General features: G+C 68.1%; 50 protein-coding genes (2 of these 50 cut by a window edge). 20 read left to right on the top strand and 30 right to left on the bottom strand.

Features of this window, described 5'->3' with window-relative positions:
- Both ACW14X_RS28605 and ACW14X_RS28600 read right to left on the bottom strand, forming a co-directional pair.
- Positions 1-779: the 5' portion of an NAD(P)-dependent alcohol dehydrogenase gene (locus ACW14X_RS28605; RefSeq protein ID WP_457164158.1), read on the bottom strand. The gene continues 334 nt to the left of window position 1, outside the view; only the first 779 of its 1113 coding nucleotides appear in the window; it begins with the start codon at positions 777-779; its stop codon lies beyond the left edge, outside the window.
- A 14-nt stretch (positions 780-793) separates the two neighbouring features.
- On the bottom strand, positions 794-2302 hold the full coding sequence (locus tag ACW14X_RS28600) for an aldehyde dehydrogenase (protein WP_457164157.1): 1509 nt from the start codon (positions 2300-2302) through the stop codon (positions 794-796).
- Between the two features lie 155 nt (positions 2303-2457).
- Between ACW14X_RS28600 and ACW14X_RS28595 the strand changes: the two genes are divergently transcribed.
- The 4 genes from ACW14X_RS28595 (at position 2458) to ACW14X_RS28580 (ending at position 9743) form a co-directional block, all read left to right on the top strand.
- Complete coding sequence (locus ACW14X_RS28595; RefSeq protein ID WP_457164156.1) at positions 2458-5508, top strand: BTAD domain-containing putative transcriptional regulator; 3051 nt, start codon at positions 2458-2460, stop codon at positions 5506-5508.
- Positions 5509-6784: 1276 nt separating this feature from the next.
- Complete coding sequence (locus ACW14X_RS28590; protein WP_457164155.1) at positions 6785-7174, top strand: ester cyclase; 390 nt, start codon at positions 6785-6787, stop codon at positions 7172-7174.
- 63 nt (positions 7175-7237) lie between these two features.
- A complete protein-coding gene (locus ACW14X_RS28585; protein WP_457164154.1) occupies positions 7238-8653 on the top strand; it encodes a flavin-containing monooxygenase in 1416 nt (471 codons plus the stop codon).
- A gap of 166 nt (positions 8654-8819) precedes the next feature.
- Positions 8820-9743, top strand: coding sequence for an SDR family NAD(P)-dependent oxidoreductase (locus ACW14X_RS28580; protein ID WP_457164153.1), 924 nt, complete (start codon positions 8820-8822; stop codon positions 9741-9743).
- A 140-nt stretch (positions 9744-9883) separates the two neighbouring features.
- On the opposite strand, the gene ACW14X_RS28575 is transcribed toward ACW14X_RS28580, so the two are convergent.
- The 10 genes from ACW14X_RS28575 to ACW14X_RS28530 all read right to left on the bottom strand — a co-directional run bounded on the left by ACW14X_RS28575 (position 9884) and on the right by ACW14X_RS28530 (position 21322).
- Positions 9884-11077 carry an acetyl-CoA C-acyltransferase gene (locus tag ACW14X_RS28575; protein WP_457164152.1) on the bottom strand — a complete coding sequence of 398 codons (1194 nt, stop codon included), beginning with the start codon at positions 11075-11077 and terminating at the stop codon, positions 9884-9886.
- Positions 11070-11975, bottom strand: coding sequence for an acyl-CoA dehydrogenase family protein (locus ACW14X_RS28570; RefSeq protein ID WP_457164151.1), 906 nt, complete (start codon positions 11973-11975; stop codon positions 11070-11072). The genes ACW14X_RS28575 and ACW14X_RS28570 overlap by 8 nt, the downstream gene beginning before the upstream one ends.
- The gene (locus ACW14X_RS28565) at positions 11972-13111 is read right to left on the bottom strand and encodes an acyl-CoA dehydrogenase family protein (protein ID WP_457164150.1); all 1140 of its coding nucleotides are present in this window, start codon (positions 13109-13111) and stop codon (positions 11972-11974) included. The genes ACW14X_RS28570 and ACW14X_RS28565 overlap by 4 nt, the downstream gene beginning before the upstream one ends.
- A gap of 67 nt (positions 13112-13178) precedes the next feature.
- A complete protein-coding gene (locus ACW14X_RS28560) occupies positions 13179-14102 on the bottom strand; it encodes a cyclase family protein (RefSeq protein WP_457164149.1) in 924 nt (307 codons plus the stop codon).
- Positions 14099-14953 (bottom strand): enoyl-CoA hydratase-related protein, encoded by an 855-nt coding sequence (locus tag ACW14X_RS28555; protein WP_457164148.1) that lies wholly within the window; start codon positions 14951-14953, stop codon positions 14099-14101. Before ACW14X_RS28555 ends, ACW14X_RS28560 begins: the two co-directional genes overlap by 4 nt.
- Positions 14946-16418, bottom strand: a complete 1473-nt coding sequence (locus tag ACW14X_RS28550) for a hypothetical protein (protein ID WP_457164147.1) — start codon at positions 16416-16418, stop codon at positions 14946-14948. The genes ACW14X_RS28555 and ACW14X_RS28550 overlap by 8 nt, the downstream gene beginning before the upstream one ends.
- A gap of 25 nt (positions 16419-16443) precedes the next feature.
- Complete coding sequence (locus ACW14X_RS28545; protein WP_457164146.1) at positions 16444-17817, bottom strand: acetyl-CoA carboxylase biotin carboxylase subunit; 1374 nt, start codon at positions 17815-17817, stop codon at positions 16444-16446.
- Between the two features lies 1 nt (position 17818).
- On the bottom strand, positions 17819-18367 hold the full coding sequence (locus ACW14X_RS28540; protein ID WP_457164145.1) for an acetyl-CoA carboxylase biotin carboxyl carrier protein: 549 nt from the start codon (positions 18365-18367) through the stop codon (positions 17819-17821).
- A gap of 64 nt (positions 18368-18431) precedes the next feature.
- The gene (locus tag ACW14X_RS28535; protein ID WP_457164144.1) at positions 18432-19289 is read right to left on the bottom strand and encodes a cyclase family protein; all 858 of its coding nucleotides are present in this window, start codon (positions 19287-19289) and stop codon (positions 18432-18434) included.
- The gene (locus tag ACW14X_RS28530; protein WP_457164143.1) at positions 19286-21322 is read right to left on the bottom strand and encodes a 3-hydroxyacyl-CoA dehydrogenase NAD-binding domain-containing protein; all 2037 of its coding nucleotides are present in this window, start codon (positions 21320-21322) and stop codon (positions 19286-19288) included. Before ACW14X_RS28530 ends, ACW14X_RS28535 begins: the two co-directional genes overlap by 4 nt.
- Positions 21323-21493: 171 nt before the next feature.
- Between ACW14X_RS28530 and ACW14X_RS28525 the strand changes: the two genes are divergently transcribed.
- Positions 21494-22117 carry a TetR/AcrR family transcriptional regulator gene (locus ACW14X_RS28525; RefSeq protein ID WP_457164142.1) on the top strand — a complete coding sequence of 208 codons (624 nt, stop codon included), beginning with the start codon at positions 21494-21496 and terminating at the stop codon, positions 22115-22117.
- A gap of 85 nt (positions 22118-22202) precedes the next feature.
- Here ACW14X_RS28525 and ACW14X_RS28520 read toward each other — a convergent pair whose 3' ends face one another.
- From ACW14X_RS28520 to ACW14X_RS28485, 8 genes are all read right to left on the bottom strand, one after another.
- Positions 22203-22841 (bottom strand): 3-oxoacid CoA-transferase subunit B, encoded by a 639-nt coding sequence (locus ACW14X_RS28520; RefSeq protein WP_457164141.1) that lies wholly within the window; start codon positions 22839-22841, stop codon positions 22203-22205.
- Position 22842: 1 nt separating this feature from the next.
- Complete coding sequence (locus ACW14X_RS28515; RefSeq protein WP_457164140.1) at positions 22843-23544, bottom strand: 3-oxoacid CoA-transferase subunit A; 702 nt, start codon at positions 23542-23544, stop codon at positions 22843-22845.
- A 77-nt stretch (positions 23545-23621) separates the two neighbouring features.
- Positions 23622-26333 (bottom strand): LuxR C-terminal-related transcriptional regulator, encoded by a 2712-nt coding sequence (locus ACW14X_RS28510; protein ID WP_457164139.1) that lies wholly within the window; start codon positions 26331-26333, stop codon positions 23622-23624.
- An 85-nt stretch (positions 26334-26418) separates the two neighbouring features.
- Positions 26419-26868 (bottom strand): flavodoxin domain-containing protein, encoded by a 450-nt coding sequence (locus ACW14X_RS28505; RefSeq protein WP_457164138.1) that lies wholly within the window; start codon positions 26866-26868, stop codon positions 26419-26421.
- Positions 26865-28223, bottom strand: coding sequence for an FAD-dependent oxidoreductase (locus tag ACW14X_RS28500; protein WP_457164137.1), 1359 nt, complete (start codon positions 28221-28223; stop codon positions 26865-26867). Before ACW14X_RS28500 ends, ACW14X_RS28505 begins: the two co-directional genes overlap by 4 nt.
- Before the next feature lie 33 nt (positions 28224-28256).
- Positions 28257-29492 (bottom strand): cytochrome P450, encoded by a 1236-nt coding sequence (locus tag ACW14X_RS28495; protein WP_457164136.1) that lies wholly within the window; start codon positions 29490-29492, stop codon positions 28257-28259.
- Between the two features lie 77 nt (positions 29493-29569).
- Positions 29570-30400, bottom strand: coding sequence for a mycofactocin-coupled SDR family oxidoreductase (locus ACW14X_RS28490; protein ID WP_457164135.1), 831 nt, complete (start codon positions 30398-30400; stop codon positions 29570-29572).
- A 410-nt stretch (positions 30401-30810) separates the two neighbouring features.
- Entirely contained in the window at positions 30811-31734 is a 924-nt protein-coding gene (locus tag ACW14X_RS28485; RefSeq protein ID WP_457164134.1) for an SDR family NAD(P)-dependent oxidoreductase, read from the bottom strand.
- 239 nt (positions 31735-31973) lie between these two features.
- Here ACW14X_RS28485 and ACW14X_RS28480 point away from each other — a divergent pair, with 239 nt between their 5' ends.
- Positions 31974-32213: a hypothetical protein gene (locus ACW14X_RS28480; protein ID WP_457164133.1), complete on the top strand. Its 240-nt coding sequence runs from the start codon at positions 31974-31976 to the stop codon at positions 32211-32213.
- A gap of 102 nt (positions 32214-32315) precedes the next feature.
- Positions 32316-32933 carry a TetR/AcrR family transcriptional regulator gene (locus ACW14X_RS28475; protein WP_457164132.1) on the top strand — a complete coding sequence of 206 codons (618 nt, stop codon included), beginning with the start codon at positions 32316-32318 and terminating at the stop codon, positions 32931-32933.
- Here ACW14X_RS28475 and ACW14X_RS28470 read toward each other — a convergent pair.
- Positions 32905-34005 (bottom strand): NAD(P)H-dependent flavin oxidoreductase, encoded by a 1101-nt coding sequence (locus ACW14X_RS28470; protein ID WP_457164131.1) that lies wholly within the window; start codon positions 34003-34005, stop codon positions 32905-32907. The genes ACW14X_RS28475 and ACW14X_RS28470 overlap by 29 nt on opposite strands.
- A 102-nt stretch (positions 34006-34107) precedes the next feature.
- Here ACW14X_RS28470 and ACW14X_RS28465 point away from each other — a divergent pair, with 102 nt between their 5' ends.
- Genes ACW14X_RS28465 through ACW14X_RS28455 form a run of 3 tightly spaced genes read left to right on the top strand, consistent with a single transcriptional unit; the run spans position 34108 to position 37572 of the window.
- Positions 34108-35271: a 2-hydroxyacyl-CoA dehydratase subunit D gene (locus ACW14X_RS28465; RefSeq protein ID WP_457164130.1), complete on the top strand. Its 1164-nt coding sequence runs from the start codon at positions 34108-34110 to the stop codon at positions 35269-35271.
- Positions 35272-35284: 13 nt separating this feature from the next.
- A complete protein-coding gene (locus ACW14X_RS28460) occupies positions 35285-36634 on the top strand; it encodes a 2-hydroxyacyl-CoA dehydratase subunit D (protein WP_457164129.1) in 1350 nt (449 codons plus the stop codon).
- Complete coding sequence (locus ACW14X_RS28455; RefSeq protein WP_457164128.1) at positions 36631-37572, top strand: acyl-CoA dehydratase activase; 942 nt, start codon at positions 36631-36633, stop codon at positions 37570-37572. The genes ACW14X_RS28460 and ACW14X_RS28455 overlap by 4 nt, the downstream gene beginning before the upstream one ends.
- An 80-nt stretch (positions 37573-37652) precedes the next feature.
- On the opposite strand, the gene ACW14X_RS28450 is transcribed toward ACW14X_RS28455, so the two are convergent.
- Positions 37653-39275 carry an AMP-binding protein gene (locus ACW14X_RS28450; protein WP_457164127.1) on the bottom strand — a complete coding sequence of 541 codons (1623 nt, stop codon included), beginning with the start codon at positions 39273-39275 and terminating at the stop codon, positions 37653-37655.
- A 136-nt stretch (positions 39276-39411) separates the two neighbouring features.
- Between ACW14X_RS28450 and ACW14X_RS28445 the strand changes: the two genes are divergently transcribed.
- Positions 39412-40200 carry an SDR family NAD(P)-dependent oxidoreductase gene (locus ACW14X_RS28445; protein WP_457164126.1) on the top strand — a complete coding sequence of 263 codons (789 nt, stop codon included), beginning with the start codon at positions 39412-39414 and terminating at the stop codon, positions 40198-40200.
- Between the two features lie 19 nt (positions 40201-40219).
- Here ACW14X_RS28445 and ACW14X_RS28440 read toward each other — a convergent pair whose 3' ends face one another.
- The 3 genes from ACW14X_RS28440 to ACW14X_RS28430 form a co-directional block, all read right to left on the bottom strand.
- Positions 40220-41077 (bottom strand): PaaX family transcriptional regulator, encoded by an 858-nt coding sequence (locus tag ACW14X_RS28440; RefSeq protein WP_457164125.1) that lies wholly within the window; start codon positions 41075-41077, stop codon positions 40220-40222.
- 58 nt (positions 41078-41135) lie between these two features.
- On the bottom strand, positions 41136-42266 hold the full coding sequence (locus tag ACW14X_RS28435; protein WP_457164124.1) for an acyl-CoA dehydrogenase family protein: 1131 nt from the start codon (positions 42264-42266) through the stop codon (positions 41136-41138).
- Between the two features lie 130 nt (positions 42267-42396).
- Entirely contained in the window at positions 42397-43464 is a 1068-nt protein-coding gene (locus ACW14X_RS28430) for a phosphotransferase family protein (RefSeq protein WP_457164123.1), read from the bottom strand.
- A gap of 123 nt (positions 43465-43587) precedes the next feature.
- On the opposite strand from ACW14X_RS28430, the gene ACW14X_RS28425 reads away from it, so the two are divergent.
- The 8 genes from ACW14X_RS28425 (at position 43588) to ACW14X_RS28390 (ending at position 52550) form a co-directional block, all read left to right on the top strand.
- A complete protein-coding gene (locus tag ACW14X_RS28425) occupies positions 43588-44385 on the top strand; it encodes an SDR family NAD(P)-dependent oxidoreductase (protein WP_457164122.1) in 798 nt (265 codons plus the stop codon).
- Between the two features lie 139 nt (positions 44386-44524).
- Positions 44525-45709, top strand: a complete 1185-nt coding sequence (locus ACW14X_RS28420; RefSeq protein WP_457164121.1) for a thiolase family protein — start codon at positions 44525-44527, stop codon at positions 45707-45709.
- An 85-nt stretch (positions 45710-45794) separates the two neighbouring features.
- Complete coding sequence (locus ACW14X_RS28415; RefSeq protein ID WP_457164120.1) at positions 45795-46892, top strand: LuxR C-terminal-related transcriptional regulator; 1098 nt, start codon at positions 45795-45797, stop codon at positions 46890-46892.
- A gap of 132 nt (positions 46893-47024) precedes the next feature.
- Entirely contained in the window at positions 47025-48353 is a 1329-nt protein-coding gene (locus ACW14X_RS28410) for a cytochrome P450 (RefSeq protein ID WP_457164119.1), read from the top strand.
- 5 nt (positions 48354-48358) lie between these two features.
- Entirely contained in the window at positions 48359-49582 is a 1224-nt protein-coding gene (locus tag ACW14X_RS28405) for an NAD(P)/FAD-dependent oxidoreductase (RefSeq protein ID WP_457164118.1), read from the top strand.
- A 33-nt stretch (positions 49583-49615) separates the two neighbouring features.
- The gene (locus ACW14X_RS28400; protein ID WP_457164117.1) at positions 49616-49936 is read left to right on the top strand and encodes a 2Fe-2S iron-sulfur cluster-binding protein; all 321 of its coding nucleotides are present in this window, start codon (positions 49616-49618) and stop codon (positions 49934-49936) included.
- 27 nt (positions 49937-49963) lie between these two features.
- Positions 49964-51067, top strand: coding sequence for an NAD(P)-dependent alcohol dehydrogenase (locus ACW14X_RS28395; RefSeq protein WP_457164116.1), 1104 nt, complete (start codon positions 49964-49966; stop codon positions 51065-51067).
- A 25-nt stretch (positions 51068-51092) separates the two neighbouring features.
- The gene (locus tag ACW14X_RS28390; RefSeq protein WP_457164115.1) at positions 51093-52550 is read left to right on the top strand and encodes an aldehyde dehydrogenase; all 1458 of its coding nucleotides are present in this window, start codon (positions 51093-51095) and stop codon (positions 52548-52550) included.
- Between the two features lie 62 nt (positions 52551-52612).
- Here the strand turns inward: ACW14X_RS28390 and ACW14X_RS28385 are convergent, their stop codons facing one another.
- From ACW14X_RS28385 to ACW14X_RS28365, 5 genes are all read right to left on the bottom strand, one after another.
- A complete protein-coding gene (locus ACW14X_RS28385) occupies positions 52613-53482 on the bottom strand; it encodes an alpha/beta fold hydrolase (RefSeq protein ID WP_457164114.1) in 870 nt (289 codons plus the stop codon).
- Positions 53483-53633: 151 nt separating this feature from the next.
- The gene (locus tag ACW14X_RS28380) at positions 53634-54413 is read right to left on the bottom strand and encodes an enoyl-CoA hydratase/isomerase family protein (protein ID WP_457164113.1); all 780 of its coding nucleotides are present in this window, start codon (positions 54411-54413) and stop codon (positions 53634-53636) included.
- A 14-nt stretch (positions 54414-54427) separates the two neighbouring features.
- The gene (locus ACW14X_RS28375) at positions 54428-55402 is read right to left on the bottom strand and encodes a quinone oxidoreductase family protein (RefSeq protein ID WP_457164112.1); all 975 of its coding nucleotides are present in this window, start codon (positions 55400-55402) and stop codon (positions 54428-54430) included.
- On the bottom strand, positions 55399-56337 hold the full coding sequence (locus tag ACW14X_RS28370; protein ID WP_457164111.1) for an LLM class flavin-dependent oxidoreductase: 939 nt from the start codon (positions 56335-56337) through the stop codon (positions 55399-55401). Before ACW14X_RS28370 ends, ACW14X_RS28375 begins: the two co-directional genes overlap by 4 nt.
- 76 nt (positions 56338-56413) lie before the next feature.
- Positions 56414-56878 (bottom strand): MaoC family dehydratase, encoded by a 465-nt coding sequence (locus ACW14X_RS28365; protein WP_457164110.1) that lies wholly within the window; start codon positions 56876-56878, stop codon positions 56414-56416.
- Positions 56879-56985: 107 nt separating this feature from the next.
- Here ACW14X_RS28365 and ACW14X_RS28360 point away from each other — a divergent pair, with 107 nt between their 5' ends.
- On the top strand, positions 56986-57671 hold the 5' portion of the coding sequence (locus tag ACW14X_RS28360; RefSeq protein ID WP_457164109.1) for an enoyl-CoA hydratase-related protein. Its footprint extends 121 nt past the window's final position; 686 of the gene's 807 nt are visible here — the first part of the coding sequence; the start codon lies at positions 56986-56988; its stop codon lies beyond the right edge, outside the window.

The raw sequence follows: 57671 nt of genomic DNA, 5'->3' as shown, positions 1-57671 counted from the left end.
GTGTCGAAGACGTAGTCGACCCCCTCTCCCGCCACGGCGAGCACTGCGTCTTTGATGGACTCGCTGGTCGGGTCGATTGCATGCGTTGCACCGATGCTGAGCGCGAGGTCACGACGTGACTCGTGGGGCTCGACAACGATCACCTTCGCGCACTTCTGGATGACGGCGCCCATGACGGCTGCGAGGCCGACTGGACCTGCCCCCAGGACCAGCAGACTCGAGCCCTGCCTACAAGACATCGACTGCATAACCGCTCCAGCCCCGGTTTGCAGGCCACAGCCGAGCGGGCCGATCATGGCGATATCCAGGTCATCGTCGACCTTCACGACGTTACGCGCCTTGGTAACAGCGTGACTTGCGAAAGACGACTGGCCGAAGAAGTGACTGTGGACCGCGTCCCCACCCCTGGACATCAGCGTGGACCCATCTGGGCGTGTCCCGATGTAGTTCTCGGCCGTGAAGTTGCGGCAGTACGCGGGGTTTCCACGACTGCACGACGTGCAGGTGCCGCAACTGCTGAACGAAAGGGCGACATGATCACCGGGGGCGAGGTTGGTGACGCGCTCACCCACCTCGGTCACGATGCCGCTGCCTTCGTGACCGAGGACCACAGGATACGGGAGGCCGTAGATTCCGTCGCGGGCGCCGATATCCGTATGGCAGAGGCCTACGCCCTTGATCTCGACAAGCACTTCGTCCGGACGCGGCGCCTGTAGCTCTACCGTCGCCAGTTCCATCGGTACATGCGGCCCTGTGGCGACCGCAGCTGTGATCTGCATGTTGGATCTCCTTCTCAGACGTTGGACGAAGCGGCGAGGTTCGGATCGAGGTAGACGGTCTTGTGCACCTGGAAAGCCAGAAGACCTTCGGGCCCGAGCTCGCGGCCCATCCCACTCGCCTTCACCCCGCCAAATGGGGCGCTGGGGTCATTGACGTAGGCGTTGATTCCGACAGTCCCGGTACGGATCTGTCGAGCGATCGCCTCGCCCCGCTGTGCGTCTCGGGTCCACACAGTGCCGCCCAGTCCGTACTCGCTGTCGTTGGCGATGTCGATGGCCTCGGCGTCGTCCTCGTACGGGATCACAGTCAGTACCGGCCCGAAGATCTCTTCTTGAGCGATAGTGGATCGGTTGTTCACGTCGGCGAACACTGTGGGCTCGACGAACCAGCCGTGGTCAAGCCCACGGGGTCGCCCGCCACCAGTAGTCAGGCGGGCACCGCAGTCCTTGCCCTGAGCGATGTAGCTTTCGACCCGATCCCGCTGCCGCGCCGACACAAGGGGGCCCAGCGTCGTGGATCGGTCCGTCGGGTCTCCGAGGACCATCGAACGGGCGAGGTCGGTGACCGTGTCGACCACCTCGTTGTAACGAGCACGCGGAGCGAGGATGCGTGAGTTCAGCCAGCAGATCTGACCGTTGTTGAGGAGCGTGACGCCAAAGAAGCTCTCGATCGTGGACCCTAGGTCCGCGTCGTCCAGCACGATTGCGGCAGACTTGCCGCCTAGCTCAAGCGTCACCGGGCGCAACAGGCGACCACATGTCTCTGCGATCGAACGTCCGGCAGCGGTCGAGCCGGTGAAAGAGACCTTGTCCACACCGGGGTGCTTCACAAGATACGCACCGATATCGCGCCCACCGGGCACGACATTGAGTACGCCGCTGGGCAGACCGGCCGCTGCCGCCGCCTCGGCCATCAGGTACGCATCGAGCACGGTTTCCTCAGCCGGCTTGAGGACAACGGTGCACCCCGCAGCAAGTGCTGGCGCGAGCTTCAGGAAACTGATGGCCTGGGGCACGTTCCAGGGCGTGATCGCGGCGACGACGCCGACCGGTTCACGTAGCACCAGTGACGTTCCGCCGAGGAGCCCCGGTCGGCGCTCCTCGTTCTCACCCTCCACCATCAGCTGAGCAAAGTAGCGCAGGAGCATCGGCGGAAAGGCAACCTCGAAGTTCTCGGCGAGAGTGATCGGCATTCCGTTCTGGATGCTCACCCGCCTGGCCATCTCTTCGCCACGAGCATCGAGCTCGTCGGCGAACCGGCCGAGGACCTCCGCGCGCTCCTGCGGCGACAGAGTACGCCAGCCGGAAGGGTCGTCGAACGCCCGGCGCGCAGCCCCGACCGCCAGGTCCATGTCCGCATCGGTCGAGCACGGAACCCTTCCGACCACTGCCCCTGTCGCAGGGTTCGTGACCAGAAGCGTGTCCTGGCGCCCGGCGGCCCTCCACTCTCCGTCAATGTAGAAATGGGCGTACTCGATGATGCCCTCGGGTTGAGTGTTGTTCGTCAGAAGTCCCTCGGTCATGCGACGGGCTCCTCTCCTTGTCTCGGTCCCAACAGAACGCCCTCCTGCGGCTGTTGAGAACTCCATTCGGGCACTCGACCCGAGTGGAGCATGCGGTCAACTGAACATAGATTTGTGACCGAAATCTCACCGAAATCGCCAACCTCAGGAGGGCCATGCGCGCCGTTGCTGAATCGATCTCGCTGAGCAGAACAAGCACCGCTGAGCTGCCCCGCCGCGCTCGAGTCCGCTTGCCGGCCCCTGCCGACTGGGTCATTCCACGCGAACGGCTCCGCCGTCGGCTCGCCGAACTCTGTGATCAGAACAAAGTCGTCTGGGTGCTGGCTGGCACGGGGGCTGGCAAGAGCACTGCCATTGCCGACATGGCCATCGACCATCTCCGGAACGGCGGGTCCCCAGTCTCGTGGCTGACCCTCGACCAGTCCGACCGATTGCCAGCTCGGCTTCTGGACCACTTGAGCGCAGCCCTCAGCACGTCCGGTGTCACCGTCCCAACGCAGTACACCGACGACAGCACTCGCGGCGTGGAAGGCTCGGACCTCGAACGGGCCGCTGGACTGGCGGACGCTATTCCGGAGAGCGACCGGGTTCTTGTGCTGGATGAGTTGGAGCACTTGCTGGACTCTCGCGACGCACTGCAGGCGCTACGCGGATTCATAAGGTGTCTACCGGATAGGACTCGAATCATCCTGTCTTCTCGTCGCACTATCGATTTGGGTCTCGGCGGGCGTTTTCTCGGTCAGGTCGGACGCATTGACAGCGACGAACTCAGCTTCGATGCGTCGGAGGCAACGGCTGTCGCAGAACTGTTCGATGCATCTGAGGCCGAGGCCGCAGATGCTCTGCGGGGCGCGGCCGGCTGGGTTGCTGGGGTCCTTTTCGAACTCTGGCGCTTTACTGGGCATCCGGCGGGAGGAGACAACCCAGGTGAGGCATTGACCGCCTACCTGGGCTCCGAGGTCTTGGCGGATCTCACAGAAGAGCAGCGCTGGCTTCTGGTGGCCACGTCAGTGCTCGACGAGTTCGATGATGAGGCTGCATCTGGCCTAGGAGTGCCGGATCCTGCCCGAGCGATGTCCGAACTCCGGCGCCTACACCTACCGATTCGGCGAGGCGCGGAACGTAGCCTGAGATGTTCACCCCAACTCCGTGCCCATTTGCGCCGAGAGCTGGAGCTGTGGGGCTTGGAGACCGAGATCCATCGACGACACGGACTCTGGCACGTGCGTCAAGATCGTCCTGAAGCCGCAGTCGACGCCTTCTTGGCCGGAGGCGAGGTCAGGCGCTCGGGCCAAACAGCGGAGATCGCCATACCTCGAGCGCTGGCAGCAGGCGATGTGAGCCGCGTAGCGCGTTGGCTCGGCAGGCTGGACCAAACTGACATTCGCGCCTCCAGTGTGCTCAGTCAGGGACAGCTGACTGTCGACATCGAGTCGGAGGCCTGGTCCGCCGGCGCAGGCACCGCCGATCGCCTACTGGCGCTCCGATCAAGGTCACCCATTCACCTCCCTCTCGAGCCGGGACTGGCAGGAGTAATCGCGGCCTGCTACGTGCATGTAGGCCGCTACCCGGACGCCTACGCGGTGCTGGGCGAGGTCGACAACGACGATTCCGTGGATACCTGGAGAGTTGCTTTGGCTCTCGACGACGCGGGCAGCACCGCACACTATCGTGATCGTCCACAGCTCCGTGGCGATGTGGTCGACGGCATGCTCCAGAGGTTCGATTTCATACATGGACGGCTTAGTCGAGTGTTGGAGTCGCCGGTAGCGCCTTGGCGAGCCTCGCGATCGAGTCGCGTCGCCGCCCTTCGGGCCGCAGGCCGGCTCGGAGAGGCTGAGGCGTTGTTGGACCAGTATCCCGACATCGGTCAGTCGCCAACTCTGACCCGTATCAAAGTGGAGCTCTTGCTCGACCAAGGCCACATAGAAGATGCGTTGTCCCTGTTGACCGACACCCATGCTCTGGCGCGGAGTTCCAGCCCCTACAGCGCGGCTCTACATCTACTGCTCGAAGCCTCCATCGCACTACGGACATGCGGCGACGTCGAACGCGCCCGTCGAGCGCTCGACGCGGTCGAGGCGGATGCAACGAGTCGGCAGCACCGTAGGGTGGTCGAGCAGATCGACCTTTGGCGGGGACTCGCCGATCTGCACGCCGGAGCAGATGCACCAGCTCTCGATCACTTGCGGTCAGCGTCCGACTACATCAAGGCTGGCGACCGTCAACTGCTAGCGCCATTCGCCGGCGTGTACCTCGCGGAGGCAGCTTGGCGCAACGGCGATGAAGATCTGGCCGACAGTGCTGCGGATAGCGCGCTGAAGGCTGCGGCGGTGCAGGGCTCGGACCATATGCTTCTCCAAGCACTGCGGGAGTTCCCGCTGGTGCTCTCCCGCCGGCTGGACGCGGATAGACGTCCAGATCCGCGGTGGCAACGCTTAGGCCGGCAGGTATTGGTACCGGTTGGAGATCTCACGCGTCGACAAGGTCCATACGCCCCTGAGATACGGGTCTGCGACCTGGGGTCTGCTGTCGTTCGGGTCAACGGACGTGCAGTGGACATGCACCTTTCTCGAAGTGTCGAGCTGTTGGCTTATCTTGCGACCAAGCGTGGAACGGCCAACCGGCGAGCCGTCCTCGCCGACTTGTTCGAGGGGCGCACCGATGACGCCGCAGGTGCATACCTGCGGCGAGTCCTCGGTGACGTGCGCGCGCATCTCGGGAACGACTGTATTGACACCACCGATGGACGACTCACGTGGTTGGGCGGTCGTCTTACCAGCGACGCCATAGAGTTTCGCCACCGACTTGGGGAGGTGATGCGCTTGCGTGGACCCACTCGACTTCGCGCCATGCTTGCGACGCTGGACCTCATCGGTGGCGACTACATGCCTGGGGCCGGGTCCGACTGGGTGACCGAACTGCGGCGCGATCTAGCCATGATGGCCAGTGAGCTGCGCATCGAGATCGCAGACACCGCCCTTCTCCTCGGTGACCTGATGACAACGCAGAGACAGGTCGAGCAAGTTCTCTCCGAGTCGCCCTACCAGGAACGCGCGTGGCAGCTGGCAATGCGCGTCGCCGGGCATCTTGGGCACGATGACCGAGTGCTGGAACTCTATCTCGAATGTCGCGCGAGACTCGCGGAGGTCCCGACGACCCCAACTCGAACCACTACCGAACTACTTGATCGTCTGCGCCGGTGAGCCGGAGCCAAGGCTGACTGCCAGAGGGCGACGCCTGATCGTCCCGGCTGATCTTCCAGAGTCGATCCATGAACGATTGCCTCTTCGACTCAAACAACGTTGGCGCGCTCCATAAAGTGCATCGGCAGACGCAGTCGGTACGTCGATGCGCGGGACTCCAAGCCTGGAATCACCCATTCTCTCGGAAGTGCGGCGGACACCCCAAGAGCTTCCTCTTCTCTTTGACGCCCACGAGCTCCAGACAGATGCAGTACTGCCCGGGGGAAGCAGTTCGAGAGTGCCATCGCCTGAACCGCTTACCAAGCCGGTGAAACTGGCTCTGCTCGGATGAGGTGTGGCGAGCGGCTTGCTCGTGGCGATGTGGTGCCGAGTTGAGAGGGGTCGAAGCCTCCAAGATCGGTAGCGACCAAGCTCACCGTCCCCGAGGCCTCGACGTGTCCGACCTACGGGCGTGGCATCGTGCTGTCGCCACGACGCTCGCTCCTGCCGAACGGTGATCTCCTGCGGGCACTGATGGCCGCCACGTCATCGCGGTCGACCACAGTGATCATCGCCGACGACTGAGTGCGACGGTCGAGTCGCCACCCGACCCGATGGGCTGCCCTACCTGCGGACTGATCGCGCACTCCAAGGGTCGTCGGCTGATCTGGCTTGTCGACGTGCCCTGCCTCGGCCGCCCCGTGCGGCTGGTGTGGCGTAAGCGGACCTGGCGCTGTGTCGAGTCCAGTTGCCCGACCAAGTCGTTCACTGAGCAAGACGACCGCGTCGCGGCATCACGTGCGTTGCTGACCACCCAGGCGTGTTGGTGGGCGATCAATCATATCCGCCGCGACCACGCCTCGGTGCTGGGCCTGGCCCGCCAGTTGGGGTGCGCTTGGGACGTACTGGCCAGATCCCGCATGAACATCGTGCCCGCCACCGAACCCGAGATCGGAGCTGATGACCTCCCGCCAACTGGCTGACTCTCATCAAGGAGAACGCAGCATTACATCACTACCTGGGGCATGACCAACTGTCGATGGCGATGGCCTGACTCCCCTTGCAACCGGTTGTGACGGGCGGCCGCACGCACATCGCGCAGCGCGCGCGATGCCGGCCAGCAGGTCGACGCCACTCACACCAAGACGGGACGGCGCACGTAACCGTGCGATCTCGCCACCTTCGCTCAGACGGCATTCAGCCCGACAGAACGCCCTATTGCAATCTGTGTGATGCACGCTACAGTTAACCAGACGGTTGGTTGGTTCGCGAGGGCCAGCCAGATAGAAGGAGCACCATGGACACCCAACCCACGACGGATCTCGAGAAGCTCGCAGACGCCTACGTCACTGCGTACAACACTGGCGACTACAACTACCTCGGCGAACTGCTCGACGAGAACATCCGCATGCGGCACTACCCGCGTGGCGTCGACAACATCGGGGCTTCCCCGGCCATCCAGATGATGAAGGACTTCACGGCGATCCTGCCGGACAAGGGCTTCAGCGAGCGCACCCTGATCAAGCAGGTGAGCGACGACACGGTCGTGCTGCGACACGTGTGGGGCGGCAACCCGCTGGCAGACGTTCCCGGCTTCGGCAAGAAGGGCGAGCTGATCGCCCTCGATCTGGTCACCTTCATGACCTTCGCCAACGGTCGCATGGTCGACTACCACGACTTCGGCTGAGCGACCCGACATCCCACGGTGGGAACAACGGCATCACGAACGAGATTGACAGGAGAAAGATCAGTGGAGAACCGAGAGAACCGTTTCGCAATCGTCGGCGCCGGGCCGAACGGCCTGATCGCAGCCCGCGCCTTCAAGCGAGGTGGGCTCGACATCGACATCTTGGAGCGCCACGATGCTGTCGGCGGCATCTGGAACATCGACAATCCCGAGAGTCCGGTGTACGAGTCGTGCAACTTCATCTCGGACCGCGTCAGCAGCGCCATGGTCGGCTATCCGATGCCGGACGGCATCCCAGTCTTCCCTGCGTGGCGTGAGGTGCGCGACTTCATGCACTCGTTCGCGCGCGATAGTGACCTCGAGCAGCACGTGATCTTCGGCAAGGAGGTCACGAAGGCCTACGCGACCGAGACCGAGGACGGCCAACGCTGGGTCGTCGAGACGTCCGACGGGGTGCAGACCTTGTACCGCGGGGTCGTGTGGGCCTGTGGCCTCCAGCGCACTCCGTACCAGCCCGAGATCAACGGGCTGGATGACTTCGAGGGCGAGGTTATCCACAGCAACAAGTACAAGCACATCGAACAGGTCCTCGACAAGCGGGTCCTCGTCATCGGCGCCGGAAATAGTGGCGTCGACATCGCCTGCGACGCAGCGCACGCCGGCAAGATGGCCCACCTTTCCGTACGCCGCGGGTACCACTTCTTCCCGAAGCTGGTCTTCGGCCAGCCGATCCTGCAGGTGCTCAGCCGCACCGGCAAGGTGCCTCAAGCGGTCACCCCGCTCAGCGAGCTTACCGACGCCGAAGCCATGCAGCTGGCCCTCGAGAGCGTGGGCGACCTCACCGCCTTCGGTCTGCAGAAGCCCGACCACGAGGTCGGCGCGACCCACTACGTCATGAACGACCAGGTTCTGTACCAGATCGCGCACGGACACCTCCAGGCGCATCAGGACGTCGAGTCGATCAGCGGCAAGACCGTCCACTTCGTCGACGGAAGCTCGGCCGAGGTCGACCTCATCATCTGCGCAACCGGGTACGTCTTCGACATCCCGTGGCTCGACCCGGAGCTGCTCGAGTGGGAGGAGGACTCGCCCACATTCCACCTCGGCACCATGGCGAGCAAGGTCGAGGGCCTGTACGCCGCCGGTGCGGTGCACTTTCCTGGCCTCACATACCTGACGTGGGACCGTCTGATCCAACTCGCGGTGTGGGACGCCAGGCGACTCATGACCGGCGAGGGCCAGGAGTTCCGCGACGAGATCATGAGCTACAAACCGGAGCTCAAGAACGACAACCTCATCAAGACCCACCGCAACCTCAACCAGTACGACATGGCCAAGCTCATGGCCATGACCGAGGAGCTGCAGTCCCGCTACGGCATCGAGGTGCCGGCATCACCGGCGGATGACTTCTACAGCCGCCCGCCGGCACGGAAGATCCCCACGACCACGCAGTCGGGCGCGTCCCAGGTGAGCGTATAGATCGGGCTGCCCATCCGATCGCGAGACGGCTTCGAGGTCTTGTGGATGAGGTGTAGGAACCCTCGTCCACAAGACCTCGATGTGTCTGGCGCGCCCGGCTGTCCGGCCGGTTCCCCCGTACGTAGCGGACGACTTTGACCACCCAATCCCATCGGAGTGAGAAAATATGAGCACAGAGGAAATGAAGTTCGACGGCGACGTCGTTGTCGTGACCGGAGCCGGACGAGGTCTCGGCCGCGAGTACGCACTGGCACTCGCGCGCAAGGGGGCTCGTGTCGTGGTGAACGACCTGGACCCCGATGTCGCCGAATCCGTGGTGGCTGAGATCCGAGAGCTCGGCGGAACGGCGTTCGCGGACTCGCACAGCGTCGCCGACCTGGAGAGCGCAGGGCAGATCATCCAGACCGCCCTGGACAACTTCGGGTCGATCAGCGCACTGGTCAACAACGCGGGCGTCATCTCCTTCGCTTCGTTTCCTGACGTCACGCAGGACCAATGGGCGACCATGAAGGCCGTCACCCTCGACGGCACCTTCAACATGTGTCAGCTGGTCTGGCCACACTTCGCACGCCAGGGCTACGGCAGAATCGTGAACGTCACGTCGAATGCCGGCTTCGCCGGATCTCCCACCCTCGCTCACTACGGGACGGCCAAGCTCGGTGTGCTCGGGCTCACGAAGAACCTGGCACACGAGGGCGCCGACCACGGGATCCACGTGAACGCCATCGCCCCGATGGCGGTCACCCGCATGAACGCCGAGGCCTTCTTCGGCAACAGCGAACCGAAGGAGGACCGCTGGCAGCAGGACATCGCCGACGGCAAGGTGCCCATGGGACCGGCATCAGCCGTAGCGCCCGCCGTCGTGTGGTTGGCACACCCCTCGACCACCGTCAACGGTGAGGTTTACACCGTGTCCTCCGGCAAGGTGGCCCGGGCCGCCACTGTCCTCGGGGAGGGCTACTTCAACCCCGACCTGACGCCTGAGGACATCCGGGACAACCTCGAGGCAGTGCGATCGCTCGACAACCAGGTCGAGCCGTTGGAGACGGCCGACGAGCTCGCGCTGATCCCGCCGCTGTTCGCGCGGTAGGACCGGTCGCCCAGCAGATCCCGATGCGAGAGCGGCACCGAGCACACCCGCTCGGTGCCGCTCTCGCATCGACGTACGAACTCAAATGCACGCGAGGCCATCCGACCCCCGAAGGGGCGGATGGCCTCGCGTCGACTCGGTCAGGCCAGGTTCTCCACGACCATCGCCATGCCTTGGCCGCCGGCGACGCACATCGTCTGAAGTCCGTAGCGCCCGCCGCGGCTGCGCAGTCCGTTGAGCAGGGTGCCGGTGATCCGGGCCCCGGACATCCCGAACGGGTGACCGAGGGCAATGGCTCCGCCGTGCACGTTCACCTTCGCCGGGGGTACGCCGAGCTGCTCGTACGTTGGCACGACCTGAGCCGCGAACGCCTCGTTGATCTCGACGAGGTCGAGCTCGTCCACGGAGAGGCCGGCAGCCTTGAGCGCGCGCCGTGCCGCATCCACGGTCCCGAGACCCATGATCTCGGGCGACAGAGCACCGACCGCCGTGCTCACGATCCGGGCCAGTGGCCGGACCCCCAGCTGTCGAGCCAGGTCGTCGCTCATCAGGAGAACCGCGGCAGCGCCGTCGTTGAGAGGACAGGCGTTGCCCGCCGTCACGCGACCGCCCTCCCGGAAGGCCGGCTGCAGCGCGGCCAGTCCTGCCAAGGTCGTCTCGGGGCGAGGGCTGTCGTCGGTGTCGACGACGCTCCCGTCGGCGCGGCGGACCGGGCAGATCTCCTCGGCGAAGAAGCCCGAAGCCACGGCCCGGGCGGCGAGCTCCTGGCTTCGCAGCGCGAACTCGTCCATCTGCTCACGGGTCACACCGGTCAGGTCCGCGACGTTCTCGGCGGTCTCGCCCATCCCCAGGAACGGATCCGGTAGGACACCGCGGGTGCGGGGATCGGTCCAGGGCACGGCGGGCTCGAGCTCGTGGAACGGCAGCGGCCGCTCCTCGGGCAGCGGGTCCGGTCCGGGCTGACGCACCCGGGACACCGACTCGAGCCCCAGGGACAGGTACGCCTTCGCGTCACCGACCCGGATGGCATGGTCGGCCATCCGCGTGGTCTGCATGCTCGAGGCGCAGTAGCGGTTGACCGTCACGCCGGGGACGCCATCGAGGCCGAGCTCGATGGCGAGCACACGGGCAAGGTTCCCGCCCTGCTCACCCGAAGCCAGACTGCAGCCGAGCAGAATCTCGTCGAGATCGGCCGGGTCCAGCTGAGGGGCCGACTCGAGCACGGCTTGGGTGACCCCGAGCAGCAGCTCGTCGGGGCGAACGTCGACAAGCGATCCCTTGAACGCCCGGCCGATCGGGGTGCGACCGGCAGCGACGACGACGGTCTCAGCCATGGCGGGCCTCCAGCGCCGTCACGAGCTCGCGGGCGAGCATGATCTGGCGGAACGGGAAGTGCAAGCCCATCTCCCAGGTGAAGCCCAGTCCCCCGTGCGCCTGGACCGCGGTCTGGGCGATGTCGAGGCTGCGTCGGGTCGCAAAGGCGGCGCCACGGAAGGCCTCGTCGAGACGCTCCGAGCCCCAGATCACCGCGGTCTCGGCCAGCTCGGCCGAGATCGCGGCGTCGGCGAGCTGGTGCTTGACAGCCTGGAAGGTACCGATCGGCTTGCCGAACTGGACACGCTCCTTGACGAAGGCCAGCGAGTCGGCGAGAAGCTGTTCCGCGGCGCCGGTCGCCTCGGCGGCCAGCACGACCGCGAGCTCCCGGGCGGTCTGGTCGGACAGCTCGGTGCGGAGGTCGACCACGCTCCCGAGGCTAACCAGACCGAGCTCGTCGGGCGCGCCTGCGGGAACCGGGACCAGCTCGTCGCGATCGACTCCCAGCCCGATGGCGACGACGACCTCGTCGCCCAGCTGACCGAAGGGTACGAATGAGCGGTCCGAGTCAGGCAGCGGGAGCGCAAAGGTGACCGGGCCGACGTGCTCGGCGGCCGCAGCGGAGTAGCGCTTGGCCAGCAGCGTCGGCAGGAGCGGCTGCTTGATGCAACCTCGGCCCCATGCCCGCGCCAGCGCGACTAGGTCGCGCACCGAGGCGCCGTCCGGGCCGTCGAGGATCCCGAACTGGTCCCACCCGCCCTCGGCGATGGTCGCCCAGGAGATGGGCGAGGGCCCGTCGGCGTACGCCGCCACCGGAAGCCCCCGGGTGCCACGGCGCAGCAGCTCCTGCACGCCTTCGACGGCGACCTCGCCGAGCTCGCTAGGGGCCGTGGTCATCGTGTGTTGGATCTCGGTCATCGTGGCAACCCCAGAACTCGCTCGGAGACAATGTTTCGCTGAATCTCGTTCGTGCCGGAGTAGATGCTCGCGGCGCGCGCCTCGAGGTACTGGTAGTGCCAGTGGTCGCGGTCGGCGCCGCTCCCCTCCTCCAGCCCCAGACGGGTGACGTGCTGCCAGAGCTCGCTCCACGTCACCTTGAGTATCGACGCCGCACGCAGAAGCTCCGCCTCGTCGCCGAACTCACGGTCGACGACCTTGGCCAACTGCCAACGCAGCAGCTCGGTTCGTACGTCCAGATCGCGCAGCCGATCAGCCAGCTCTGGGCGGTCACCGACAGTCTCGAGCAGCCGGTCGAGGTCGGAGCGGATCTCGACGTACCGACTAGCTGTCTCGACACCGCCGCGCTCGTCGCCGAGGACGCGCATCGCGACCTTCCACCCTTCGCCATCCGCGCCGACCCGGTCAGCCTCGGGAACGAAGACGTCCTCGAACCGCGTCTCGGCGAAGTGCACGGCCCCGGAGATCTGCTTGATATCGCTGAGCGTGATGCCGGGCTGCTTCATGTCGACGAGCAACATCGAGAGGTTCCGGTAGCGCGGGGCGTCGGGCTGGGTCTGGGCCAGGACGAAACAACGCTTGGAGTGCTGGGCGAACGAGGTCCAGGTCTTTCGACCGGTGACCAGGTACCCGCCCTCGACCTTGCGCGCCTTGGTCTGGATGTTCGCAAGGTCGGATCCGGCCTCGGGCTCCGAGAACCCCTGGCACCACACCTCGTCGCCACGCATGAGCGGCGGCAGATACTTGGCCTTCTGCTCCGGGGTCCCGCTCTTGATCAGCATCGGGGCCACCAGCGTCTTACCGACCCGGGTGAACGGGTCCGGTGCTTGGGCCTTCCCGGCCAAGACGTGGAAGACGACCTCCTCGGCAAGCCCCAGGCCGCCCCCGCCGAACTCGGCCGGGATGGAGAGGCCGGAGTAGCCACCGTCCCACAGCAGGTGGTCCCACTCCCGGCGGAGGCTGTCGGACTCCTCGTTGGACAGACGACCCCGCGCCTCCCTCCAACGCGCCGGCACCGTCTCGGCCAGCCACTTCTGTGCCCGGCCCGCGAACGACTCCAGGTCATGGAGATCACTGACGTGCGTCACTGCGCTCATTTCGTATACCACCAAACGTTTGGTTGCTAAATTTGGACCGGACGAGGCCGACGGCGTCGGCCTCAGATCAGAGGACGGCCATCGCATTGGCCGGAGAGCTCACCCCACCGCGGACGTGCAGCGGCACCGACACGAAGAGGAACTCCCAGCGCTCGAGCTCGGCGCAGCGGACAGCCAGCCGCTCGAGATCGAGGAGCTCCATCAGGGCCAGCCCCAGGGCCGGCAGCACGCGGCGATGCAGGGATCCCGCCGCCCGGTCACCCGGACCGTCCTCGACCGCCGGGTTGTCACTACCGAGCACGGCGACGTCGCCGTCCCAGAGGAAGCGGGCCGTGTCTTCTCCGGCGTGCAAGCCATTCCACGAGCGTGCGCCTCGCTCCCGCTCCCCTGCGTCGGCATCGAGGTACGCCGCGGCCCAGCCGGTGCGCACGAGCACGGCATCGCCGGGCATGAGCTCGACGCCCTGCTCCTCGGCGACAGCACGCAGCTCGTCTGGACGGATCGGATCCCCGGCGAACGGGTCGGCCACTCCCCCGGCGGCGGCCCGGCTGTGGGCGACATCGAGGAGGACCCCCCGGGCCGCGATGCCGCGTTGCGCCCAGTGGTGCATGCCCGATCGGGACCTGGCGTCCGCGATCGACGTGCTACCGCCGAAGAAGCCGTGCTCGCGGGCTCGGACATGGGCCAGCCCGTCCAGCTGGGACGAAGCCTGCGGGTTGAGCTCGGACAAGGAGTCCTCGAGCTCATTGCGACCGGCCTCGATGATCGTGTGCTCGACCTGGCTGCGGCCGAAGAGCGGCGGGTCGAAGGCGTCGACAGGCAGGTTGAGCGGCACCGTCTCCCCCGTGCGAACCCGGTGGGCCGCTTCGAGGACCCGCTCCGGGGTCGCCATGGAGACGCTACCGATGTCGTGTGGGCGCACGTCCCATGCGTGCCGGACACCGAGCTGCCCGAGCTCGGGCAGCTCGTCGAAGGCTGGGCGCGCCGTCATGTCGTACGCCCCTTGACCGGGTGCACACCGAACTGGTCGATGAACGGTGCATCGAACTCGGAGATGGCCTCTTTGAGCCCGACCGCCTTGATGCGCTCCTGGACAGCCTTGACCTCGGGCGTCAGATGCAGGAGGGCATCGGTCTCAGCGCCGGTACGCGCGTAGGTCAACAGCCCCGAGAGCTCCTCGGTGCGGTTGACCGCCTCCTTCTTCAGCCGCAGCAGCGGCCCGGGGGTGCGGGCGATCGAGTGGGCGGTGTGCCGTACGTGGTCCGAAAGGTCCTCCGCCGGGACCGCCTCGGCGGCCCATCCCCAGGACGCGGCTGTCCTGCCGCTGATGCGCCGACCGGCGTCGAAGGACATCAGCTTGCTACGCTGCGCGCCGACGCGGTGGGCCCACAGGGGTGACAGGTAGCCACCGCCGAGGGGCAGGGCCGGTGAGGTCATGATCGTGGCGTCCTCGGCAACGATCGTGATGTCGCACAGTGAGGCGAGCTGTGCGCCGCCGGCGACACAGTGTCCGTGCACCTGGGCGATGACGGGCTGAGGGTGGCGCCAGACGCGGGTGAACAGCTCGATGTTTCCGAGCAGCCGATCCCGGTCCTGGACCGGGGTGCGCTCGGCGGCGTACCCCACCTCGGCGGAGTCGGGAGCCACGTCGTACCCCGCGCAGAAGGAGCGCCCGGCCCCGCGGAGGACCACCACGCTGGCGTCGGTGGTCGCGCTCTCGTCGAGCGCCTTTCCGAGCGCTTCGAGCAGCGCGTCGCTGAGGGCATTGAGCCGCTCGGGACGGTTGAGGGTCAAATAGGTGACGGGTCCGTCCCGCTCGACCAGGAGAACCGGGTCACTCATGCGAACCAGCCTTCCTCAGCGAGAGCGAGAAGTCCGGTGTGCTCACCGCGAACGATCGGCTGCCACCCGGGTCGGCGATCAGGTCGGTGAGCGCCTCGACGATGGTGTTGCTGCTGCGGCGCAGGTCGGTGCGCAGCGGGCCGGCGGCCTGCATCTTGTCGACCTCCTCGTCGGAGAACATGAAGCGGAGCAGCAGCTCCTCGTCGGAGATTCCTGCCGTGAAACGGCTGCGGATCTCCTTGAGGCTCGGGTCGGGACGCTCCCAGTCCTGGAGCTGTCCTGCGCGCGGGCTGGCCATGATCTTGTCCAGGACGTCCGGGGCGATCGGTGCCGGCAACGGACCGTAGTGGCCCATGGCGTAGTGCACGACCTCGTCCGGCACCATCGAGTACGGCTTACCGGTGACGATGTTTAGCACAGCCTGGATCCCGACGAACTGCGAGAACGGCGTGGCCATGATCGGCGAGCCGAGATCGATGCGGACCTGCGGGATGGCTTCGAGCACCTCGGGGAAGCGGTCGCCCATCCCGTGCCGCTCGAGCTGGTTGATCAGCGTGCCGGTCATACCACCGGGGAGCTGGTGGTCGTACATCCGCGGGTCGAACTCGGCCATCTCCCCCGTCTGGCGTCCGGCGAGCCGGGCGATCTCGACGAAGTGGTCGGCGACCGGCTGGAACGTCGAGGTGTCGAGCCCGTGGGTGTTGCCCATGTGCTCGATGATCGTGACCATGCTCTCCGTCGAGGGCAGCGAGGGACCGTTGGCCATCGGGCGCGACGCCGTGTGCAACCGGCTGAACCCGGCCTTCACGGCCTCGATGTAGTTGTGCTGAGCAAGACCGGTGGTGTTGTGGCAGTGCATCTCCAGCGGCATGTCACCCGTCGCGGCACGAATCGCGGGAAGCAGGGTGGCGGCGCGTTCCGGCTTGAGCACGCCGGCCGCGTCCTCCACGTAGACCGACTCGACACCCGCCCAGGAGGCCATCTGCCCGGCCCGCGACGCGAAGAACTCGTCGTCGTGGACGTCGGTAAGTCCGTACATCACTGCGGGGACCGGCTGGCCACCCGCCTTGTTCACCACGTCGACCATGTGCTTCATGGTGTCCATGTCGAACAGGCAGTCATAGAGCCAGAAGCTGGTCGAGCCGTGCTTGATCAGCGTCTGGATCCACAGGTCGAGGATCGCCTGCGGGGTCGGGGCGAACCCGACACAGCTGATCGTGCGCAGCCCCGAGCGGATCTCGTTGCCGCCGAGCCTCGGGACCAGGAAGTCGAGAGTCGCCCAGGGGTCGTCGGCGAACTCGCGCAGCAGCACGGTGAACATCCCGGCGCCAGTCAGGTCGATCGTGCGGTAGCCGCCGTCGCGCAGGTAGGGCAGGGCTCCGGCCGCCTCGTAGGCTCGCAGCCGGATTCCCCACAGGCTCTGCTGGCCGTCTCGGAGGGTCTGTTCGACGAAGTCGATGTGCATCGGTAGGTCCTATCTCTTGTCTCGCTCAACCGGCCTGGGGAGCCCAGGAGGGGAGGAACTCCTCCTCGACCCAGCGGGTCGTCACCGGCTCTCTGGCGAAATCTGGGTGGGCGAGGATTGAACGGTGGATGTCCGCCGTCGTGGAGATTCCCTCGACCTCGATGCCGTCGAGCGTGCGCCGCATCAGGGCGACTGCCGCATCGCGGTCGGCGGCGTGGACGATCACCTTGGCGACGAGGGAGTCGTACCAGGGAGCGACGGTGGCTCCGTCCTGTGCGTAGGTGTCGATGCGTACGCCGGTGCCCTGCGGCACGGTCCAACGCTCGATGCGGCCCGGGGTCGGCAGGAAGTCGGCCCTGGCGTTCTCGGCGTTGATGCGGCACTCGATGGCATGACCGTCGAGGCGTACGTCGCCCTGGGTGAACGACAACGGCTCGCCGCGGGCGATCCGCAGCTGCTCGCGGACGATGTCGATGCCGGTGATCTCCTCCGTGATCGGGTGCTCGACCTGAACTCTGGCGTTGACCTCGAGGAAGACGAATCGGTGGGTGCGCGCGTCGACCAGGAACTCGACGGTTCCGGCCCCGACGTACCCCAGCGCCCGGGCGAGCTCGACAGCGGCGGTCCGGATCGACTCGGCCAGCTCCTCCGGGAGACCGGACGCGGGCGCCTCCTCGATGATCTTCTGGTAGCGACGCTGGGTCGAGCAGTCTCGCTCGCCGAGGTGGCAGACATTGCCGTGCGTGTCGGCGAGGACCTGGACCTCGACGTGCCGCGCCTTCTCGACGTACGGCTCGAAGTAGACGGTGCCGTCACCGAAGGCGCGCTCGGCCTCGGTCGACGAGCGGCCGTACGCCGCCGCCACATCGGCGAGCGAGCGCACGATCGTCATTCCGCGCCCACCGCCACCGGCGGAGGCCTTCAGCAGCAGCGGGAACGCGTCGAGCTCGGCCGCCGCCCGCTGGGCGTCCTCAGCGCTGCTCAGGCCCGGAGTCCCCTTGCCCGTCGGGATGCCCGCCGCCTCGGCCACGTCGCGCGCACCGAGCTTCGAACCGGCGCGCCGCATGATGTCGGCGGGAGGGCCCACGTAGGTGATCTTGTTCTCCTGGCAGGCCTCGACCAGCTCCGGGCGCTCGGACAGGAAGCCGTAGCCGGGGTGCAGGGCGTCACACTCGGCGTAGAGCGCGGCCGCGACCACCCGGTCGACGGAGAGATAGCTCTCCGTGGCAGCAGGCGGGCCGATGACGACGACGCGGTCAGCCAGACGCGCTGCCAACGTGTCGGTGTCGGCAGCCGAGCAGGCGAGTACGCTCTCGATACCCTCGTCGAAGCATGCCTTGATGATACGGACGGCGATCTCCCCGCGGTTGGGGATCAGCAGGCGGCGAATCTCTGGCACCTCAGCCCTCCGCTCGAATCGAGACGAGGGGCGTACCGAACTCGACACTCTGGGCATTGTCCACATGCACCGCGGAGACGATGCCGGCGACCTCAGCGACGACGTTGCTCATCAGCTTCATAACCTCGACGATGCCGAGCGTGTCACCGACCGCGACGCGGCTGCCAACCTCGACGAACGGCGCCGCACCCGGCTCGGGGGCGGCCCAGAAGACACCAACACTGGGAGCGGTGACCACCGTATCCCCCGGGTCCGCGGCCGGGGCGGCGGCCGGGGCGGCGGCCGGGGCGGCGGCCGGGGCGGCGGCCGGGGCGGCGGGTTCCGTTGCGGTGACGGAAGCTACCGGGGCCGGCGGGGGCGCCGGAGCCTGAGCGGGGGTTGCCACCTCGGCGGCCGCCGGATCCGCAGACGAAGCGGCCAGGCGTCCACCGCCACGGGCCACCGCGATGCGGACGTCTCCGACGACGACCTCGGCCTCGTCGTAGTCCGACTCCTGGAGGGTCGAGACGATCAGCTTGATATCAGCCGCGGAGAGTTCCATCGGGCTCATCTACTCCTTCTAATCAAACAACCGGTTGGTCAATAATAGGACGGGCGTCACACTTGCACAAGGGCTACGCGGGCACGATCGCCACGGGACGCAACGGCGATCCCGTGCCGCCACCGATGCGCAGTGCGCTGGCCACGAAGAAGAACTTCTCGACCCCGTCGGCAGCGAGGTTCTCGAGTTGGACCGACTCCATGATCGGGATGCTGCTCTCGACGAGGAGGTGCACGTGGACGTCGAGTGCGGGCACCAGCCACTCAGGCTTGTGCTCGAAGCTGGCGGTGTCGCAACCGACGGCCCGAACCCCGCGCTCCGAGAGCCAGCGCGCGCCAGACAGGGCCACCCCGGGAAGGCCGATCCCGATGCCGAGATATCGCTCCGAGTCGTCCCACAGCCGCATCTGCCCAGTGCGGAACAGCACGATGGAACCCGGCTCGGGCGCAGGACGGTCGGCGAACCAGCTCTCGAGCTCGTCAGCACCGAAGCCGTCCGCGTTGGTCATAGGACGACCGAACATCCGCTCGCCGTCGACCAGGTGCCCGGGCCCGATGAGCGGGGGCAGCTCCTCGACAGAGCCGACATCGAGCCCTTCGGTCCAGCTCTGGTGATCGAGTACGTCCCGCCCACCGTTGATGCGGCCGTCGAGCGAGATGTGACCAGGGGCATCGACGTGCGTACCGCCGTGCCCCGGCACCGTCACCAACTCCATCGCCGAGGAGATACCGCCGGGGTAGTTGTGCTCACCGTGCTTCTTCACCAGCGTGTAGGAGTACGGCGGGTGGGCGACGTGGTGCGTCATGCCGTGCTCCAGGCGCACCGAAAGGTCGTAAGCCCTGCTCGGCCCGGAGTGCTGCGGCCAGCTGATCGGTCCGACCCAGCTCTGTCCGCCCCAGGATTCTGTGGGCTGCGTGGTGGTGATGGTCATGCGAAGACTCCTTCGTGAGTTGGGGCAATTGGGGCGACCTCGGCGAGGGCCGCACGGACCTGGTCGGGGATCTCGCCGCGCGATGCGGGCTCCAGGATCGAGAAGCCCACCGGATCCGAGGCGTGGACCGCGGAGAGCAGGCGCTTCAGCTCGTCCTCGGTGCGTCGCGCAAGGGCACGAAGCGGTCCGCCCAGGTGAGAGGGGAAGGCGAACCCCTCAGTGAGGGCAACGTCGACATCGGAGGCGCGCTGCGCCACCCCGGTCGCGACAAGCCCAGCAGCCGCCGCGAGCATCGAGCCGAGGATGCGGTCCTGGATCTCCTGGGCGCCGATGGGGTGCGGCTCGACACCAGCTTCTCGCCGTGCCGTGTCGACCAGATCGGCCACGACACTCGACGGTACGCCGCGCCGAACCCCGTCGGGGTAGTCGTACCAACCTGCCCCGGTCTTGCGGCCCAGCCGGCCGGCCTCGCAGACCAGGTCCGGGATCCGCACATAGCGCTGGCGCGGGTCGCGGGTCGCGGCGAGCCGCTTGCGACGAGCCCAGGCGATGTCGAGACCTGACATGTCCGCGACCGCGAACGGACCGATCGCGAAGCCAAGGTCGACCACCGCGGCGTCGATCTGCTCCACCGATGCCCCCTCCTCGAGGAGGATCTCTGACTGGGCGCGATAGTCGGCGTAGACCCGATTGCCGACGAAGCCGTCGGCGACACCCGCACGGATCCCGACCTTGCCGAGCCGTCGCACGACCGCGGCCAAGGTGGCCGTCGTCGTGGCGTACGTCGCTGCGGTCGGGATCACCTCGACCAGAGCGTTGCGCTCCGGCGGGTTGAAGAAGTGGAGTCCGGCGAGCCGGCCCGGGTCGGCCAGCGCCGAGCTCATCTCATTGAGATCGAGATAGGAAGTGTTGCTGGCAAGAACGGTGTCGGCGCGGACCGAGACCTCGAGCTCGCGCAGCAGACTCTTCTTGACGTCCATGTCCTCGAACACCGCGTCAATCACGAGGTCGGCGTTCGCCAGCGCGTCGACCGACTCGGCGACCTCGACCCCTGGCACCGCTGCGGCGACCCGACTACGGGCCGCTGGCTTGCTGTCGACGACCGTGACGGCGTACCCCTTCGCGACGAAGAGGCCGGCGAGCCCGGCGCCCATGGTCCCGGCCCCGACGATGCCGACAGCGCGGACTTCGGCGGGCTCGGCTTCGATCCGTAAGGATCTGGCCGCTTCCTGCTTGGCGAAGAAGAGGTAGCGCCGGTTCTCCGACTCCGGGGTGCGACGCAGCTCGTCGAACAGGGCACGCTCCTCGGCCAGGGCGGTCTCAACATCGATGGCCGCACCGCGGCGCACTGTCTCGGCCGCGCGGATTACGTTCGGGCGGGCCCGGCGCGGCAGAGCGGCGATCGCTGAGTCGATCGCCTCGAGCTCCTCGGCCGGCACAGCGCGGTCGCGGGCCAGATCGCGCGAGTCCAGCGCCCGGACCGCCTCGACGGCTCTGCGGACCAGCTGGTCTGCGTCCACCACGGAGTCGACGAGACCGAGGGCGAGGGCCTCCTCAGCTCCGACCTGGCGGGCACTGGTGACCAGGTCGATGGCGCGGGAGACCCCGACCAGTCGAGACGACCGGACCGTCCCACCAGCGCCAGGGAGGATCCCGAAGCCGACCTCGGGGAAGCCGAGCCCGGCCGTAGGGTCGACGATGCGGCGGTCGCAGGCCAAGGCCAGCTCGAGCCCACCTCCGAGCGCAAGCCCGGTGACGGCGGCGGCGAACGGAACCTGCGCCTCTTCGATGAGCCGGATCAGGTCCGGCAGGGTAGGCGAGGCCAGCTCAGCGTCGAACTCACGCAGGTCTGAGCCGGCGTAGAAGTGGCGGCCCGCGCTGGCGATCACCACACCTCGGACTCCGGCCAGGCCCAAGGCAGCCACGATGGCCTCATGGAGGTCGCGGCGCTGGACTGCGTCCCCCGCGTTCACAGGCGGGTGGTCGATGCGCAGCACGACGACATCGCCGTGCTTCTCGGTAGTCGTGGTCACGTCACTCCTGGTCGAATCGGGTTCAGAGGAAATTGGCACGAGAGCCCGGGACTACGGGCACCTGAGTGCTAGGATCAACCATCCATTTGGTTGATATGCGGGTCGTCGCGACGAGGCTCGCCAGCGGTGCCGGCCCATGCGCACGGTTCTCCGCGTACGAAAGGTGCCCGCGTGCCCATTGACCCAACAGCCACCAAGCGGCCTCGCGCCGAGCGCCGCAACCGTAACGACGCAGTGATGGCCGCGGCTGTCGAGGTCATGTCCGAGCGGGGGTACGCCGCCACATCGGTCCAGGAGGTCGCCGACCGGGTGGGCGTCCTCAAGGGCAGCCTCTACCACTACTTCACCTCGAAGGAAGATCTGCTCTTCCGCATCGTGCACGAGTCGCACAACCAGACTGTCCAGATCATTGAGGCTGTCCATGAGCTCGGCTTGAGCCCACTCGAGGAGCTGCTGGAGTATTTGCGTCGCCAGGCCGTCTGGTACGTCGACAACCGCGACCGAGCAAACATTTTTTTCTCCGACCGGCACCACCTCACCAACGAGCGGCTTCAGCAGTCGAACGAGTGGGGCAGGTACTTCGAGCGGCATCTGCAGGGGCTCATCGAGGCCGGTCAGGCCGAGGGCGAGATCCGCGACGATCTCGACGTCCGGTTGGTCACCCGATACGTGCTCGGCGGGATCAACAACGTTCGGCTGTGGCCGAGCCGCTCCGGCAAGAAGTTCTCGACGAAGGAGATCGCCGCGGCCTTCGCCGACATCACGCGGTCCGCGATCGCCGCAACTACGGCCTGAGCCGGCCGCCCCCCGATCCGTGAGGGTCTTGGTGCGGCCGGCTGAGCCCGAAGTCGTGGCGTGCAACTAGGGTCTCCTGAGTGGATCAGCGGGCGTCGACGAAGTCGGTGCCCGCACGGTTGCGGAGGTCGTCGAGTTCGAGAGACTCGTCGAGCTCGAGCACGTGGAAGCCGTCGTCTGCGGGCTGGAAGACACCGAGATCGGTGTAGACCCGCTCGACGCAGCTTGTGGCGGTGAGTGGATAGCTGCAGTTCTTCACGAGCTTGCAGTCGCCGCTGCGGGTGAACAGCTCCATGGCCACGAACACGTGGCGCGCCCCGACCGCGAGGTCCATCGCGCCGCCGACCCCCGGGATCACCGTGGGCGACGTTGTGCGCCAGTTGGCCAGATCCCCGTTCTGGGCGACCTGGTAGGCCCCGATGACGCAGTAGTCGATATGGCCGCCACGGATCATGGCGAACGAGTCGGCGTGGTGGAAGTACGCAGCCCCCTCCCCCTCGGTGACGAAGATCTTGCCGGCGTTGATCAGATCCGGGTCGATCTCGTCCTCGGCGGCAGCCCGGCCCATGCCCAGCATGCCGTTCTCGGTATGGAGCACGAACTCCTTGTCGGCGGGCACGTGGTCCGCGACGAGGGTAGGGATGCCGATACCGAGGTTGACGTAGGAGCCGTCGGGGATGTCGCTGGCCACCCGGGCCGCGAGCTCAAGTCGGGTCAATGGCATGTCAGTCCTCCGTTCCGGTGCGCGAGGGCGTGAAGGCAGGTTTGCCCACCACGACGTGATCGACATAGATCCCCGGAGTGACGACGTGCTCGGCGTCGATGCCGCCGTCAGGAACGATCTCGCCGACCTCGGCGATGCACACCTCGGCCGCGGCAGCCATTATCGGCCCGAAGTTGCGGCCGGTCTTCCGGTAGACGAGGTTGCCGTACCGGTCGGCGGCATGTGCCCGCACCAGCGCGAAGTCGGCATGCAGCGGGAGCTCGAGCACCGAGGGAACGCCGTCGATGACGCGTACCTCCTTGCCTTCGGCCAGCTCCGTGCCGAATCCGGTCGGGGTGAAGAAGGCGGTGACACCGGCGCCCGCTGCGCGGATGCGCTCGGCCAGCGTGCCCTGGGGCACCAGCTCGAGCTCGATCTCGCCGGCCAAGTAGAGCTCGTCGAACACCGTCGAGCCAATCGCCTTGGGGAACGAGCAGATCGCCTTACGAACACGCTTAGCCGCGAAGAGGTCGGAGATTCCTCGGCCACCCGCACCGGCGTTGTTGTTGATGATGGTGAGATCCCCCACCCCGGACTCCAGGACGGCCTCGATGAGGGCATCAGGCTGACCAGGTGGACCGAAACCGCTGATCATGAGCGTCGCGCCGTCGGTGATACCGGAGATGGCCGCGCTCACGGACTCGACGACCTTATTGATTGGCACTCCCGGCCCCTTCCGTCGCTAATGAATCAAACGGTTGGTAGATTACACGCTGAGTGGTGCGTCCCACAAGGGCGGACTCACGACCGCGGTTCCTGCATCGTCTCGAGAGCCGCAGGCAGGTCAGAACGGCTGGAGATGCCCAACTTCCCGTAGGCGTGCTGGAGCCTGTTCTCGACCGTGCGCACAGAGATCGAGAGCTCCAGCGCGATCTGCTTGTTGGCCCGCCCGGCCGCAGCCAGCTGGACGGCCTCCCACTCCGCAGCGGTGAGTCGCGAGCGCGTGCTCGCTGCCTGAAGGCCGGGCGTCGCCGCGCCGTCGCACCTCTCGGCGAACCAGGCTGCCCGCCGCTCGGCGGCAGCCGCGCGGCGCGGCTCACGCCGCTGTCGCCAGAGGAGGGCGGCGTCATTGGAAACCTCGGCGGCAAGGAGGGTCGCACCCATCTGATCGAACGATGTGGCCACCTGCTCCAGATCCTCGGGTAAGCCATCCGCCAGGGCCCGTGCGTGCATCCCCCGAGCGCGGGCGAGCTCACCCTGCATCCCCGTCGCGAGCTCCTCCAGCCGGCCGACCACCTCGCTGGCGTAGCCCACACGGCTGGCGGAATGGAGGCAGACGGTCGCTCCGACAACGTCGCCGATGCGCTCACCGAGGGCGGCAGCCTCGAGCAGCAGGTCGCGTCCGCCTCGGATGTCGCCTTCGGCGATCGCCAGCCAGGCTCGGGCATGGGCCAGATCGGCGCCCATGAAGAAGTTCGGCTCCGGGCTGAGGCTGTCGAGCCTCCCCAACGCCGCACGGGCCTCCTCAGGGCGGCGGCCGATGGCCAGTGCGAGCACCTGGTAGATCAGGCAGAACTGCACGAACTGTGGTCGGTCGAGGTCGTCGTAGACCGCCGCGGCCAGCTGCGTCCGCCGTATGGCCTCCCCGACGTGTCCTCGGTCTGCGACGGACTTGGCCAGCTGCCAGGAGAAGAGGCCCTGTGCCTCGTTCGAGCCATCGTCGATGGCGCGTTGATACTCGGCCAGCGAGAGCTCCTCGGCCTGCAGGAGCCGGCCCGAGTGCACGAGGGCCTCGGCCTCGTAGAACCGATGCATCCACGGATACCAGTCCATCGGCTCTGACAACGCGCTCTGCGTCTTCCAGCCGTGGCGCGAGGCCGCCAACGCCTCGTCGATGAAGCCAGCCCGGCCGAGGCTGTACGCCGCCGGCATGCAAGCCCACACGAGCGCGCGTCCGCTCGCACGCTCCAGGATCGGGCGGGATACCTCGACGGCCGCGCCAGGACCGTCCTTGGCCAGGACGAGCGCCAGGTGGCGAGCGGCGATCTCGTCGGCCATGGGGGTCTCTCCGAGGGCCGCCAGGCCCTCCTCCGCGATCCGCAGGCCCTCGTCGATCGTTCCGGCGTAGATGACCCGGTTGTCCAGCCTGCTGAGGGTGACCTGTCCCTGCTCCCGCCAGCCGACCGCGCCCTCGGCGAGGGCCGCGAGGCGACGTGCACCTTCCTCAGATCGACCCTGGAGGCCGGCGAGCTGAGCCGTCAGGAGCTCCGCCTCGAAGCCAGCCCCGGCAACGACCGCGGCCTGCGCGAGACGCTCCGCGAGCGGGAAGTCGAAGCGCCACCGGGCGGCGACTCCCGCGCGCAGCATCAGGTCCGGAGACGTGGAACCCAACGTCAGCCGCCAGCTGGCCACCCGGATGAGATCAGCCGGGTCATCGTTGCCGGTTCCCTCCACGACATCGGCGAGGGAGCGCACGATCCCGCGGGCCCGGATGGCAGGGGTGCGAGAGCGGATGACCTCGCCGTACAACGGATGAGCGAGCCCGACACAGAGGCGCTGCTGGTCGCTCGATCCTTCGATGAGGCCCTTCCTCTCGAGCGCCTCGGCGGTGTCGGCGTCGACCAAGGTCTCGAGCTGGTCGAGACCGAGCGGCTCACCGAAGGAGACGAGCTCCATCGCGGCCCGCTCCTCGACGGAGAGTCCGGCCAGGCGCGCCTCCACGAGCTCGACGAGTCGAGCCGTGGGATGCAGGTCTCCGGACAGGCGCCACACACCTCCGCGAGTGGACAGGACTCCTTCCTCGACCGCCCCCAGGACGAGCTCGCGCAGGAACAACATGTTGCCCCTCGCTCGCTGGGCCAGGGTCGTCACCGCCGCGTCATCAACCGCGCCCTTCAGCGCGGCCGTCAAGGCGCGACTCACGGACTCCAGGTCGAGGCCCTCGACCTCCACCCGGTGCGCGAGCCCGTCCTTCCACAGCGCGACGACCGGATCAGGGGCAGGCTCGCGACATCGAACCGTCGCCAGCACTCGCGTCCACGAACTTTCGGCGAGCTGGTTCAGGAGAACGGCGGACGTGTCGTCGAGAAGGTGGGCGTCATCGGCGAACAGCATCAGGGGACGGCCGCCGGCTTGAGCGCGCAGCGCCTCCGCACATCGGCGCAGCAGGTCTCCTCGGTCGTCGACCACCCCGGGCTCACGGTGGCCGAGCACCGGGAGCACCGGAGCGAAGGCTCCGAGCGGGATCCCGGCGCTGGCGAGCTTTCCCGTCACGCGCGTGATGGCCATGCCCTCGGCCCGGGCGAGCCGCACGCCCTCGTGTCCCAGGCGGCTCTTGCCGACGCCCATTTCACCGGCCAGGACCAGGCTTCGGGCGCCACTGACGAGCGTGTCTTGCATCCTGCGCAGGACGTGCTCCCGCCCCACCAACGGCCACGAACCGGCCAAAGGCGAGGAGTCCTCGCGCGCTGGCAGACGTCCGACCCTCGCGGTCCCGGTGAATTTGCGCTCCATACCGCCCATTCTCTTCCGGATGGTGACGTCCGCCACACTACCAACCGTCCGTTTGTCTGGCTAGGACGTGGGCCGCAGCGAAGACTCAGACGCGGTCGAACAGGGGAAGCTCACGGACCCACTGCAGCGCGTGGTCCTCCGGCGGCTCCCCACTGGAGGTGTCATAGCATCCGACGTCGCCGATCCGGGTGGCCCCAAGCGTCAGCAGGTGCTCCGAGACGATGTGTCCTCCGCGGTTGAAGGTCCCGTCGTAGTAGCTGTCCCCCAGACCGAACACCGCGAACTGCACGCCGGAGAGATCGGGAGGGGCTTTGAGCAGTGCATCGAAGAGTGCCTCCGCACCTGCAGGAAGCTCTCCCTCACCGAAGGTCGACGTGACGAGGACGAAGATGTCCCCGTCGTCCATGACGGCCGCATCGACATCAGCCATGTCGTGCACCACCACCTCTGCAGTGTCTCGCAGGTGCGTCGCGACACTGTCGGCGCACATCTCGGCGTTACCGGTCTCGGTGCCGTACAGCACTGTCACCTTCATCCTCTGATCCTCTCGATCTCGTTACGGTCGGGGTGGCTCGACATCAGAGCCGGCTGGGGCTTCGGTCTGTTGGTGTCCGGGCCGTCCTGTCGAGCAGCTGCCAGCAACCCCGGCAGGTCCGCTATCTTGTGTCGGACGCGGCGCTGGTCGGCCGTGGCTGTCTCCGCCGCGTCGATGCGTTGCCAACCAGCGACATCGACGGCCTTCTCCCGGACGTCAGGAGGCAGCCCGTCGAAACCGGGCTTGGGGGCACCTACTCCCTGCTCCAGGTCTTCCGTCAACGCACTGACGACTGTCTTGGCGCACGTCCGGTTGTCCGGGATGGAGCCGGTCGAGCCTCGCCGGAACCAGCCGCACGCGTAGACCCCCGGCCTCAACCGCACCCGATCCGCGTCACCGTCTTCGGGGGCTAGCTCGAAGAGACCACCGTCGGGATGGGCCGTGAAGCCGATGGCGGTGACAACACTGTTGGCTTGGAGCGAAAGATCCGCTGGAGCATCGCCGTTTCTCGTGAACGACATCGCTTCCACCCGGTCATCACCCAGCACGGCCCTGGGGGTCCAGCCGAATCGGAACCTCACGGTCACGTCCGCATCCGGTCGGGACGAGGCGACGAGCTCATGGATGGCGTCGGCCCTCGCGTTCGGCGCCGCCCCGGCGACGTGGACCTCGTCCGGTACGACCTCGAAGCGGACGTGCTCGAGGGCCCCCAACTCACGGATCATCGCGGCATCGAAACGGGCCTGCTCCAGCGCGGACCGTCCCACCACGTCGATCCGGTTGGGCCCTTTCGCGCCGAGCCGCGCCCAGGCCCGCTCGGCCAGGTCGGACCCGGTGAAGTGGTGATCCCGCTTGATGAGCATCCGGAGGGCGTCGACGGCCACGTTGCCGTTGCCCACGATCACGGTCCGCTCCCCCAAGGTCGGTTCGAACATCGCCTCGTCAGGATGGGCGTTGACCCACCGCATGATCCGCCCTGCGCCGTACACACCGTCGAGGTCGCATCCCGGCACCGCGAGCGAGCGGTCACCGGACAGCCCCACCGCGAGGACGACGGCGTGGTAGCTCTTCTCCAGCACCTCGAGCGACACGTCCCGGCCGACCGACACGTTGCCGGCAAACCGGGTGCCTTCGTCGGTGAGCACGCGGCTGAACTGGTGCGCGAGCCTCTTGGTGTGCTGGTGGTCGGGAGCTACGCCGTACCGCAGCAGTCCGAAGGGGGCGGGGAGACGGTCGAACACGGTCACCACGGCGTCGGGCCACTGCTTGCGTACCATCTGAGCGGCGTAGCAACCGGACGGACCGCTGCCCACGACCGCGACGGTCGGAGCGGCAGGGGACGGGGTCGTTGACATCGGAGCGTCGATTCCTGTCGAGAGCGAGGTCGCTCAGTCCCGGAGTCGTGCGCCGCGCGGGAACACGATCGGGACCGACTGCATGCCCGATACCTGGCCCATCAGCCACTCGGACTTCTTCGTCGGGTCCAGCTCGAACTCCGGCAGCCGGCGAAGGAGCTCGGTGATGGCCACGCGTGCCTCCACCTTGATCAGGTGAGCCCCGAGGCAGCGGTGGATGCCTTGCCCCAGCGCGAGGTGACGGTTCGGCGACCGATCGAGCACGATGTTGTCGGGATTCGCGAACATCGACCGGTCACGGTTGGCAACGGGGAACCAGAGAAAGGCTGTCTGCCCCTCCTCCATGGTGACGTCTCCGACGGTCACACTCTTCTCCAGGACGAGGCGACCGACCATCGCTGGGGAGTAGAAGCGCAGCAGCTCGTCGACGGCGAGCGGCAGCAGCTCCGGGTGGGAGATGAGCCGCCGGCGCAGGTCCTTGTCCCAGGCGAGGCGCCAGAACACCGAGCTCAGGAAGCGAGCCGTGTTGTCGATCCCACCGAGCAGCAAGATGATGAAGAAGCCCACCGCCTCGTCGTCCGAGAGACGCTCCCCGTCGATCTCCGCCTGCACGACCCTGGACATGACGTCGTCCCCAGGGCTCTCGCGACGCAGTGCGATGAGCTCGCGCGCGTGCTCGACCATCTCACCGAACACCGGAGCCGCGTCGGCAAGGTTCTCGACGTGCGTGATCGAGTGGACCCACCGGCGGTACTTGTCGCCATCCTCGGGCGGGATGCCCAGCAGGATCGCGGTCAGTCGAGCGGGGATCTCATCGGCCAGCCACGAGGCGATGTCCGCCTCCCCGAGCTCGATGCGCTCGTCGATGAGGTCGTTCGTGGTCTGACGGAGCTGCTCGCTGAACTGCTCGGTGACCTGGGGAGAGAACGGCTGCGCCACCAGGTTGCGGTACTTCTTGTGGATGGGATCGTCCTGACCGGCCATCATCAGCTCGAAGTCGCCGGTCTCATAGCGCGGGAACGTCACGCCCTTGTTGGAGAAGGTCTTGGCCTGGTTCATGATCTCGACGACGGCGTGGTAGCCAGCGACGACCCAGTGCCCCCCGTGGGACTCGCTCCAGGCGATCGGCGTCTCCTCCGCTTCGTCCCGCAGCGCCTCGAAGTAGTCGTGCGGGGTGCCGTCGGCACCGAGAGGTGTGTTGAAGTGGTCGGCAGACGCCATCAGGCGCGTGCGCTGGTCTACGTCGGTCGAGGTGTCGATGGCAGTCATGTGCAGAGCTCCTGTGGTTTCACCCGGGCAGCCGCGCCAGCGGCCTCCCGGTCGGATAGAAGATCGAGGCGGCGTGCTTACTTGAGCAGGTGACCTGCATCGACGGGCAGCGTGACACCGGTGACGTAACGGCCCGAGTCGGATACGAGGTAGAGCACCGCTTCGCTGATGTCCCACGGTTCCACCACGCCCACGTCGAGCAGGTTGCCCATCAGGTCGCCCAAGCGCGGGTGCTTCGCGCCGTACTCCACCATGACGTCGTTGGTGACCATCGGCGTGTTCACGCCCGTGGGGTGGATCGAGTTCACCCGGACGTTGTGCGGAGCGAGGTCGGCGGCGGCACACCGCATGAGGCCCACCAGGCCGTGCTTGCTGACCGTGTACGCCGTGAGCGCGAGGTCGTTGTTGGCGGCGTACCTCAGGCCCTGGGTGGACGCCGTGATCACGATGGACCCGCCCTGCCCTGCGCCGACCAGGTGCGGGGTGACAGCTTCGAGGGTGTTCCAGGCTCCGGTGAGGTTGACATCGAGCGTCGACTGCCAGACGCGGCTCCGGGACTCGTGACCCTCGGGCTCGTCGAGGGCGATGCTCAGGATCCCCGCGTTGACCACGACTATGTCGAGGTGGCCCAACTGGGCGACGCCCGCGTCGACGGCCGCGGCCAGGGCCTGCCGGTCGCGAACGTCGACCACCTGGGTGACGACCCGCTGCCCGGTCTTCTCGACGAGGCGTGCGGTCTCGTCGAGGTCCTCGGACTCGGGCATGGGGTAGTTGACCGTGTCGACCGGGGCGCAGATGTCCAGGGCGATGACGTCGGCGCCCTCCCCGGCCAGGCGGACGGCGTGCTCACGTCCTTGGCCCCGAGCAGCCCCGGTGACCAGTGCGACTTTGCCTTCGACTCTCTTCATGCTGACGTCTCCGTTCGAGGGGTGGCTTCCTTAGCCCCTACGTTCAGCCGCGAGTGTGGCGTGTGTCACGAGTAGCCCCTACTCGGTTTGGACACCGCTGACCACAGTCCTGACGTCACGGTCTCGCACCCCCTTCCCGACATCGGCCGTCTCTGCGACAGTCGATCGGAGTGTCGCTCGGACCGCGCAGGAGCGGACGATGCCCGGAGTCTCGAAGAGGTGACGATTGTGAACAAGCAACTGACCTGCCCGTGTGGAGCTCATCTGGTCGGCAAGGATGACGACGAGCTCGTCGAGAGGACCCGGGTGCACTTGAGATCCGAGCATCCAGACCACGAGTACACCCGGGACCAGATCCTGTTCCTCGCGTACTGAAAGGCGCTCAGCCAGGCCCGGACCGCGGCCCAGCGTCAGGCGCCGAGGTCGGCGGCGTTGATCTCGGCGAACGCCTCCTTGACCGCCGGGTTCGAGGCGACCATCTCCGAGGCGAACTGGTCTCCCGTGATCCAGAACTGCTCGACTTCATCCGAGCCGGCGGCCAGCGCCGCGGCGTGCTCGGTCCAGCTCTCCGGGGCGGCGTCCGCGGTGAACACCCGCGGCAGACCACCGATCACGAGTCGTCCGGCGTGATTGCCGCCGATCTCGAAGAAGTCGCCGTGCACGACCGTGTCCTGGTGGGCCAGCCACGTGATGAAGCCGGAGACGTACTCGGGGCCCATCTTGTCGCGCAGGGTCGAGATGATCGTCGGATTGCTGTAGGCGTTCTCCGTCATCGGGGTCCATGCCGTCGGCATGATGGTGGTGACCTGTACGCCGACTCGGTCGCCCTCCAGCGCCAGTGTGTTGCCCAGCGCGAAGAGCGCGCCCTTGGCGGCGCCGTACGCAGCGGCACCCGGGTTGGCCAGCAGACCGGACGACGACACCAGGATGATGCGCCCACTGCCGGACTCGATCAGGTGCGGCCACGCCGCATACAGCACCTCGACGGTCCCCTTGAACGACACGTCAAAGACCTTCCAGAACTCGTCGAGCGGCTGCTCGCCGAAGAGTCCCACGCGCAGGATGCCCGCGTTGGCGACGACGATGTCCAGCCTCCCGAAGGCTTCGATGGCGGCGCTGACGATCTCGGCGCCGTCGGTAGAGACGTCGTGGGTGTCGGCGATCGCCGTCCCGCCGGCGTCGGTGATGGCCTTCACCACCGCTTCGGCATTCGCCTGGACCACGTCGTTGACGATCACGCGGGCACCGCGGGCGGCGAGCGTCTTCGCGTGGCTTTCACCCATCCCCTGACCAGCACCGGTGACGATCGCCACCCGGCCTTCGAACTCCAGCATGTCTGCTCACTCCTCTTCTGGCTCGCGCGCCGATCTGACGCACGATCGCTATTATGATACTCCGTTCCATAATTGTTGACCCGGCTCCAGCCACCGACCTGGTCAGCGGGCGTCGAACTCCCACGTGACGCCCTTGCTCGTCGAGGGGTCGGTGACGATGCCGTCGTTCGTGTGATCGACGGCGATGTCGTGACCGAGCAGGTGCTTCTCTGCCCGGCCTGGTCTGGTACGAGTCGTTCATGAACAAGAACCCGCAGGAAGGCTGGCCGGTGATCGGCGGCGCGGCACAGCCCGACGCACTGGTCGTGATGATGTTCGACTCCGAGGAGTCCAAGGCCAAGATCGCCGAGTCGGAGGCGTGGAAGGAAGCCGCCGCGGACGACATCGGCTTCTGCAGCCACTTCGAGATCTATGAGGTGGACCGGCGCACCTGGATCGCCGAGCCCGAGCTGCGCACCCCGTTCCACGCCCAGACCTGAACCTCCCGTTCGCCTCGGCGTACCGATCACGGTGCGCCGAGGCGACACCGCTATTCTGATACTCCGTTCCATATGCACTCTTCGGTTCTGAGGATCTTCGACATGTCCACGCCGCGCCGACCCCGCACCGCCGGCCGCCGGCCGGTCTCGACCCCGGCCACCGTCGAGGAGGTGGCGATGCGGCTGTGGCGGCGCGTCGGCTACGAGACCGTCTCGGTGGACCAGATCGCCGCCGAGATAGGAATTAGCCGTTCGACCGTGTTTCGCTACTTCCGCACGAAGGCGGCGATCGTGTGGGCTGGGTTCGACCGCGCCCTGGAGCAGCTGGATTCCTCGCTCACGGCGACCGCCACGGACGACACGATGGCCGCCATCCGATCGGCGGTGCGGGAGTCCGTGCATGCCGGCACGGACATGCGTGGAGTGTGGTGGGACCGGTTCGTACTCTTCGACAACGTCCCGGAGCTCCGAGCCGAGGCCGCTGAACGGTGGGGACGGTGGGTCACGATCGTGGCCACGTTCGTTGCTGAGCGGATGGGCGTCGAGCCAATCCACCCCTACCCGATGGCGATCGCCTCCGCTCATCAGGGCGTGTACATCGCGATCCTGCGCAGCTGGGAGGGGCGCCCTGGCAACCCCGAGCAGATGCTCGACCGGATGACCGAGGCCATGGTGGCGGTCGGCGACAGGCTCACCGGCCTGCTCGATCCAGGGGCTTGAGACAACTGACTGGCGGCGACATCGGCGCACCCTGGCCTATGGAGGCGGTCAGCCCGCGGAGCACGTCGGCGGCCTCCTGCGCCATCCGAGGCACGAACTCGGCCACGTCGATCAGGTCGTGGATGGCGGAGGCGACCTGCCCGGTCATCACCAGGCTGTCGGTGGTGTCACCGGTTGTCTGCGCGCGCTGCATCGACTCGATCTTCCAGCGCACCAGAGCCACCGGGTCCTCGGGCAGACCGGTGGCACCGTGCGCTAGGAGCTCCTCCGAGGCAGCATTGCGCAGCCCGCGACAGGGCCCGTAGACGCCGTCGAAGGCCACATCGTCACCCTCCTTGGCGTCGAGCAGCGCCCGGATGTACGCCGGGTGCCAGTCGCTGTTGTCGTGGCTGGTGATGAAGCGGGTCCCCATCGCGACCCCGTCGGCGCCCATAGCCAGCGCGGCTGCGAGACCGCGACCGTCGCGGGCGCCACCGGTCAGCAGCACCGGTACGTCGACTGCCTCGGTGATGCTCGGGACCAGGACGTAGGTGTGCACCTTCGCCGCCGGCGCATGGCCGCCCATCTCGAAGCCCGCAGCCAGCACGACGTCGACGCCGGCCTCGGCCGCCTTCACCGCCTGCCGCGTGGCGCCGACCTTGTGCTGGTGGATCATCCCGGCGTCCTTGATCATCGCGACGTAGTCACCGGGGAAGCCGGCTGAGGTGGTCATGACGGTCAACCGCCGGGCGATCTCGCTGTCCTGCTCTCGCAGCGCCAGCACCATCCGGATGTAGGTGTCAGTGAACGGCAGCACCTTGCCCGCCGCGTCCACGCCGACCGGGATGTTGACCGCGAACGGCCGGTCGGTCAGCGACGCGCACTCCTCGATGTGCTCTCTGAAGGTGCGCGCACCGCTCTCGATGTCCTCGGGCATACCGGGCATCGACACGGTCCCGAGCCCGCCGGCGTCGGACACCGCGGCGGCCAGCCGCGGCGTACGGAAGGGACCCAGGCCCTCCTGGACGATCGGGTGGCGTACGCCGACCAGGCGGGTCCAGCGGTTGGAGATCGGTGCTTCGTCGTGGGTCATCTCATCGCTCCTCGGGGGTTCACGAATGTCACATGACGTTCTACACTGATGGTGACTGAATATCTAGATTCGTCAAACTACAGACCACGGAACGAGGCACGGATGAGCACGGGAGCAGCAGCGCTCAAGACGTTGCGGGCGATCGCCCGCGACCCGAGGAGCCACATCGCGTCGTGGCGCGCCGCCCACGACGGCGGCAAGGTTCTCGGCGTCCTCCCGATGAACTTCCCGCGGGAGCTCGCCCACGCCGCCGGCGTCCTGGCCGTGATCGTCCCGGACGACCAGCAGCCGGTGACCGAGGGGCGCGCTTTCCTGCCGGAGTTCTACTGCGGCTACACGCGCAACCTCGCCGACCAGGCCGCCACCGGCCGTTTCGACCAGTACGACGGCCTGTTCGTCTCCGACCACTGCATCCAGCTGCTCGGCGCCACCGACATCGTCCGCGAGCTCCAGCCGAGCACGACGGTCTTCCTCGGCCAGCTGATCAGCTCGCTCAACGACACCCTGGCAGGCGCGAAGATCGCCGAGATGATGTCGCTCCTGCGCACGGAGGTGGAGACCTTCGCCGGCACCACCATCGAGGACGGCGCGCTGAAGGAGAGCATCCGAGCCTTCAACCGCGACCGCAACCTGATGCGCCAGGTCTTCGACGCACGCACTGCCGGCGACACTGCGTTCAGCCCGGTGGAGCTGCAGGACATCGTCGCGTCGGCGCAGGTGATGGATCCCATCGAGCACCACGGGCTGCTGTCGGCCGTGGTCGCGGACCGCGCACCGCAGCCGCGCGACGAACGGATCCGGGTCCACCTCTCGGGCCACCTGTGCCACGCACCGCGGCGCGAGCTGCTCGAGGTGATCGAGGAGGTCGGTGCGGTCGTCGTCGATGACGATCTGTGGACCGGGCGCCGCTACCTGCAGGCCGGCATGGACGAGACGGTGCCCCCGATGGAGGCCCTCGCCCGCTGGTATGCCGCCCGGAACGTCGCACTCCCCTGCCCGACCCGCGTGCAGCACGACGTCGACTGGGATGTCTGGCTGCTCGACGCGGCCCGGCGCAGCGACGCCGAGGCGATCGTCCACCTGATGCCGAAGTTCTGCGAGCCGCACATGCTCTTCTACCCCGAGCTCCGCCGCGCCCTCGATGCCGCCGGCATCCCGCAGCTGCTCATCGAGACCGAGCACGAGGGGATCCCGCTGGAGTCCTTCCGCACCCGCCTCGAGGCACTCGTCGAGCGCACCCACCGCAACCGTCCCGTCCATGCCTGACCGAGGAGCCCCCATGACCGTCACGATGCCCACCACCACGCCCACCGTCGACCGGACCAACCGGCTCGCCTCGACCCGTCGGGGCAACCAGATGGTCGCGGCGTACTGGGACGATCTGTTCACCGCGCGCGAGCGCGGCAAGCAGATCGTCTGGTACAACGGCGGCGCACTGAACCCGATCTTCCAGGCCGCCGGACTGGCCTGGTGCCATGGCGAGGCCTTCGCGGCGCGGCTCGCCGCCCAGCAGCTGGAGGGTCCGGCCCAGCTGGCCGGAGCCGAGTACGGCTACAACGCCGAGCTCTGCTCCTACTCACGCACCCACCTCGGCTGCGCGGTCCTGACGGTCCAGGGCGAAGAAGGCGTCAATACCGGCGTGGTCGGTGCGCACGACCAGGCCGAGCTGGCCTCCCGGCTGCCCGCACCTGACTACTTCGTCAACAACTACGCCGGCTGCAGCACCGGCCAGCAGTGGGACGAGATCTCCTACCGGGTCTTCGACAAGGAGGTGCCGATCTTCAACATCTCGCACCCGTTCCTGTGGGGCAACAAGCCCGACGCGGGCTACCTCAAGGGCGAGGAGTGGGAGTCGGCGTCGCGCTACGTGCGCGACCAGCTGGTCGACCTGATCGGCTGGCTCGAGGAGCGCTCGGGCAACAAGTTCGACTGGGACCTGCTGCGCGAGTCGATGACCCACATCAAGCGCGCCGCCGAGCTGCGCCGCGAGGGCCTCGAGCTGTGCAAGGCCAAGCCCGCGCCCGCGACGTTCTGGGACTGGATCTCGGCGATCGCCCCCATCAACTTCCTGCCCGGCACCCCGGAGCTCGTCGACTACTTCGGCTCGGTCCGCGACGAGATCCGGCACCGGCTCGACAACGGCATCACCGGCATCGAGAACGAGCGCTACCGGGTCTACTTCGACGGCATCATGAACTGGAACAAGCTCGGCTTCCTCTCGCGCAAGTTCGCCGAGCACGGCGTCGCGGTGATGGCGGGTCGCTACATCACCAACGCGTTCTGGCAGGAGCCGCAGCTCATCGACACCGAGGACCCGCTCCTCGGCATGGCCCAGCACTACCTGCTGTGCCCGACCAACCACGGGACGAAGACCCTCGACTACCTCACCCTGCGTGACTGCGAGGAGTACGACGTCGACGGCATCGTCTTCCACTCGACCCGCACCTGCCGGGCCTTCACCGGCCCGCAGCGCCTGCTCGCCCGGTCGGCGCAGAACAACCTCGGCATCCCGTCGATCTTCTTCGAGGGCGACGTCGCCGACGCCTCCTTCTACAAGGAGGAGATCCTGGAGAGCCGACTGGCCGCGATGCTCGAGTCCATCGACGTCAAGCGGGCCCAGACGTCATGAGCACGACCGGTCCCTGCTACCTCGGCGTCGACCTCGGCTCGACGACGGCGAAGGCCGTCGTCATCGACGCCGGGGGCACGATCGTCTCCTCGAGCACGATCTCGATGGGCGCGGTGTCCCGGGCGGGCATGCAGAGAGCCGTCGACGAGGCGCTGACCGGCGCGGGCATCGCCGCGGCCGACCTCGCCGGGACAGTGTCGACCGGCTACGGGCGGCGGCTGGTGCCCGGCGCGCAGCGTACGTTCACCGAGATCACCTGCCACGCCCGAGGCACCTCCGCGATGGTCCCGGGCTGCCGCCTGGTCATCGACATCGGCGGCCAGGACTCGAAGGCGATCACCGTCGACGACGACGGCCTGGTCCAGGAGTTCGCCATGAACGACCGCTGCGCCAGCGGCACCGGCCGCTTCTACGAGGTGCTCTCGCAGTCGATCGAGGTGCCGATCGAGGAGCTCGGCGCGCTCGCGCTGTCCGGGAGCAACGACCTCGAGATCTCGACGATGTGCGCCACCTTCGCCGAGACCGAGATCGTCTCTCTCCTCGCCCAAGACGCACCGATCGCCGACATCGCCTCCTCGGTGCACCGGGCGATCGCCGCACGCACCCTGGCCCTGGTGGCACAGGTAGGACGTCACGACCCGGTCGTGCTGACCGGCGGGGTCGCCCAGAACCCGGCCGCCGTCGAGTTCCTGGCGCGCGCGTTGAACACTGAGGTCCTCGTCCCCGAGCACCCCCAGATCACCGGTGCGTACGGCGCCGCGCTCCTCGCCCGCGACGCGGACAGGCGTGGGCGTACGGTCGTGGACGACGTCGCCGGTGCCGGGGACATGTTCCCCAGCCCGAGCGAGCCGCACTCGTGCGGCACCTGCGACGGCACGATCGGCGCCACCTCCCCCGCCACCGTCGACCTCGGTCTCCCGGTCCGCCTCGGCGGCTGACCCTCCGCACGACGTACCACCTGCTGCGCAGTAACGCCCGCCCCGATCGGGGGCGGGCGTTACTGCGTTCGGTGCGGCAGTCAGGAGGTGGTCTGCCGCACCTCGTCGAAGGCGAGGGAGCCGGCATCGATGCGGTCCCGCAGCACGAACTTCTGGATCTTCCCGGTCGGCGTCATCGGGAGCTCCTCGACGAAGGACCAGAAGGTCGGGGCCTTGTGCGGCGCGATCTGCTCACGGACGAACGACGTCAGCTCGGCGACGCTCGGTCTCTCGTGTCCCGCCCGCAGGCAGAGGACCGCGCCTACCTGCTCTCCCCAGCGCTCGTCGGGTACGCCGATGACCGCTGCCGTCTCGATCGCCGGGTGGTCGAGCAGGACGGCCTCGATCTCGGCCGGGTAGAGGTTCATGCCACCGCGCACGATCATGTCCTTGGCCCGCCCCGTGACCCGGAGGAACCCGCGCTCGTCCATCGACCCGATGTCACCCATGTGGAGCCAGCCGTCGGCGTCGATGGTCATGGCGGTCTCGCGCGGCATGTTGTAGAAGCCGAGCATGTTCTGGTAGCCGCGGACACAGATCTCACCGGCCTCGCCCACCGGGAGCGGCTCTCCCGTGCCCAGGTCGGCAATCTTCACCTCGAGCCGCGGGAGCGGCTGACCGACGGTGTCCGCCTGGTCCTCCGGCGCGTCGGTGATGCGGGTCTGGCTGATCACTCCGTGCGTCTCGGTCTGCCCGAAGAGGATCGAGAACCGGCACCCGAGCTGAGCCATGGTGCGCCGAACCAGGGCAGCGGGGACCGATGCCGCGCCGCTGAGGATGGTCTTGAACGAAGAGAGGTCACGGGTCGCGGCATCGGCATGGTCGAGCACCGCGATCAGCATCGTGGGCACCAGCAACGAGTGCGTACCTCCGTACGCCTCCACGGCCTCCAGCACCTGCGCGGGATCGAACCCGGGAAGCAGCACGAACGTCCCGCGCTTCGCCCAGGCGCCGAAGGACGTCACCGAGCCGCCACCGATGTGATACATCGGCATCGCGTTCACGTAGACGTCGCCGTCGCCGAAGTCCGCGCGCTCGGCCACGAAGGTCGCCTCGTTGACCAACCCCGAATGGTGGAGCATCGCGCCCTTGGGGAAGCCCGTCGTCCCCGAGGTGTACTGGACCTGGATCATGTCCTCGGGATCGATCTCGGGCAGCGTCGTGGCCGGGTCCGCGCTGTCGAGGAACGCGGCCCACTCGCCGAACGAGCGCACCTCGCGCAGGTCGGGCAGCTCGTCGCGGATGCTGTCGACCATCGACCGCATATCGAAGCCACGGTAGTCGTCGACGCAGAAGCAGGCCACCGCCCCGGACTGCCGCAGGACGAACGCCATCTCGCGCGTCCGGTACGCCGGGTTGAGCGCCACCAGGACCATGCCGGCCATCGCGACGCCGTGCTGCAGCACGATCCAGTCCGCGCTGTTGGGCGCCCAGACCGCGATCCTGTCACCGCGCTGGTAGTGCTGCAGAAGAGCACGGGCGGCACGCTCGGCGTCCACCACCAGCTCGGCGTAAGTCCAGGTCCGGCGCTGCGCCGGATCCGGGACGCAGTCGACCAGAGCCAGTCGCTCCGGCACCGTGGCTGCGGCATGCCGCAACACCTCGCACACGGTGACCGCGCGCACATCTCCGGCCTCTGCCGGCCAATAGGAGGTCTTGACCATCGTCCGCTCCGTGTCGCTCTGTCGTATCTTCGGCGGCCACATATTGTGACCCGTGTCACTCAAAAGGTAAGACCAAAACTCTCGACAGACAAGGGCACTCAGTGAACATACTTGTAAAAACCCACAGGAGGCTCCCATGACCGTCCCGCTCGTCCGCAGCTACGCCGACTCCGCCGTCCTCATCGCCGGCGGCACCTCCGGCGTCGGCCTCGCCACCGCCCTGGCCTTCGCCGACGCCGGCGTACGCAGGATCGCCCTGATCGGGCGCGACCCAGGACGCGGAGCGGCCGCCCGCCAGCAGGTCGCCGACCACTGCCCAGAGGCTCGGATCGAGTTCCTGGCATGCGATGCCGGCGACCTGGCCCAGGTCACCGACACCGTCGGCACCGCCCACGAGCGGCTCGGCGGCCTGGATGTGCTGGTCTCCTCAACCACGACGGCGTACCGACCCGAGCTCCTGCACCGCACCGATCCGGCCGACCTCGAGCGGATCCTCGTCGGCCAGGCGGTGCCGCCGATGCTGCTGACCCGGACCGTGCTCCCCTACCTCCAGGAGCAGGGTGGCGGCAGCGTCATCACCATCGCCTCCGACGCGGCCAAGGTCCCCACACCGGGCGAGGCCGCACTCGGCGCCGCCATGGCCGCCATCGTGGTCTTCAGCCGGGTCGCCGCCCTGGAGGCGAAGCGCAACGGCGTCCGGGTCAACATCCTCACGCCGTCCCTGATCGCAGGAACGACGACCGCCGCGAACGTCCTGAGCGACGGCTTCAGCAAGAAGCTGTTCGAGAAAGCGGCCAGCCAGGCACATCTGGGCGTCGCCGAGCCGGCCGACCTCGCGGCGATGGCCGTGTTCCTCGGCGGACCCGCCGCGGCCCGGATCACCGGACAGGCGATCAGCGTCAACGGAGGTGTCTCCATCGCCTGACCGCTGCACGACGGGCGGTTCAGGCGGACTCGTCCACGATCTGCCAGAAACGCGCATGAGCCCTCTGCGCCCACCCGCTGCGGCGCTCCCGCAGGAGGGCGGCGGCATCCCGCCCCACCCACTCCGGCAGCAGCGCTGACGGAAGCTGAGGGTCCCGGCGCATGAACCGCTGCTGGAGGTTGAGCAGGTCCAGGTACGTCAGCATGACAGCGTCCGCGTCCGCCGGCTCCGGCGCCGCGGACTCCTGGTCGATGAACCGGCGATACTGCTCCGCGAGGTGCGTCAGGTCCCAGGAACGATCCACCAGCTGTGCATCCGTCAGCCCGATCCCGGCCGTTGGTCCCGCGACCGCCACGGCCGTCTCCTCCAGGTCGAGATCGCTGATCAGCCGCCGCAGCTCCGGCACCCGCTCGTTGTGAGGAGTGACCCACAGACCGGGTGTCGGGTTCCCCAGCCCCAGCCAGTCCAGTCCGCCGTACAGGCGCTTCCGGGTGGTCCGCTGCTGCTGCGGAACACTGACGTACAGCAGCAGCCACCTGCCGTCCCAGGTGTCGTCCGCGGCCAGGTAGGCCGTCGAGCGTCGCACGCCCTCGGCGACCAGCTCACGACCGTGGCCGGCGAGCTGCCAGCGTACGGACCGACCGACGCGCTCGCGATCCAACCAGCCCGCGGTCGCAGACCGCGCCAGCACCTGGCGGCCGGCGTGGTCCTCGACGCCGAGCCCACCGAGCACGCGAAGCAGCGCCGTCGTCCAGGCGCCCTCGGGGCGGTCCGGCAGCATCTCGCCCGCCGTCGTGAGCAGCAGGGAGCGGGCGCTCGGCGGCGGCAGCAGGGGCTGTCCACCCCGCTGCCTCGGCAGTACCAGTCCTTCGGTCATGGACACATGCAACCAGTAACGAGCCACCGAACCGCGCAGGGGGGACGCCGCGTCCGGGTCAGTGGTCCTTGGCGTACGCCGCGAAGGCATGCTTGGCGACGAGCAGCTTCTGCAGCTCATTGGCGCCCTCCCAGATCTGCGTGACCTTGGCGTCGCGCATCATCCGCTCGATCGGGTAGTCGCGCATGTAGCCGTTGCCGCCGTGCAGCTGGAGGGAATTGGTGGTCACGGTCATCGCGGTGTCGGAACAGAAGAGCTTCGCCATGGACACGGCGGCCCGCGCCTCGCTGGTGTTCTCCGACGCCAGGTCGCAGGCACGGTGCAGCAGCGCGCGCCCGGCCTCGATCGCCGTCGCCATCTCGGCTACCATGCCGCGCACCATCTGGAACTGGGCCAGCTTCGTCCCGAACTGCTCGCGCTCGGAGGTGTACGACAACGCCTCCTCGAAGGCTCCCTGTGCGATGCCCAGGGCATGGGCCGCGATCAGCGGCCGGGTGTAGGTCAGGGTGTCCATCATGTAGCGGTAGCCCTGCGTCGGGTCCCCCACGACGTGCTCGCCGGGGACGAAGCAGTCATCGAGGTGGACGTCGGCAGTGGGAAAGCCATGCATCCCCATCTTCTCCTCGGGCTTGCCGAACCCGAGGCCGTCGGCTCCGGCCGGGACCATGAAGACGCCGAAGCCCTCCTCGCCGGTCCGGGCCAGCACGGCGTACCACGCCGAGTGCGGCGCGTTGGAGATGAAGCGCTTGCTCCCGTTCAGCCGCCAGCCCCCGTCGACCTTCGCAGCCCGCGTCTTGAGTCCGGGAAGGTCCGTCCCACCCGTCGGCTCGGTGAGGCAGAAGCTGGCCAGCTCCTCCCCGCGTGCCACCGCGGGGACGACCTCGGCGGCGAGCCGGGGATCGGCGTACGCCACCACCGGCGTCATCGCGGCCCACGGCGTCAGCAGCACGCTCGCAGAGCTCGCACAGACCCGGGCCACCTCCTCGACGACCATCACCTGGGTGCGCAGGTCCGCGCCCGAGCCGCCCAGCTCGACCGGGAACGCCAGCCCGGCCAGCCCGGTCTCACGGAACGCTGCCCGGGCCTGCTCCGGCAGGTGGCCCGAGCGATCGACCTCCGCCGCGTGCGGCGCGATCCGCTCGGCAGCGATCTTCCGGACGACGGCACGGAACTCGGCAAGGTCGCTCATGGCGCGTCCTCCCTACGGTTGGAATGCTCGTCGCTCCCGCAGGTGACGCGTCGGCGACGACAGAGTCAGCTCATATTAGACTGAAATCGGAACTAGATGGCCCCATCTGTATTATATGTGACTGGCGAGCTCACCAGTTCGCCTCATCCAGCGCCCCATGCCCGGCGTCCAAGACGTCGCTGAGATGCCGGGCAGCGACCTCGAGCTTGGGGTCCGGGACATCCCGCCGCCGTTCACGCTTGTAGATGACCGCGATCGTGGACGCGGTCTTGTAGTAGCAGACACCGAGGAACCACTCCAGGTCCGAGACGGCCGCGCGAACCTCGTACGCGGTGGCGCCGAGCTCACGCCGAGCGGCGGCGTACTCCTCGACCAGCTCCGCCCGGGAGGGCAGTCGCGACCCGGCTGCCAGGTCCGCCGGGGAGCGGTCCTCGTGGAAGACGTGCGCCGAGTCGGCGTGCATGAGCAGCCACGCTAGGTCGGAGCGCGGGTCTCCGACCGACCAGATCTCCCAGTCGATGACGGCCTCCAGGTCGGCACCGCTGAAGAGCATGTTGGCGAGGCGGTAGTCACCGTGCAGCAGTCGAGGGTAGATATCTCGCGGTGCGCATCCGGCCAGTCGGGCCCCGAGCTTCTCGTGCCCCACCGCGATGTCGGGGTCGACAGTCTCGAAGAGCCGCCGCCAGCGGCCCAGCTCGTCGGTGACCCGCGAGACGGGCTCGTCGCCCAGACCCAGGGACTCCGGCGTGCCGTGCTGCAACCGCGCCAAGGCACGCGCGGCACGTCGCATCCGTTCCGCGGCCACCTCCGGGACGGGAGGGTCCTCGGATACGTCGAGCCGCGGCTCGTAGGACTCCCCCGGCCGTAGCTCCATGGCGAACATCGGTGGTACGCCGGGCGGATCGCCCGCGTCCTCGAATAGCACTCCCGGCACCGGGAAGCCCGGCAGCCCGGCCAGCCGGCGCAGCGCCCTTGCCTGCCGCAGCACGTCCCTGTTGCGCACGGGCGCCAGGTCGGGCGGCGCGACCTTGACCACGATCGGCCGGTCCTCGCCGTCGGCGACCAGGTTCGAGGCAAAGGTGAGGCTGGAGACGCCTCCCTCGAGCCGCCGCAGGCCGCGTACGACCGCGCCGGGCGAAGTACGCCGGGCGGCAGCGGTCGCGCGATGGACGAGGTCATCCGGATCGAGTTCTCGCACCGTTCCACTCTGCGTGCGTGCCGGCGGCTCCGGCAATCACCACCGGAGAGCGCGATGGAGGTGCCCACACCGGGCCCGAAGGCAACCGTCGTGGCCGGCGGCCGATGCGGGTAGAACGGAAGGATGCTTCCCCGGACATCCCAGGCTATCGACGCACCGACCTGGCAGGAACGCTTCCGTCTCGACGGCAAGGTCGCCATCGTCACCGGCGCCTCCAGCGGCCTCGGCGTCACCATCGCCCAGGGACTCGCCGCGGCCGGCGCCGACATCGCGATCGGTGCGCGACGCGTCGAGATGCTCGACGAGACGCGCGCGCTGGTCGAGGGGTTGGGCCGGCGCTGCATCGCGGTCGAGACCGACGTGACCGACGTGGACCACTGCAACCGGCTGGTCGACACGTGCACGGACCGGCTCGGGGGCTGCGACGTACTGGTGAACAACGCCGGGATCGGCGGGGAATACCACGCCGCGACCGAGGATCCCCCGGAGCACTTCCGCCATGTCGTCGACGTCAATCTGATGGGCTCCTACTGGATGGCGCAGGCGGCGGGACGGGTGATGCCGGCGGGGAGCGCCGTGGTGAACGTGTCCAGCGTGATGGCCGTGACCACCGCGAAGATGCCGGCCGCCGGCTACAGCGCGTCGAAGGCCGGGGTGCTCGGGCTGACCAGGGACCTGGCAGCGCAGTGGGGGTCGCGCGGAATCCGGGTCAACGCCATCCTGCCCGGCGTCTTCCTCACCGAGGCGACCGCGAACTACAGCCCGAACTACCAGCGCAAGATCATCGACGCACGGGTCCCGGCAGGTCGCCTGGGCGATCCGGTCGAGATCGCCAGCACGGCGGTCTTCCTGGCGAGCCCGGCCTCCGCGTACGTCACCGGTGTCGGCATTCCGGTCGACGGTGGCGTGCTGTTGCTGTAGGTCTTCGCGGCGTCACTGTCGCCCTCACCAGTGACGACAGGTGAGGTCCATGGCAGGCCGTCGCAACTGTGGCTAGGTTGCCTTCGACGAACCCATCAGATCCCCACGCGCACGTCGAACCACCCGAGGGAGCTTTTCCATGCCAGAGCCCGAGAAGATCGTCGTCCTGGACGGCGCCCGCACGCCCATCGGCAGCTTCGGCGGCGCTTTCAAGAGCGTCCCCGGCTACGAGCTCGGGGCAGCCGCGGCCAAGGAGGCGCTGAGCCGAGCAGGTGTCGTCCCCGAGGACATCGACGAGGTGGTCATGGGATGCATCGGCCAGGTCGGGCCGGACGCCTACAACGCCCGCCGCGTGGCGGTCACGGCCGGCCTGCCCAAGAGCGTGCCCGCGTACACCGTCAATCGCCTGTGCGGCTCGGGCCTGCAGGCGATCTGGTCCGCGGCGATGCAGATGCGCTGGGGCGGGGTCGACTTCGCGCTGGCGGGCGGCGACGAGTCGATGACCCGCATGCCCTTCTACGACTTCGGCGCTCGGGACGGCTACCGCCTCGGCGACCGGTCGCTGGTCGACGGCACCGTGATGATGCTGACCGATCCGTTCCACGGCATTCACATGGGCATCACCGCCGAGAACGTGGCGAAGAAGTACGGCGTCTCGCGCGAGGCGCAGGACGAGTTCGCGCTGGTCTCCCAGCATCGCGCCGCGTCCGAGGCCGCCAAGGCGGCGTTCGCCGAGGAGATCGTCCCCGTCGAGGTGCCCGGCAGGAAGGCTCACACGGTCTCGCTCGACGAGCACCCCAAGCCCGACACCACCGCCGAGATCCTCGCGGGTCTGCGCCCGGCGTTCGCCAAGGACGGCACGGTGACGGCCGGCAACGCCTCGGGGATCAACGACGGCGGGGCCGCTGTCGTTCTCGCGCGCGAGTCGGTGGCCAAGGAACGTGGGCTGACCGGCCTGGTCACACTGGAGGCGGTGGCGACGGCGGCCAACGAGCCCGAGCTGATGGGCTACGCACCGACGTACGCGCTCGACAAGCTCTTCGCCCAGACCGGTCTCTCCCCGCGAGACATCGACATCATCGAGCTCAACGAGGCCTTCGCCTCCCAGGCCGTCGCGGTGATGCGCGATGCCAAGCTCGACCCGGAGAAGACCAACCCGTACGGCGGCGCCATCGCGCTCGGTCACCCGGTCGGCGCCACCGGTGCCAACCTCACCGTCCGAGTCGCCAAGCACCTGCAGCGCACGGGCGGCGAGTGGGGCATCGTCACGATGTGCATCGGTGGAGGCCAGGCCCTGGCGGGCCTCTTCCGTCACGCCGGGTGACTCACCCGAGGCACGCAGTTGACTTTCGGTCGTACCATTTGCCCATAATGTGATGCGTGACACATCGAGGTGATCGGAGAGAGCCATGAGCCAGCGCTCGGCGACGTTCGCCGAACAGGTCGAGAACGCTGCTCGCGTGCTCGCGGCGGCTGCCGACGCCTTCGGTCTCGCCTGCGGTCTGCGCCCGGGCGACTGGGCCGACGCCGAGAGCCTTCAGGAGGCGCTCGCCGCGGCAGAGTCAGATCTGCGGAGCTGGCTGCTCGAGCATCCGCACGACCTGGGCCGGGCAACCCTCCTCGTGAACGAGATCCAGCAGGCACGACTGGCCGCGCACAGCCACGAGCTCGAGCGTCGACGCGCGGCGGTCACCACGGTGGGTCAGGTGCTCCACCAGCTGCGCAGCGCGTCGACGGTGGCGGAGCTGGCCACCCGCGTACCGCACGAGGGTGCGAAGCTCGGCTTCAACCGGGTGCTCTTCTCCTGGCTCGAGAACCGGTGCTGGGTGCCGGTGTCGTTCCACACCGAGACCGGGCCCGACGAGGCTCGCGCGGTGATGGCGGCCGGAACGGACCAGTTTCAGCCGGTCGGACCGCTGCTCGAGGGCGAGATGCTCCGGGCCCGGCGCCCGATGCTGGTGCGCAACGCCCTCGACCATCCACGCGTCCACCCCGGCATCCAGGCGATCATGCATTCACATGCGTACGTCGCGGCGCCGGTCGTCACCTCCTCCGGCGTGGTCGGCTTCCTCAACGCCGACCAGAACTCCGAGACCGGCACCGTCGACGACTACGACCGCGACGTGGTCGCGATGTTCTGCGAAGGGGTCGGGCTCGCCCTGGAACGGGTCACGATGCTCGAGGAGATGGCGCAGGTCCGCTCGCGGCTCAGCCAGCAGGCCGATGCTCTGCGCGGGCTGATGTCCGAGCTGGACGGCGACCACGCGGTGGCGGCTCCACCCACCCGCGGCCCGACCCGGAGCCGCACCCGGTTCCGGGACCTGACCCGGCGGGAGGAGGAGGTGCTCGAGCTGGTCGCGAGCGGTCTGTCGAACGCCGACATCGCCGACCGTCTCTACATCTCCGAGGGCACAGCCAAGACCCATGTGAAGAACGTGCTGCACAAGCTCGGCGTGGAGAACCGCATCCAGGCCGGAGCGCTCTACCGGCAGGAGCGGCAGATCTAGCCGGACTCGGCGGACCGGCCCGTCGCGAGGGGTGAGAAACCTCCCCCTCACGGGAGATCCGCAGACGGTCCACGGCTCGAAGAATGACTCTCACGTGATCGACATCACAATCGCCATCGCCGAGGAGAGTCAATGACCACCACCGCACCTGCAGCAGCTTCCACCGTTCCGGACGACATCGCCCGACGGGTCGTCCTGCCCGAGGGCCATCGCGAGGACGAGCCCCTATTCGAGGCCTACCGGTGGCTGCGCGAGAACGCGCCGCTCGCCCAGGTCGCGGTCGAGGGTTACGACCCCGTCTGGCTGGTCACCAAGCACGCCGACATCATGGAGATCGAGCGGCAGCCCGAGGTCTTCACCAGCGGCGGCGCGGACGAGCCCGGGTCACACAACCCGATCCTGCAGAACCAGGCCGGCGATGAGTTCACCAAGTCTCTGACCGGTGGCAGCCTCCGGATCCTGGAGACGCTGACGTACCTCGACCCGCCCGAGCACACGATGGTGAAGGACATCGCCGCCGAATGGTTCCGGCCGGCCTCGTTGAAGAAGTGGGAGGACCGTATCCGCGGCCTCGCGGTCGAAGCGATCGACCGGCTCCTGAAGCCCGGCGCCAACGACCTCGACGTCGTCTCGGACTTCTCCGTCCATTACCCGCTCCACGTCATCATGACGCTCTTCGGCGTGCCCGCCTCGGACGAGCCGCGCATGATGGCGCTCACCCAGGAGTTCTTCGGCACCGCCGACCCCGACGCCCAGCGGGCCGACGTCGAGCCGTTGACGCCTGAAGCCGCAGCCAAGCAGTGGTCGGCCGCCATCCAGGACTTCTACGCCTACTTTGACGCCCTCGTCGAGGCGCGTCGCACCGAACCCCGCGACGACCTCGCCACGATCGTCGCCTCCGCGCGCAACCCGGAGACGGGCGAATACTTCCCGAAGGAGGTCGCCTACGGTTGGTTCATCGCCATCGCGACCGCCGGCCACGACACCACGTCGAGCACCTTGGCAGGCATCCTCGAGGTCCTCGCGCAGCGACCGGACCAGCTCGAGCTGGTGCAGCGGCAACCGGAGCTGATCCCGGATCTCGTCAACGAAGGGCTCCGGTGGGTCTCCCCTGTCAAGCAGTTCACCCGACGCGCCCAGCAGGACTACGTGCTGCACGATCAGCAGATCCGTCAGGGCGACCGGATGATGCTGCTCTACCAGTCGGCCAACCGCGACGTCGACATCTTCGACGCCCCGGACGAGTTCGACCTGCGGCGTCGCCCGAACCGGCAGATCGCCTTCGGCTACGGCCCGCACATGTGCATCGGGCAGCACCTGGCCAAGCAGGAGCTGCGCATCATGCTCGAGGAGCTGCTCCCCCGCATCGAGAGCCTGTCGGTCACCGGCCCACGCAAGGTCGTCCAGACCAACTTCGTCGGTGGACTGCGGCACCTGCCGATGCAGTTGGTGCTGAGGTGACCAACATGCCTGTCGGCCGCATCGTGATCGTCGGAGCCGGCCATGCGGGCGGCACCTTCGCCGGGATGCTGCGCCAGGCCGGGTACGGCGGTGAAGTCGTGCTCTTCGGAGCAGAGCCGCATCCGCCGTACCAGCGACCACCGCTGTCGAAACAGTTCCTCGGTGACGCCGGTGCACAGTGGCTTCGCGACCCGGACTTCTACGCCGAGCAGGACGTTCGGCTGGTGACCGGGACAAGCATCGTCGATGTCGATCCCACGCTGCGCGTCGTCCGCTCGGCCGACGGGACCGTGACTGCGTACGACTGGCTGGTGCTGGCGACGGGAGCGGCCCCACGCACCCTGCCGGTGCCGGGCGCAGCCCTCGACGGTGTGCTCAGCCTGCGCACGCTCGACGACGCCCGCCAGTTGCGGACCGCAATCACCCCCGGCGCCGACCTGGCCATCGTCGGTGGCGGCTACGTCGGCCTCGAGGTCGCCGCTGTGGCCCGCGGGGCAGGAATGGCGGTGACAATCATCGAGAAGGAGGACCGGCTACTGGCCCGCGTGGCAAGTCCAGAGCTCTCCGCGATCCTGGCCGGCCACCACGAGCGCCGTGGAACCACGGTGCTGACCGGGGCCCAGGTGGCTGCCTTCGACGGCGAGAACAACCGTCTCACCGGCCTCTACCTCGGCGACGGGTCTCACCTGGCGGCCACCGTCGCCGTCGTCGGCGTCGGCGCCGTGCCCCGCGACGAGCTGGCCGAGCACGCAGGGCTCCTCCGGGCACCGAGCGGTGGCGTCCTCGTCGACGAGAGCGGTCGAACCAGCAACCCGGCCATCCTGGCCATCGGCGACGTCAGCGTACGGCCTCATCCGCTGCTGGAGGCACCCCGCCGGTTCGAGAGCATCCCCAGCGCCACCGAGCAGGCCCGCCAGGCGGTCTCCACGGTGCTCGGGACACCGGCCCCCGAGAGCGAGATGCCGTGGTTCTGGTCTGACCAGTTCGACCTCAAGCTCAAGATCGCCGGCGTCCTCGAAGCCCCCTACGAGACGGTGACACGCGGTGACCCTGACGGCGGCAGCTTCGCCCTGTTCCACCACCGAGACGGCCGGCTCGTCGCGGTCGAGGCGGCCAACGCCAATGCGGACTTCATGGCCGCCAGGCGGCTGTTGGCGCGCCGGCAGCCGATCGACCCGGTCCGCCTCGGCGACTCGGACGTGCCGCTCCGCGAGCTCATCCCCGCCTGACCCACCAACACCATCAGCACCGAGGAGGAAACGATGCCCACCATCACCTACCTGCTGTCCGACGGCTCCGAGCGCACCGTCGACGTGCCCGCTGGGCAGTCCGTCATGGACGGCTCGGTCCGTAACAACCTGCCCGGCATCGTCGCCGAGTGCGGCGGCAGCTGCTCGTGCGCCACGTGCCACGTGCACCTGGAGCCCGAGTTCGCCGACCGGTTCGACGAGCCACTGCCCGAGGAACGAGACCTCGTCGAGTTCCTCGAAGGAGCCACCGATCGCTCGCGGCTCGCATGTCAGCTGATCGTCACCGACCAGTGCAGCGGCGTACGCGTCCTCGTGGCGACCGACAACGGCTGAGCCGTCCCACTCAGAAAGAAGAATCCGATGGAAATCACTGCAGCAGTCCTCGAGGGTCTCGGCGAGGACTTCACCCTGGCTCCTCTGACCCTCTCCGACCCCGCGCCCGACGAGGTCGTCGTGGAGATCGCCGGCGTCGGCCTGTGCCACACCGACCTGGCGGTCCAGCACGGCCACCTGCCCTTCCCCTTCCCCGGCGTCGTCGGGCACGAGGGCAGCGGCACCGTTGTCGCGATCGGCTCCGACGTGACCAAGGTGAAGGTCGGTGACCGCGTCGCCGCCAGCTTCAACAGCTGCGGCGCGTGCACCCAGTGCCGTACCGGGTCGCCGTCCTACTGTGCGGAGTTCATGCCGCGCAACTTCAGCGGCGCCCGCCCGGACGGCACCACCACGCTCCGTCGTGGCGACCAGCCCGTGGGCGGCTACTTCTTCGGGCAGTCGACCTTCGCGACCCATGCGATCGCTCGGGAGCGCAACGTCGTCGTGGTCGCCGACGGTGTCGACCTCCGTTTGGCGGGGCCGCTCGGGTGCGGCGTCCAGACCGGTGCGGGGGCCGTGATGAACTCCCTCGCGGCGCCTGCCGGGTCCTCGATCCTGATCACCGGTGGGGGCTCCGTCGGCCTGTCCGCAGTGCTCGGCGCCGTCGTACGGGAGGTCGGCACGATCATCGTCGCCGAGCCGATGGCCTCCCGACGCGAGCTCGCTCTCGAGCTCGGCGCCACCCACGCCCTGGACCCCGCGGTGGGCCCGCTCGAGGAGCAGGTTCGCGCGATCGTCCCGGAGGGCGTCGACAACGCGCTCGACACGACGGCCAACCTGGGGGTGCTCGACGGGATCATCGCGTCGCTCGCCCAGCGAGGAACCCTCGGCATGGTCGGCGTCCCCGCGGATCCGACGAGTGCGCTGTCGGCGGGCCTCATCGAGATGCAGGCTCGCGGGCTGACGTTCACGGGCATCGTCGAGGGCGACAGCGACCCCGACGTTTTCATCCCGCAGCTCATCGCGCTGCACCTGGCCGGGCGGTTCCCCTTCGACAAGCTCATCACGACCCGCCCGTTCACCAAGATCAACGACGCCGTCGCCGCCCAGGCGAGCGGGGAGGCCGTCAAGGTCGTCCTCGTCCACGAATGACGTCGCCCCACACCCGAGGAGAGAGATGACCACCATCGACTACGAGAAGCTGTACGTCGGCGGCGACTGGACCGCGCCCGCGACCGCACAGCGCATCGACGTGCACTCACCCGTCACGGAGGAGCTGATCGGCTCCGTGCCCGAGGCGACCGCTGCCGATGTCGACGCCGCCGTCGACGCTGCCCGTCGCGCCTTCGACGACCCGGCCGGCTGGGCGACCTGGACCCCCGCTCGCCGCGGTGAGGTCCTGGAACGGTTCGCGGTCGCTCTCGAGGCCAGGGGCGCAGAGACCGCGCGTCGGGTCACGATCCAGAACGGCATGCCCATCTGGCTCGCCCACAACTTCGAGGCCGGCTTTCCCGCGGTGCTCCTGCGCTACTACGCCGGGCTCGTCGAAGCCGGCCAGGAGGAGCGTCGCCAGGGCATGCTCGGGAAGCAGTCCCTGGTGCTGCGCGAGCCGATCGGCGTCGTGGCGGCGATCGTCCCGTGGAACGTGCCTCAGGCGATCACGTTCCTCAAGCTCGCGCCCGCACTGGCGGCCGGCTGCACCGTGGTGCTCAAGCCCGCCCCCGAGACCGTGCTGGACGCCTTCCTCATGGCCGAGGCAGCTGCCGAGGCCGGCCTTCCCGCAGGGGTGCTCAACGTGGTGCCCGCCGGGCGCGAGGTCGGGGCCTATCTGGTCGAGCACCCCGGGGTGGACAAGGTCTCCTTCACCGGATCCTCGGCCGCCGGACGCGCGATCGCGCAGACCTGCGGTCGGCTGCTCCGGCCGGTCACGCTCGAGCTCGGCGGCAAGTCGGCCGCGGTGATCCTCGACGACGCCGACCTGGCCGCCCAGGCCGAGTCCTTCTTCGCCTCGACCCTGCTCAACAACGGACAGATCTGCTGGCTCGGCACCCGCGTGCTGGCACCCCGTTCGAGGTACGACCAGGTCGTCGACGCCATCGCCTCGTTGGCCGGCTCGCTGAAGATCGGTGACCCTCTGGAGGAGACGACCCAGATCGGGCCGCTTGTCTCCCGGCGCCAGCGTGACCGGGTGGAGTCCTACATCGAGAAGGGCAAGGGCGAGGGCGCCCGGCTCGTCGCCGGCGGCGGACGACCCGCCGATCGCGACAACGGCTGGTTCGTGGAGCCGACCGTCTTCGCCGACGTCGACAGGAAGGCGACGATCGCGCAAGAGGAGATCTTCGGCCCGGTGCTCGCGGTGATCCCCTACGCGGACGAGGACGAGGCCGCGGCGATCGCGAACGACAGCGACTACGGGCTCGGTGGATCGGTGTGGACGAGCGATCCCGAACGCGGCGCCGACTTCGCCCGCAAGGTCCGTAGCGGCACCGTCGGCGTCAACGGCTACGTCAACGACCCGTTCTCGCCGTTCGGCGGGATCAAGGCCAGCGGCATGGGCCGTGAGCTGGGCCCGGAGGGCCTGGTCGCGTTCCAGACGATCAAGACGATCTATCTGGACGAGCCCAACGCGTCGTAGGTCCGACGCACCGCGCGTGGCGGGATCCGCAGATCCCGCCACGCGCCCGCTCGGTCCGCCGCTCAGTCCAGCGCTCGGTCCAGCCAGGCCGCGAGGTCGGCGACGATCTCGTCGCGATTTGTCTCGTTGAGCACCTCGTGCCGGGCTCCCGGATAGACCCGCAGCGTCACATCCGCGAGTTCAGCCTCCCGGTAGCGATCTGCCAGGGCGTTGACGAGCGCCAGCTGGCCGTTGACCGGATCCATGTCTCCTACCGCGATGTAGACGGGAAGATCCGACCTCATCTGCGCCAATCGCGCGGGGTCGGCCAACTGTCGTGACCCCACGAACATGTCCTTGGCTCCGACGATGTCGACACCGAAGCCGCACAGCGGGTCGGCGACATACTTGTCGACCTCGGCCTCGTCCCGGCTGAGCCAGTCGTAGTCGGTGCGCGCCGGCTGGAACGCCGCGTTGAACATGGCCAGGTCGAGCGGTGCGTCGAGATCGAGGGCCGGCTCGAGCAGGTCGATCGCGGCGGTGCCGGTCAGCGCCACCGCGGCCACACGCGAGCCGTCGTTGAGCAGGAACTGCTCGGTGGCGAACGAGCCCATGCTGTGCGCGACGAGGGCCAGATTCAGGCCGGGGTGCTCCGCCCGAGCGACATCTGCGACCCGCCCGATATCGCGGACGAGCTCGGACCACCCGCCGGCACCCAGCTCACCGGGTTCGGCACCCGCGGCCAGACTGGCGCCATGGCCGCGGTGGTCGTAGGCGTAGACGACGTAGCCCCGGCCGGCCAGCGCGGTCGCCAGGGGCGCATAGCGCCGTGCGTGCTCGCCCATGCCGTGGACGATCTGGACGATCGCACGGGGCTGCGTATCCGGGTCCCAGCGATAGGCGGTCAGGTTCACGCCGGTGCTCGGGACTGCGAGCACGGTCGGATCGGTCATGGTCAGAACTCCCTCGTTCCAGTGTCCGGCGCAGGATGGTCGGCCGTTGGCTCGACGATAGGGACATCCGGAACGGTGTCAACGAAGCCACTACCTGACCGATGTGCTCACCTCCAGCGGCGTGGCTGGGCTCCTTTGCCCGACGCAGAGTTCACCGGCGCTTCCACACCGGTTCGCGCTTCTCCCGGAACGCCGCCACTCCCTCCTTGATGTCCTCGGTGGTGAAGGCGAGCGCGAGCTGGGACTGCAGGGCCGTGAGGGCTTCGGGGAGACTCATGTCGCGGGTGGCGGCGAGGGCATCCTTGCCGAGCTTCATGAGGAGCGGAGACTTCGCCGCCAGCCGGTGCGCCCAGGTACGGACGGTCTCGTCAAACTCCTCAGCCGGTACGACGGCGTTGACGATGTCGAGTCGGCAAGCCTCCTCGGCGGGGATGAGGTCTCCCATCAGCATGAGCTGGTTGGCCCTGAGCCGCGGGACGTTGCGGAAGATGAGGGCGGAGATCATGAACGGGAACAGCCCGACGTTGATCTCGGGGCACCCGATGCGGATGCCCTCCTTCGCGATGACCAGGTCGCACGCCAGCGCGATCCCGAAGGCACCCGCCAGGACATCCCCGCCGGCAGCACAGATCACGGGCTTCCCGAGCTCGCCGATGATCGTGTAGATCCGCGGGAAACGGTCCAGGCCGGCGTACTTCTCGATGATCGGGGCCTCGTCGGCGAACGCCTTGAGGTTGCCTCCGGCGGAGAAGATCCGCTCGTGCGACGAGCCGAGCACGACCGTCAGGATCGAGTCGTCGTCACGCGCACGCTCCAGACCCACGATCAGCTCGTCGAGGAGCTCGTCGCTGAGCGCGTTGCGGGTCTCGGGCGAGTCCATCGTCAGATAGGCGACACCATGCTCGTCGACCTCGAAGCGAACCAGGGTCATGTCTTCCTCTCCAGTCATCCGATCTCCAGCACGATCTTGCCGAACCCATGTCCGGCTTCGAGATGTCGATGGGCGTCGGACACCTCCGCCAGCCCGAACGTCTTGTCGATGATCGGAGCGGGGATGTCGTGCTCGTCGATGCGCTCCAGCAGCCCGGCGAAGTCGTGCGGGCTTCCCATGGTGGTGCCCAGCAAGTCGACCTGCGCGAAGTAGAAGGGCCGTACGTCGATCGCTGCTCGCTCCGCCCGTGACGCACCCAGGACGACGACCCGCCCACCGGCCCGGGCAGCCTCCAGCGACTGCGTCCAGGTGCCGACCGAGTCGATGACCAGATCGAAGCCACCGCCTGCCGCAGCGCGAGCGGCGGCCGGCCATTCCGGGTCGGTATAAAGGACGCCACCCTCGGCGCCGAGCGCACGTGAGCGTTCGATCTTCTCCTCTGACGAGCTGGTCACGAAGACGCGCGCACCGGCCGCCGCTGCGAGCGAGACCGCCATCGTGGCGACTCCACCGCCCGCGCCGAGGACTAGGACCGACTCCCCTGCCCGGAGGCGGCCGCGGGTGAACAACGCCCGGAAGGTAGTCACGCCGACGAGCGGCAGGGCAGCGGCCTCGGCCCAGGAGAACCTGCGCGGCTTGCGCCACACGCACTCCGTCGGCACCGCGACGAGCTCGGCATACGTCCCGTGCCGGCGGTCGCCGAGGATCTCCCATCGCGCACCAGGCGCAGACTCGTCCTCGCCCCACCAGAGCGACGGCAGCACGACCACTTCGTCTCCGGTCGCACGATCGATCCCAGCGCCGTCCGCTCCGGGAACGTGCGGAAGAGGAGAGCCGTACTGGCCGCGTCGCACCAGCACGTCGTGCCAGTTGAGCGCCGCCGCCTTCAGCTGGATCACGGACCAGCCCGGACGCGGCTCAGGGTCGGCCACCTCGTCGAGCCGGAGGACATCGGGCCCGCCGTACTCGACCTGGACGGCCGCCCTCATGCCGATGCCCCGACTGTGCCGCGCAGCAGTCGGCGCACCTCTCCGGCGAGCTCGACCCCTTCGTCGATCGAGTCGGCGACAGGGATCAGCGTCAGCGTGCGCGCGCCCGCCTCGACGTACGGCGCAAGGAACTCGGCCACGTCATCCGGTGTGCCCGCGGCGCTGATGTGTTGGAACTTCTCCGCCGGCAGGTTGTAGAGGCTTGACATCTGCTCTCCGAGCCGCGCGCGGGCCGAACCCGCGTCGGCGCCGAGGCCGGCCCACACGTTGAGGCCTGCGAGGGTCGGCGCGGACCGTCCGGCAGCGGCACAACCCTCCAGGATCTGCTGGTGGGTCGCCGCATAGCGCCTCGCCGAGCACCACATGCCCAGCCACCCGTCGCCGTGTGCGACCGTACGCCGAACCGCGACCTCACCCGCTCCGCCGATCACGATCGGCACGCGCGGTTCGGGCGCGGGCAGGATCCGAGCCTCGTCGAGGCGGAAGAACTCGCCTTCGTGGTCGACGGACTCACCGGTGGCGAGGCGCCGCAGGAGACCGAGCGTTTCGTCCATGCGCTTGCCTCGGGTCGACGGATCGACGCCCATATTGCTGACCTCGCTACGGTCCTCGCCCGCCACGCCCACCCCGAGGACGAGCCGCCCGGGCGCGACCTGGCTCAGCGTCGACAGGGCGCGCGCCGTCCCCATCGGGTGCCGCAACCCTGCCAGGTAGACGCCGATCATCACCTTCAGGGAGTCGTGGGACGCGAGCGCGGTCGACGCCGCGACGATGCCGTCGAACCCGGTGCCACCGTGGAAGCTGATGTGGTCGCCGACGGTGAGGTGGTCCAGGCCGGCGTCGGACAGTCGGGCGAGCAAGGCGCGTCTCGTGGCGCCGTCCGACGTCAGCAGCTCGTCGTTGACGGCGATTCCGAGGGACAGATCAGAGGTCACCTGCCGCATCCTTCCAGTCGGTTCGTTCACCTACAAGAAATGGACTGACCAAAATGCTGTCGATATCTCCACCCGCTCACGACGCGTCAGCCGGATAGGTGAGGTAGATCGAGGTCCCCACCATGGCGGGTCGCTCCTGGCCGTTGATCTCGACCCGCAGCGAGACCTGATACTGCACGCCGCCGTCCTCGCGCAGGCGCGCCTCAGGGATGCCGGCCACCAGGCGGACCTGCGCGCCGACGGGAACCGGCGCCGTGAAACGCACCTTCTCCAACCCGTAGTTCGTGCCCCGGCCGTGGTCGGTGATCGTGAGCAACTTCTTGAGCATCGAGGGCACCAGCGACAACGTCAGATAGCCGTGAGCGATCGTGCCGCCGAACGTGCTCTCGGCGGCGCGCTCAGGGTCGACGTGGATCCACTGGTGGTCGTCGGTGGCATCTGCAAACAGGTCGACGCGCCCCTGCTCGACGACCTGCCAAGGCGAGGCTCCCAGCTCCAACGGGGCCCTCTCCGCGATCTCACGACCCGTGATCTCCAACATGCGCATTCCTCCATCGGCTCGAGCCGCCGCCCCTTGTGCGACGGTCACCACAAGTCTAAAGTTCGAATGGTCAGGCCAAAAACTCTCAGCCCTAAGGATGCCGCACGATGACCGTGACGACCGACAGCTTCACCGACGTGACCTACAAGGTCGAGGACGGCCTCGCCTGGATCACGATCAACCGGCCCGAGCGCTACAACGCCTTCCGTGCGCAGACGCTCGACGAGCTGGTCCTGTCCTTCAAGAAGGCCTGGGCGAGCGACGACGTAGGCACGGTCGCGCTCACCGGCGCCGGCGACAAGGCCTTCTGTGCGGGCGGAGACCAGAAGCAGCGCAACGAGACCGGCGACTACGGCCCGTCGATCACCGGGCTGTTCGAGATCGAGTCCCTCCACCGCGTGATGCGCGACATCCCCAAGCCGGTCATCGCCGCCGTGAACGGGCTGGCGATCGGCGGAGGGCACGTCCTGCACGTGCTGGCCGACCTCACGATCGCGGCCGACACCGCGTCGTTCGGCCAGAACGGACCGCGGGTCGGTTCCTTCGACGCGGGCCTCGGGTCTGGCTACCTCGCCCGAGTCGTCGGCGAGAAGCGCGCCCGGGAGATCTGGTTCATGCTGCGCCGGCTCTCCCCCGAGGAGGCGCTCGACTGGGGACTGGTCAACAAGGTCGTTCCCGCCAACGAGCTGCACGACGAGGTCCGCAAGTGGGCGGCGACGATGAACTCCTACTCCCCCACCGCCCTCAAGGTGCTCAAGCAGTCGTTCAACAGCGACACCGAGCACTTCGTCGC

Source organism: Nocardioides sp. YJ-D4 (assembly GCF_054031495.1).
The sequence above is the reverse complement of the archived record's forward strand: the minus strand, read 5'-3'. Positions and strand labels throughout refer to the sequence as shown.

Coding starts and splice junctions, on each gene's coding strand:
- ACW14X_RS28600 (WP_457164157.1), bottom strand. CDS start 2,302: ATGACCGAGGGACTTCTGACGAACAACACTCAACCCGAGGGCATCATC.
- ACW14X_RS28595 (WP_457164156.1), top strand. CDS start 2,458: ATGCGCGCCGTTGCTGAATCGATCTCGCTGAGCAGAACAAGCACCGCT.
- ACW14X_RS28590 (WP_457164155.1), top strand. CDS start 6,785: ATGGACACCCAACCCACGACGGATCTCGAGAAGCTCGCAGACGCCTAC.
- ACW14X_RS28580 (WP_457164153.1), top strand. CDS start 8,820: ATGAGCACAGAGGAAATGAAGTTCGACGGCGACGTCGTTGTCGTGACC.
- ACW14X_RS28575 (WP_457164152.1), bottom strand. CDS start 11,077: ATGGCTGAGACCGTCGTCGTCGCTGCCGGTCGCACCCCGATCGGCCGG.
- ACW14X_RS28570 (WP_457164151.1), bottom strand. CDS start 11,975: ATGACCGAGATCCAACACACGATGACCACGGCCCCTAGCGAGCTCGGC.
- ACW14X_RS28565 (WP_457164150.1), bottom strand. CDS start 13,111: ATGAGCGCAGTGACGCACGTCAGTGATCTCCATGACCTGGAGTCGTTC.
- ACW14X_RS28560 (WP_457164149.1), bottom strand. CDS start 14,102: ATGACGGCGCGCCCAGCCTTCGACGAGCTGCCCGAGCTCGGGCAGCTC.
- ACW14X_RS28555 (WP_457164148.1), bottom strand. CDS start 14,953: ATGAGTGACCCGGTTCTCCTGGTCGAGCGGGACGGACCCGTCACCTAT.
- ACW14X_RS28550 (WP_457164147.1), bottom strand. CDS start 16,418: ATGCACATCGACTTCGTCGAACAGACCCTCCGAGACGGCCAGCAGAGC.
- ACW14X_RS28540 (WP_457164145.1), bottom strand. CDS start 18,367: ATGAGCCCGATGGAACTCTCCGCGGCTGATATCAAGCTGATCGTCTCG.
- ACW14X_RS28535 (WP_457164144.1), bottom strand. CDS start 19,289: ATGACCATCACCACCACGCAGCCCACAGAATCCTGGGGCGGACAGAGC.
- ACW14X_RS28520 (WP_457164141.1), bottom strand. CDS start 22,841: ATGCCATTGACCCGACTTGAGCTCGCGGCCCGGGTGGCCAGCGACATC.
- ACW14X_RS28510 (WP_457164139.1), bottom strand. CDS start 26,333: ATGGAGCGCAAATTCACCGGGACCGCGAGGGTCGGACGTCTGCCAGCG.
- ACW14X_RS28505 (WP_457164138.1), bottom strand. CDS start 26,868: ATGAAGGTGACAGTGCTGTACGGCACCGAGACCGGTAACGCCGAGATG.
- ACW14X_RS28500 (WP_457164137.1), bottom strand. CDS start 28,223: ATGTCAACGACCCCGTCCCCTGCCGCTCCGACCGTCGCGGTCGTGGGC.
- ACW14X_RS28495 (WP_457164136.1), bottom strand. CDS start 29,492: ATGACTGCCATCGACACCTCGACCGACGTAGACCAGCGCACGCGCCTG.
- ACW14X_RS28490 (WP_457164135.1), bottom strand. CDS start 30,400: ATGAAGAGAGTCGAAGGCAAAGTCGCACTGGTCACCGGGGCTGCTCGG.
- ACW14X_RS28485 (WP_457164134.1), bottom strand. CDS start 31,734: ATGCTGGAGTTCGAAGGCCGGGTGGCGATCGTCACCGGTGCTGGTCAG.
- ACW14X_RS28480 (WP_457164133.1), top strand. CDS start 31,974: ATGAACAAGAACCCGCAGGAAGGCTGGCCGGTGATCGGCGGCGCGGCA.
- ACW14X_RS28475 (WP_457164132.1), top strand. CDS start 32,316: ATGTCCACGCCGCGCCGACCCCGCACCGCCGGCCGCCGGCCGGTCTCG.
- ACW14X_RS28470 (WP_457164131.1), bottom strand. CDS start 34,005: ATGACCCACGACGAAGCACCGATCTCCAACCGCTGGACCCGCCTGGTC.
- ACW14X_RS28465 (WP_457164130.1), top strand. CDS start 34,108: ATGAGCACGGGAGCAGCAGCGCTCAAGACGTTGCGGGCGATCGCCCGC.
- ACW14X_RS28460 (WP_457164129.1), top strand. CDS start 35,285: ATGACCGTCACGATGCCCACCACCACGCCCACCGTCGACCGGACCAAC.
- ACW14X_RS28455 (WP_457164128.1), top strand. CDS start 36,631: ATGAGCACGACCGGTCCCTGCTACCTCGGCGTCGACCTCGGCTCGACG.
- ACW14X_RS28450 (WP_457164127.1), bottom strand. CDS start 39,275: ATGGTCAAGACCTCCTATTGGCCGGCAGAGGCCGGAGATGTGCGCGCG.
- ACW14X_RS28445 (WP_457164126.1), top strand. CDS start 39,412: ATGACCGTCCCGCTCGTCCGCAGCTACGCCGACTCCGCCGTCCTCATC.
- ACW14X_RS28440 (WP_457164125.1), bottom strand. CDS start 41,077: ATGACCGAAGGACTGGTACTGCCGAGGCAGCGGGGTGGACAGCCCCTG.
- ACW14X_RS28435 (WP_457164124.1), bottom strand. CDS start 42,266: ATGAGCGACCTTGCCGAGTTCCGTGCCGTCGTCCGGAAGATCGCTGCC.
- ACW14X_RS28425 (WP_457164122.1), top strand. CDS start 43,588: ATGCTTCCCCGGACATCCCAGGCTATCGACGCACCGACCTGGCAGGAA.
- ACW14X_RS28420 (WP_457164121.1), top strand. CDS start 44,525: ATGCCAGAGCCCGAGAAGATCGTCGTCCTGGACGGCGCCCGCACGCCC.
- ACW14X_RS28415 (WP_457164120.1), top strand. CDS start 45,795: ATGAGCCAGCGCTCGGCGACGTTCGCCGAACAGGTCGAGAACGCTGCT.
- ACW14X_RS28410 (WP_457164119.1), top strand. CDS start 47,025: ATGACCACCACCGCACCTGCAGCAGCTTCCACCGTTCCGGACGACATC.
- ACW14X_RS28405 (WP_457164118.1), top strand. CDS start 48,359: ATGCCTGTCGGCCGCATCGTGATCGTCGGAGCCGGCCATGCGGGCGGC.
- ACW14X_RS28400 (WP_457164117.1), top strand. CDS start 49,616: ATGCCCACCATCACCTACCTGCTGTCCGACGGCTCCGAGCGCACCGTC.
- ACW14X_RS28395 (WP_457164116.1), top strand. CDS start 49,964: ATGGAAATCACTGCAGCAGTCCTCGAGGGTCTCGGCGAGGACTTCACC.
- ACW14X_RS28390 (WP_457164115.1), top strand. CDS start 51,093: ATGACCACCATCGACTACGAGAAGCTGTACGTCGGCGGCGACTGGACC.
- ACW14X_RS28385 (WP_457164114.1), bottom strand. CDS start 53,482: ATGACCGATCCGACCGTGCTCGCAGTCCCGAGCACCGGCGTGAACCTG.
- ACW14X_RS28380 (WP_457164113.1), bottom strand. CDS start 54,413: ATGACCCTGGTTCGCTTCGAGGTCGACGAGCATGGTGTCGCCTATCTG.
- ACW14X_RS28375 (WP_457164112.1), bottom strand. CDS start 55,402: ATGAGGGCGGCCGTCCAGGTCGAGTACGGCGGGCCCGATGTCCTCCGG.
- ACW14X_RS28365 (WP_457164110.1), bottom strand. CDS start 56,878: ATGTTGGAGATCACGGGTCGTGAGATCGCGGAGAGGGCCCCGTTGGAG.